We start from the raw sequence: 50863 nt of genomic DNA, 5'->3' as shown, positions 1-50863 counted from the left end.
CGCCTACTCCGTCACGGCCAAATGGCCGGGGCGGGGGAATTTACGTGTCGATCAGTGGGGGAGTTTGCGTGTCGTTCGGGGATCACCACTTTGTTGCGCTCGTTGTTGCGCAGCGAAGCAATGGTCGAATCAATGCCCGCCCGGCCCAAGAAAAAGGCCCCCGACTCTTTGGTAGTCGGAGGCCAAAGGACGCTCTTCCGGCCGTGAGCCGGTTCGCGCCGAGGGAGAGACTTGCAGGGATTGCGAGGGGCTACTTCTTGCCCCGCTCGCGGAAGTCGATGTCGGCCAGCTGCTGGTCGAATGTGAAGCGCTGCCGGTAGTAGCGCGGCCTGGCGGCGATGACGCCCGAGCGCATCTTGCTGCGCAGGCGCCGCAGCGCCCAGAGGATCGTCCGGTTCTTGTACGAGGCGTACCCGAACACCGCACACACGGCGAAGGCGATCGCGAGGGTCCACCACGAGAAGTAGAAGAGCGCCAGCACCATCGGTGCGCCGGCCTGCGGGGGCAGCGGCGTGCCGGGGATGCGATAGGACTTGCCGGTGCGCGGCCAGTAGCTGCTGCTCATGCGGGCTCCGATTCAGCGACGGCTTCGGTCGAGGTCGCCTGGGCCTGGGTTGCCGCCGGCAGCGAAGTCACCACGGGGCCCGCGTTCGGATTGAAGCCGCGGTGCGTGCAGTACTCGGTCGCTTCCGCCCGCGTCATGGACGACACCTCGACGAAGCTCTCGTAGCTGATCAGACCGTCGGCGAGCGCCGCGAATGCCTTGGACTCGAAGTCGTTGCCGCGTTCGGCCACGAGTTTGCGGACGGCCAGACCCCATTGGTGGGACGGCAGGTCTTCCACTTTCCGCTTCACCTCGCGGTCGAAGACGCACCAGGAGCGGAAGGCGATGACCTTCCCGTCGAGCCGGCGCGCGAGCTTCTGCGCGATGACCAAGCGCACCTGCTCGATGAACTCGTTGGCGACGCGCGCGTGCTCCACCGGGGGGAAGAGCTGCAGCGTCCGCGACAGCGCGCGATCAGGCGTCTCCGTGTGCATGGTGGCGTAAGCAGCATGGCCCGTGGCGCCTAGCTCGAAGCCAGCGCGGGCACTGTCCATGTCGCGGATCTCGCCCATCTGAATGACCTGCCCCTTCCGGCGCATCGCGTTCGGGCCGACCATGTCCATCGAGCGCAACTGCGCGCCCACGCCCACCTCGGTCTGAGTCGGCTCAGGCATGAAGCCCTGCGCGTAGCCCTTCAGGAGGTACTCCACCGGCTGCTCGTAGGTGAGGATGTGCACCGGGTCGTGCCGGCGCTCCTCGAGGCGGTACCGGTGCGCGGCTGCCAGCAGCGTCGACTTGCCCGATCCGGTGGTCCCGACGATCAGCACCATGCCGTAGCGCGGGAACAGGTTGTCCATCAGCTCCGGCTCCAGGCCGAGCTGCGCGCAGGTCGGGATCTCCTGCGGCATCGCGCGCAGCGTGATGTTGACGCCCGAGGGAGTGTTGCCCACCGAGCAGCCCGTCGCATTCAGGCGGAACGACAGCACCTTGTCCCGAGAGATCACTGCATCCACCCGTGAGTCGATCGCGTTGGCCGCGCCGATTTCGGTCTGGCCGCTCTCATTGAAGAGATGCGCCAGGATCGTGTTCACCTCGGAGTCGTCCAGGCGGCGATCCGTCACCGGATGCCACATCCGGTTCACCTCGGCCCAGACGAAGTCGGTCGAGGAGAACTTGATGTCGGAGACGCCCAGATCGTAGACATTGGACAGGAAATCGTTCAGGTCCAGGCGCCTGATGTTGCCGATTGGCAAATGGAAGCGCGGGACCGCCCTTTCTGCTGCGTCGAGCACGGGCTATTCCAGTGGCTTCCAGCGGCTCGAATCCTCGAATCCCGCCTGCCGCGTGATGCGGAACATCGTGTTTCCGACCGAGATCGTGTTCGGGCTCTCGTGGTCGACCATGGTCTGCGCGCTGGCGACGACTGGGATGGTGACCATGCCCCGCTTCCACAGATCGTAGAAGAGGCGCATGCCGAAGTAGGTCTTCTCCAGGTTGGCCACGTTCAGGTCGAAGATCTGCTGCGCCTGCGCGCGGCCGGTGGCCACGGCCTGGGCCACTTCCTTCTTCCAGAACGCCTGCTCGGCGCTGTCGCGCGGTAGAAGGCTCTTGACGGTGGACATGTCCGCGGCGTCTTCGGTCGGCAGGCCGAGCAGCAGCCAGTCGCGCCAGGTCGGGGCGATGGCCACGAAGCGCGCGGGCTCTTCGATCCTGTAGATGGCGCCCGACACACGCATGGTGGTCGCTTCCAGCGAGATCGCGTCGCGGCTTTCCATGATGACGGGAGGCAGCACGCCCGGCCCCATCATCAGGCCACCGAAATCGAAGCGCTTGTCCAGCTCGCGGTCGCGCTTGCCAACCTCCGCTGCGATCTCGCGCGAGCGCTGCAGCAAGCCCAGTCGCGTGCCCAGGCCGAATGCCGTCTCGCGCAGCGCGGTCTCGCGCACCATGCTCAGGCGGCTTTCCGACTCGGTTGCGCCTTGCGCATTCATGAGCGAGTCGATTGACAACGATTGCGTCTGCGCCGATGCCGCTTGCCCGGCGGCAAGCGCCATCACGACGAAGGCGATTCGCGAGGCCTTGATGAAGGAGGTCCTGTTCATGGGGCTCAGGGGAATCAGAAGGCGCGGTAGCGGATCTCGACGCCCGATGGCAGCAGAACCAGGTCGGCCCGCTGTCCGAGTTGGTAGCCAATGTCGCGCATCACCTCGTCGACGGGCACGCCGAGGGCATGCACCTGAACGTAGAGCGGCAGGCGCGGGGTCGGGCCGGTCACGGACAGCTTCTGGCCGGTCACGGGCTCGAGGTTCCTGAGGAGGTCGTTCGCGTCTCCGCGCCAGGTCACCCAGAGCTTGCCATCGGCCATGCGTGGAGCCGGCGCCTTAGCGTCAGCGCTGCCCGTGAAGGCCGCCTGTTCTGCGGATTTCTGGAAGAGCCGGTCGAGCTGAACTGCCACCGGGTCACTCGAAGGAGTCGGCGCCGGCGGCGTGGCACAGCCGACCAGAGCAAGGAGCGCGGCGACTGCACCAGCGCCGAGGGTCCGCGAAAAGTGTGTCATATCGGTACGAATTTGGTTGGCGAGCGCCTTTAGTTCGTGCCGATACTATCTCACGGCGTAATACACGGCAAGGCAACGCACACATTTCGCATGCATTCCGATGCGTCGCTGTTGATCTTTCGACACGAGCGTCCCGATGGCGCTCGCCCGCGGAGAGACGCTACGCCGCCATTCGGGGCGCTCGGTGGTCGACGTCGACTTCTTGCGGACCGCGCACGCGAGACTCCCGCATCCTGGCCAGCTCGCCGGTGCGCAGCGCCTCGAAGATGGACTCGGTTGTCACGGCCTTTTCGCCCGTGACGCGCTCGGCCAGCCAGCGGCCGCAGTCCTTGAGGACGGACCACACCTCCTGGAAGAGGCCACTCGGAGCCGGCTCGGTGATCTCCATCTCGCCGCTGCTCCAGAGCGCGAACGCGTGCGCCGCGCATTCCTCCGGATGCGAGCACTGGCGCGCTGCCTCGATCTCGCCCAGTTGGATCAGGGCCTGCTGCGTGCGTCTGGCGAGCGGCTTGTGCGCTGCGAACTCCCGCTGCATGGCCACCCGCTCCTCGACGGTGAGCATGTTCTCAGTCGCGAAGTGCCAGGCCTCGTGCCGCGCGGCGCGGTCCAGATTCTGGGCATGCAGGTTCAGCAGGATCCCGTTGTTGATGTACTTGCCGGCGACCTGGCGGTGCGTGGCGAAGTCGTACAGGGCGTCCATCAGCTTCACGTGCCGGGCAGTGCCCATCATGAGCTCGCACTCGGCGAGGACACGGTTCACTTCGGCCTGCCCGTTGCGAGCGCCCTTCCAGACGGGGGACATACTGTAGAGCGGCATAGGTCCTCGCAGGGCTTCCTTGATCTCGAGGGTCATTTGGAACTGCGGCACGTCGTATGTCGTGCCGTTGAGGTTCACCTGCCCCATGGTCACCTTCGCGCCCAGCGGCTTCAGGAGCTTGTCGGCCAATTTGGGCAGGATGTTTTTGTAGAAGTCGTCGAGGCTTTCACTGCCGCCAGCGCGGCCGCCGTTGCGCATCGCCTGGGTGATCCAGGCGAACTGGCTCACCGCGGGGATCGCCGCGGCACGTTGCATGAGTCGGCGCAGGATCAGGCCCGACCATTCCTCCGTGTTGGTCACGAAGGGCGCCGCAGGCGTGTTGCCGGACCAGCCGGCCTTCCTGCCCTCCTCCGCTGCGGCGACCATTTCCGGGTCCTTCGGGTCGTACTTCACACCGCGCAGCTCGAGGGACGCCTTCGAGCGGATGGCGCTCTCCAGCAGAGACCGGTCGGAGTAGTTCGCGCCTTCGCCCAGCCGCCCCATGAGCAGGCGGATGACGGCTTCCCGCGCTGCGGCTCGGCTGGCCTTGCCGCCGGCCTGCGCCCAGTCGCTTTGGATCTCCTCGACGAAGAAGAGGTTGCCCCGCTCGGTGATCCGCGCGTGCGCCATGATGTTCTTGTCGACAGTGCCGTCGAGAGCGTCCCGGAAGTGCGGGGTCGCATAGTCCCAGGCCTTCGGGAGCAGATCGCGCAGCGCCTTCATCTGGGCTTGCATCCTGCTCGGCAGTTCCGGATCGTCCATGAGCGACTCCAGGCTGAAGGCCAGGTCCGCGGCGTCGTACTGCATCGCCTCAAGGCGGTATTCCAGCTCGCTCAGTTCGTCCTGGACGTTGTCGCGTTGGGAGTTGAGCACGTAGAGCAGCTCCTTGTAGTTGCCGCCAGGGTGCCGCCATGAGGCGTATCGCGGGCTCGCGAGTTCCAGCTCTTTGACCGTGGGCAGCCCGGACAGCACCAGGCCCGCGACCTGCTCTTTGGTGAGGGACTTCTCGTTGGAGGTCGCCAGGCTCTCCAAGATCTTGCTGTCCTCCAGCTCGGACCGTTTCACGCCCTTGGTCTGTAGCGCCCGGATCATGGACGCCCATTGCTTGGGCGGCGCCTTGCCCTGATTGCCGTCAATCAGGAGGTGATGCAGTTTCGAGAAGAACCCCGCACCACCCGTCGCTGCAGCCGTTTCGAGCGTATGGCGCGCATTCAGGTAGCAGTAGCGGTCGCCTTTGGAATTGATCATTCGTGAAAGCCTATTGCTGCGGAAACATGGTCGCAGCAAGTATAGGTTGCTGGTTCGCAACATCGATGGAAGTTTTTTCGCGTCGGCACTCGCGGCGCGCCGATCGCCCGCCCCGGAGTTGGTCGAGCGCTAGCCCAGGTCGCTCGGCTTTCGCTGGTTGAGGGCTGTCGCAGCGCTCTACCAGCGCCTGAGGAACCAGTGCGCTCGCTGGTCGAAGTCTGGTGCAGCGCTCGACCAGACGCCCCTCAGCAATCTCGGCCCGCGGTAAAGGCACTTGGTAGAAGTCTGGCCTAGCGCTATGCCAACTGCCATCGGCGTCGGGGGTGCGCCGCAGTCATCGCCACACCCTGGTCTAGCGCTAGCCCAGTCCTGGTCGAAGTCTGTTCGGCCGCCCTCGGCCGCCCATGGACGCTCCCGCCCCCCCTCCTGGCGGTCTGTTGTCCTGGTCGAGCATTCGACCAGTTCTGTGTTCTCGCTAAACCAGCCTTGCGCTGGTCTAACACTGGTTCAGCGCTCGCCCAGGGCTGCTGCAGCGTTCTGCCGGCCGGTATGTCCTGCCTTGACGGATCATCGGTGCATGTGAGATTCTTGTCTGTGACGGAGTATTTCCGCGAACCAACAGGATCTTTCATGAGCAATGCATCTGGCTCGCCCATCGTGGCGGCCATCGACCTCGGCTACGGCCTGACGAAGTTCACGCGGCGCAATGCCGACACCGGAGCCGTCGAGTACGACCTCTTCCCCTCTGTCGCCTTCGGCGTCGATCGCCGTCGCTACGAGCTCGAGGAGCGTCGCAGCGAGAACGTGACGGTGGTGTCGTACAACGGCGAATCGTTCGTCGTCGGCCCGGACGTCATGAGCCGTGCTGCTTCCAGCTCGGACTTCGGGCGCCACCTGGACGACAAGTACTACGAGAGCGCGCCCTATCACGCCCTCATGCGCGGCGCCCTGGCCTATATGGACGAGGACCACATCGACGTCCTGGTCCTGGGCCTCCCCGTCAGCCACTTCCGAGATCCAGGCAAGCCCGCCGCCCTCAAGAAGGCCTACACCGGCAAGATCAGCCTGGACGGCGAGCGCAGCGTGGTGATCGACAAGGTCGTCGTGCGTCCGCAGCCGATGGGCGGCTTCTACAGCCTGGATCGGCAGATCGACGGCATCAACGCCACCATCGCGCGCTTCCCGCAATCGGGCCTGAAGCCGCTGGCGGACTGGAACCAGCTGGTCGACACGATGACCGTCGTGACGGTCGATCCGGGCGAATACACCCTGGATTGGCTGCTTGTGAACCGCGGCAAGCCGAACACCGACGTCTCGGGCGCCGCCGGCGATGCTGGACGCCATCGCGTGATGACTTCGGTGAAGGAACACCTGGAGGCCAAGCTCGGCCGGGCCATCGCCCCGTCGAACCTGAATCGCCTGAACAACTCGCTGCGCACCGGCGCCGTCTTCAAGCTGGACGGCCGCGCCATCGACATGAAGGACCCGGAGATCCTGGCAGCCGCGCGCCGCGCCGTGCGCGATCCGGTGAGCATCATGATGAACGGGATCAAGGGCGCCTGGGACATCATCGACATGGTGGTGATGGTCGGTGGCCACCCCGCGCACTACGCCGAAGAGATCGCCGAGCGCATGCCCGACATGCCGATCTACGTGCCCAAGCACTCCGTCTTCAGCAACGTCGAAGGCCTGCAGCTGATCGGCGAAGGCGTCGCCCAGGCCGAGGCTCGCGCCGCCGTTGAAGCTGCCTGAGGGTGACCATGACTCGCCACATTGAGATCCGTGTGGGGGTCTCCCACGCGGAGAGCCCGGCCAAGGTCGGCCGGGAAGGTGCACGCAAATGAGCCAGAGCGACGACGTCCTGGACTTCCGCGTCCGGTTCCACCGCGACGAGAGTCCCATGCTTTTTCGCGCGATCGCCGGCCTCGAAGCAGCGCCTGGCATGCGCAAGCGAAACCTGTTCGTGCGCCAGCTCATGGAGATGGGCTTGATGGTGATGGAGGAGCGGATGCGCCGCCAGGACGGTCTCTCGACCCGAGTTTCCAGCGGACTCGCCGACGAGGTGAGCGCCTCCGCCGGGACGATGGCGCGCGCTTCCGGGCGGCCTGCGGCGATCCAATCGGCCTCTCAAACGCCAGTGTCACCTGGAACCGATCGGGCTGCGTCGGCCGATCCGGGCCCCGATGCCTTTGCCAAGACGCCTGTCGCTACGAGCCCGGCTACGACTCCGAGCGAGGCCGGGCCGCCGGCGCTTACTCCTGCTCCGGCTCCCGCTGCGCGGATCGTGGCGATCGCAGCTCCGGTGGATGGGAACGTCCCGCCTGGCGACGACGATCGCCCCCCTCCTCGACTTGGCGGCGCGAGAGCCGTCCGGATGCTGGACGGTGAGTCGTTCGAATGAACCGTCACCGAAATGCGTCGCAGGTAACTGCGGCTAATCGTGATTAGTCACAGTGGCATGTCGTCTCCTGTCCAGATCGTCTGTTTTTCAGGCAAACGAAATGTGACGAATCGCGATTGCTCACAGTTGCGCGTCGGATTCTGGCGGTTCAGCGGCTCGCATGTAACTGCTGCTAATCGTGATTAGCAGCAGTTATGTGGCGGTCCACCCGAAGCGACCGGAAGGCAGTCTTGCAGGCAACTGTGGCTAACCGTGATTAGCCGCAGTTCGGCGACTAGTGAGCTCAGGCCTGGCGGGAGCTGCCGTCCACCCTATCGGGAGGCAGGTCTCGACTTGCAACTGTCCCTTATCACGATTAGCCGCAGTTGCTCGCACGTGCTCGAAGAGTTGCTCACACGTCGAATCTGCCATGCGACTGTGACGAATCGCGATTAGCCACCGTTACACGCACCCCTTGTTTTCGCCTGTTTTTTGGACTTGTTACCAGAACACTTCACAGATATCAGCCACTTGAGCAAGTACCGGGCGAATCCGGCCCCTCCGCATAGTTACAGATTCGAGCAAGGGCCCTTGGGAGCAAGACCCAGTCGGACCGAATCCCTCCTGAACTCGCCCAGCCCTGAACCAGCCCCAGACCAGCCCTGCCCCCACCCCTCCAACGCGGGGATCGAGCCACACATGAACAGCCATCCACACACGAATCAAAGCTCCTCGGAGTACGGCCCGCATAGCTCTCCGATCCCAGGGAGCGATTCCCTTCCGAGCCTGGCCCCTTTGCTGACCAGCGCCCCGGCGGACTCTCCCGCCCAGAACTTGTCGGCCACCGAGCGCCTCAGCGCCTGGTACGCGTCCGCCACGGAGCAGGTCTCTCCCAAGACGGCCGCCGTCTATCGCCGGACCTACTTCCGCCTGGTCGATCGCGCCGCTGCGGACCGCGATGTCGATCCGGACTTCGTTGCCACCGCAGACCTGATCGAGCTCCTTCAGACCGACACGACGATCAAGCTAGGCACGAAGTGCACCTACAAGGCGGCGATCATCTGGGCTCTCAATCAGCCTGACCTCGGGTTCTCACCGGAGATGCGGGACCACGGCCTGAAGCTCGCCCGGGCATTCGACCCGCGTGAAAGCGCGGAGCAAGAAATCTTGCGTAACACACGTCCTTCGGCTCGGTCCATTCCCGAGAAGGATCTGGGCATCCTGCTGAACGGCCTTCTGAGTGCCCGCTCCTCCCGTCAATCGTGGGCAGCCAAGACCACTTCCTGGCTGAACGCCGGCGTCGCGACCGGTGCCCGGCCGGGCGAGTGGGAGTTCGCGTACTGGTTCGATCGTGATCGACGGATCCTTCGGCTACCCAACTCGAAGCTGAAGAAGCAGGCTCCGTTCAACTGGCTGCACATTCCCGAGCGTCTTCTGAACAGTGCGGACGCGGACCTTGCCTCGATGGCCGAAGAGGATCTCGAGAATGTCTCGGCTGTGGTCGCCGCGGCGAAACGGCACTCCGATGCCCTGGCCCGAAACCTCGCCTTCTTCGACCAGGCCGAGGCCAGCACCGATGAGAGCAACGCCGAGGCGATCGAAACACTTCGGCGGCTGCGAGCCTGGGAGCTGCACAACGCGGGGCTCGCCTGGCGCGACATCGAAGTGCCGGTTCGCTGGGTCGGGGCAGTGGATGCCCATCTGACCAACCTCCAGCAATACCTCTCGGGCGCGCCGGACCGGACTGGAGAACCTACGTTCGAGCGCTACTACGGCGGGTGCCGGGTCGCATTGCACAAAGCGTGTCGCCGCGCTTTTCCTGACGGTCGGCTCTATTCGCTCTATGACACCCGGTCGACCGCGGCGGCCAACATGCAGGCGACGATCGGGCCTGAGGCGGCAGCTGCAGTCATGGGCCACTACATGAAGCGCAAGCGCACGATCAAGGCGAACTACGCCGGGGCCGACCGAGCGTACCGAGGCGCTGGTCGTTTCTCGCCGGGCCTGGCTGATGCCCAGAACCAGCGCGACCAGGCAACAGATCGCGCTGCGCCGCAGGGTCCTGCGGAGGGCGGGACCGGTGACGCGCCGGAAGCACCGACTGGTGGCGACGGGCCACTGTTCGGCGAGTGACGGTCGTTTCGGTCATTGTTGCTCTGCGCAACAAACCCCGCACCAACGCTGCACACGGACGGCCCGCTCCGCCTTTTGGCCTAAGGCACCAGGGCCGTACCCGAGGAGAGCCCGCCGGCCCCCAATGCGTGTTGGTTGCGTGTCGCGCGCGCGGCGGTCCGAAGAGGCAGTAAGTAGGTGGACAGTGGGAGATGGCGCGCCCCCGCGGCGGGCGCGCGCAGACCAGAGAGGATAGGCACGGCGCTCGCGGCATGGCGGTGGCATCGGCTCGCCGACAGCTGCCACGGTCGGCCGAGCTCAGTCGGCGACCCGCGCTTTCTGAAACCTCCACCCGAGATTCATGCCGGCAGCTGCGATCAGGATGGCTGCCGAGCCGACGAGCTGCAACGGCTGGCACAGACGACCGCCAGGGTCGCCGCCCCGAACAGGCAGCGCCAGAACAGGAGCTCGATGACCGGCTGCCCCGAGCGCACGACGAACCAGCCGATGGTTCCCGAGATCAACATGGCCGCAATCATCTGTAGCGTGCCGATCGTTCTTTTGTTCATTACCTCTGAGAGTGCCATGCAAGGGGGCCGCCCGTTGCCATACCCGAGATAGTTATCCGGTTGAACTGTTTACTTGTGCTCGCCTCGACGGTTGAGTCCGCCATATCGGCCCTCGCGACTGGGAATCCGGGGGCGTTTCGGTCCAGTTGAGGCGCCCGGCATTAGGAAGCAGTCCGGAGAGAGGGCAGCGCAAGGTACCGAAATCGACAGTGTTTCACGGAAATCTCTGGACACAGTTTTTCTTGTTTCCCGACAACGGGTTACCTGGCTTTTCATTTCGCGCTGAGCAGAATGTTTCACGGAAATCGCCGCCACGCGAGTCGGAGCCGGCTCGAACAGTTCATAATTCAGTTACTAGTAACTAAACATAGCCGGAGCCGTCCGTGAGCGCTACGCCATCGCCGCAAACGTCCCCTTGGTCCCCGTCGCCTGGGCGAACTCCCCTCACCATGTTCGCGCTGGAGTCCGGAAAAGGATGGCCGCCCTATTGCTCGCTGGCCGAACTCGCTCGCATGCTGACGATGATGCACGGGCACGAGGCCCCGACCGAGTCGTCCCTCAAGAAGTGGAGCGCGACTGGGGAGTTCGCCGCGTGCGTCGCGGCTGAACCAGCCCCGGCCGCGGCCCACCCGCCGGAACCGCGCGCGTCCACCCGCGAGGACCTGTTACCGCGAGGAAAGCGCGCCGGACGACCAGGCCTGCGGCTGAACACGCGAGCGGCGATCGCTCGGGTTTACGAGCTATGGCCACACTTGGCGGACAGCGGCTCCCAGGCCGTTCTCGACCTAGCGGTCGCACGGGTGGCTGAAGGCCTCCAGTCGCGACTCGCCCAGATCGCGCCCGCCGGGCAACCGCCCTCCCCTTCATCTCCAGCTCCGCCGGCCGCCCCAGCTGCTCCATCCGTCGGTTCGGCCGCCGGCGTCCCAACCCTGCAGGATCTGGAACGGAAGATGACCGCGATGCACAAGGAACTGGTCGAGGTGAGGCGCGAGCTCGTGCAGTTCACGGCCCTGAGGAACAACCTCATCACGAGGCTCGACGACGCGGTGGCCAGAACCCAAGAAGCAATGAGCGCCACGGGCGCGCGGGCCGGCAGCGGACCAGATCCGCTCGTAGAGGCCAGGCGCGATCGAGACATGGGCGTCGTAAAGTCGATGCTCGCAGAGATCCTCGAGTCACTGGGCAAGAGGTAGCGAACCGGAATCGATCCCGTCGATGAGGTAAGGGCCCCGACCTATGGCGCCCCAAACGGGCCTGGAAAAGGTAGCTCACAAGGCGAGCACCGGGCGCCGGAAGTAGCCGATGGACGGTCCATCACCTTTGGGGCGACAGTTCGTGCATGGTCCGTCTGCGCCACGCGATCGAGATGCCTGGGGCGATGGACGGTCCATCAGGCGCTCAAAAAAAAGGGTGATGGACCGTCCATCACCCCTCTCGATAGAGCCGGGAAGCAGCCTACTCGAGCAACAGTTTTCCCACGAGATCAGCAAGTGCCTGGCGCTTCTCCGGCGGCAATTGGACCTGAAATTTCAGCAAAGCGCGGCCCTTCGAGTCAGAGGTGAGTACAGCCGTTGCCTTCTTTCCTACCTTGGCACCAATCTCTATGTCCGCGGTCCGACTGCTGTCTCCCCGACCTGCTTGACCAATCAGCTGGGCAAGCACCGCACCGGGAGACTTTAAAACGCCCTGTGCAGCGATCGCACGTGCGCGCGCGAGCAGCCCCTCTGAGTCGGCCTGGTGGGCGTCAGTGAGGTCTTTGGCCCAGCGAAACTGAATGTCGAGCGGACTCGGAAAGGCTTTGACGACGGCCTCAGGCAGACGAGCGAGCGCAATCGCCCTGCTCACGTCGCTCTGTTCCCGGCGAATGGCTTCGGCGAGCTTTCGACCCGATGGATACAGCCCCTTGTCGAGCGCCTTCGCGTAGAACATGCCCTGCTCCCATGGCGACAGGTCCTTGCGCGAGCGGTTCTCCAGCTCCATCGCTACGAACAGCATGTGCTCGGTGGCATCCTCGATCTGTGCCCGAATCGGCAGGCCCAGATCCAGGCAGGCTTGGTGGCGGCGATGGCCGTAGATGATCTCGAAGTCGCAACCGTCGACCGGCTCTGAAAGTGGCCTCACCCGGATGGGCACCTCGTTCCCGCCGTTCTTCAGAATGTCGTCCTTGAATGCCTCCCACGCCGCGCCCTCGAAGGACGCGGTGTCCCGGTTGGCCCAGTCGGATCGCCGGATTCGCTTGGGGTCCAGGACCTTGACCGGGGAGGCGCCCTTGAATTCCTCGGCCATCCGCTCAGCTTCCTCCGCCCGCTCGCGCAGAGCCTTGTTCTCCTGGTGGACGGTCGACTGCCCCTCCATGAAACCCATCAGCGTCCCCGGCGCAGTCTTGGGTTTGGAAGGAGGCGGCGGCGGAGTGGATGCCGACCTGGGCTCAGGAACCTGAATCCTCTGAGACTTCTCCATGAGGTTCTTGGCCATTACGCGACTCCTTCAATCACAGCGGAAACAGGCTTGACTGGGGCAGCGTTGGCCCGCTCTTCAACCTGGGTATCCCAGACCTCGCGAATCGATCCCTCGACATACTCGACGAAGGTGTCGTAGGCATCGCGAGCGCGCTTGAACGTCCGCGCATTTCCATCGTACTTGGCGACGTCGTAGACCGTCCCGAACTCGGCGCTTGATGACGACGCGACCGCCGTCTTCGGAATCTCGACCGGCAGAACCTTTTCTGCGTAGGTCTGGCCGATCCACTGGCGCACGACGTTGCTCGCCGAATCGGAAGAGTCAACCCTCGCGAGCAGGACGTGCATGAAGGAGAAGTGCTTGTCATAGCCACGTTGGGCTTTCAAGTTCGCCGCAACGTCTGAGAAGAGCGTCCAGAACTGGGCGGCGGACGCGAAGTCCAGCGGGTTCGGCGGTAGCGGCATGATGATGCCGTCCGCTGCCATGAACGCCGCGATCGTCATATAAGAGAGGGCAGGGGGCGTGTCGATGATGATCACGTCGTACTCGCTTCTCACGTCATCGATAGCCAAGTCGAGCACGCTCCAGAACTGGAACTCCGCGTCTCTGGATTGACGCGAGGGGAGGGCGAACTCGGCGCCGAACAGCAGTGGAGCTGCCGCTACGATGTCGATTCCATCCCAGTAGGTCGGCCTGATTGCGTACCGAATGCTTGACTCCGTGCCCATGGCCAGAGGAAGCACTGTCTGATCTTCTTCGACTTCGGTGTCGGGCAAAATGCCGAAGAGTGTGGTCGCCGAACCCTGGGGGTCGACGTCGATCATGAGGACGCGGTGCCCCCTGAGCGAGAGGCCCTGGGCCAAGGTCACCGCGGTGGTGGTCTTCGTCACGCCACCTTTGAAGTTGCCGACGCTGATGGTTACCGCTTCGGCGCCTTGCGGGCGTCGCTGCTCTTTCCGATACTCTCGAATCCATTCGCGACTCTCGGCGAGCGTGAACTCACGACGGCTGCCAGACGGGTTCAAGTTTCCCGGAGGCAGCCCGCCTTTGGTGAGACGATGGAGGATCGAGCCCCGTTCAGCGCCGCAGAGCGCAGACAGCTGGCTCAGGTTGAACGCCGGCGCGCTCTTCCTCGCCGTGGGAGCCAGCATGGCCGAGCGGATCTGGCCCATCATGGCGGTCGCCTTCTCGGCCTGGTCAGTGATGTCCTCGATCGACACCGACTTCAGCCTGTTTAGTTTTAGCTTAGTCATCACAACTCTCCTTGCGAACGGATTTTCCGTTCCTTGACACAAATTTGAATCTGGCGCGTATTGTGTCAACGCACGGTGCTTTTGCAAAGGAAATCGGGGTGTCGTCCCCGAAAACATTCACATGGCTTCCCGCCGATCTGTCTCCGTTTCGATTCCATATTGATGCGCCGGGTTTTGATAGTTCAATCCCTTAATCCACTTAAGAATCTTTACTGCGAATTTTCTCCTTAAAAATCAACAACTTAGGAGAGATTTCGGAGTGGGTTCGGGAAGTTTCGGAGTTGTTTCGGGGAGAAGCAGAGGGGAGCCGGGGCGACATGTGAGAGTTTTCGGGGTGGAGCAGAGTGAGTTCGGGGAACGCCGCGGTTGAGACCCAGAGCGGCCTTCCGGTGGTGTTTCGGGCCCCGTTTGGACCCGAATCTGGGACAAATGACCCCTCCTGCAACCCCTTCACGTGAAGGTTTTCGGGGAACGCTCGCCCCCAACATCTGCATATGTGAAGCTTTTCGGGGAACCTGGAACCTAAAGATTCCACTTTTCAAAACTCAAGCCCCTCAATCCGGCGATCAGAACGACGTTTGCGGGCCACTTCGCGTGAACTCCAGATTTCACATATCTGGTGCGCTGGCATATAGTCGGGCCGCCATGGACCTCGAGCCCGCTCTGCCACCGTCGCCACCAAAGCCAAAAAGGCGATCCGCCGAAGTCGTGCTCCACGCGGCAGAGGTGGAGGACACCCGCCTGCGCAAGCCGGTCAACACGCTGGCAATGCAACCGAAGTCCCACAGGATCACGGTGCTCGGCCGAAAGGTCTGGAACAAACTCCTGAAGGAAGCGCAGCGGCAGGGCATGGATGAGGAGACTCACAGCTCGCCGCTACGCGAGATCGTCCGTGGCATCGATTTCAATTCCAAGGATGTCGAGCAGGTGAAAAAGCACCTGCGGGCCATGATCACCACCCTTGTCGAATGGCAGTCGCCAACAAAAGGGGAGGGGGCTGCGTGGGAGGCGTGCGCCATGCTCGCGCATGCAAAGCTGGAGAAGCGCCGCGGCGGCGAGGTGTGGGTCGAGTGGTCGTACGCAGTGAACATGCGCCAGGAGCTGCTGCAGCCGTTCGTGTGGGCCGATCTCGACATGGAGATCCTGTTCCAGTTCAGTCACCATCCGGCGTTGGCGCTCTATGAGATCTGCGCCCGGTACAAGGGCGTGGGGCGCACCCCGAGGCAGGACTGGAACTGGTGGCGGCCGGTGCTCACCGGCAAGCCCGACGGCGAGAAGACGGCCAACTTCGAGTACCGCATGTTCAAGAGGGACGTGCTGAATAAAGCGGTCGCCCAGATCAATCAGATCAGCGACCTCGAAGTCGAACTGAAGGACTACAAGGAAGGCCGGTTCGTCAAAGACATTCAGTTCCTCATCCGGCCGAAGAAGCAGCGCTCTCTGCTGGCCTCGATCGACGGGCCAGTCGACCTAGCGCTGCTGAATCGGGCGGAGGCCCTCGACATAGACCCCGAGAAGGCGGAGACGTTGATCTCGGAGTTCGGCCCAGAAGCCTTCCAGCGCGGGCTCGACGGCCTGGAGCGTCGGGTCAAGAGTGACTTCGCGGAGCCCGTTCGCGACAGCTATCGCTATTTGAAGAGCATGCTGCCCAGCGAGGCGAAGATCGTCGTTGCCAAGATTGAAGAGGAAGCAGCTCGCGCTGACCCGACCAGTCCCGAGAGCAGGCGGGAACAGGAGGCGCGGATGAAGGAGTGGAACGATAAGTTCAAGACGCGAATTCGCGAGGAGCTGATCGCCGAGCTGCAGGCGCTCCCGGTCGAGCAGCAGGCCGTTATCGCCGGCGAGCTGCTCGAGGACCTGACACGACGCAACGCTCACGCGAGCATCCTCAAGCGGCTGCAGACCAGCGGCTGGAATCACAACCTGGTGCGCGGCGAGATGATCCGGTTCTACGGGCTGCGGTCGAGAGGCGAGGGTTGGGACGAGCCCACGGCGGAGCAGTTGCTCCAGGTCGCCGCGGAGAGCCGACCCGCATAGGGCGGTTCGGAGGCGACCAGGCCGGCCACTTTGTTGCGCCTATTGTTGTTGCTCGGTGCAACAAAGGGCGAAACAATCTCGTGACCTCTTCTCGGAACCAATGAACGCTGCCACCCCATCTCCTTCGGCACCAGCCTTCCAGCCACGTCCGGGCCCGTGCACCATCAAGCACACCTTCTCCTCGCTTATGGACATGGAGCTCGAGGCGGTCGAGTACGACGACGCCGCGCGGGTCGTGACGCTGAAGGCCAACGCCTTTGACAGCAGCCTGGTCGCTTCGTTCGCACTCCGCGACCTGCGCGAGGCGGGAATCATCGTCTACTACGACGAGACCGGCGAGCCGCGAGCGCCTGGCGCGCGGTGGCAGATGATGCTCTGCCTGGCCGGCGTTCTCTATGAGTGTGAGATCGCGCTGCAGTCCGACCTCTCTGGCGTGCACCGGCCCGCGGCAAGGCTGACTCCTCGAGGATGACGTTCGATCGGGAAACGTACGGAATTTCTTTTTCTGAGAGAAGGACCCCGTATTGAACCTGTTCGGGAGGAATCCGGTTCCGTTTGAGTTCGTTCAAAGTTAGGCCGGAATTCCATCAAATTTAGGGTCTAACTTTGACGGCGGCCTCCGTAAGTGATTGATCTGGTTGAAGAATCGGTCGGCGGGTGTCGTCGAAGTTTCAACGGCGCAGGAAGAGCAGGGCAGGGCCACTCCGAATCTCGAAGCGTGTGCGCGCTGCCAACGAGTCGAGCAACAATCGCCAACATGCCGGTCCCGGCCATCAGCGGACCTTCGACTCAACTTCTCAATCATGAAATTTGAGGGCCAGAACTTTGCTGCGGTGAATGAGCCATCCGACCACGTCCTCGAAAGCAGGCTACTCGCGCTAAAGAGCTATGGTCGGCATTCGTACGCATCCCTGACCTTCAGGTGGCCGGCGGCGGCGTCACCTGTATGGTTGAACGACGCTCAAGGAAACTATCTAAGCTTCGACGTCTCTACCTCAACGAGATTGCGAGCCTTTCACGACAAGCCGAGCCCGGTGTTCCCTGACGGCACCGTCCTTGCCTTCGGGGCCGGCGAACTGCGCCTCAAATCGGACGCCAATGCACGGTATCTGGATAGCTGCGTCCATGCCTGAAGCACAGGAAGATTTCCACGACGGCGTTCGCGTGAAACCATTCGTCCATGAGCAACCAGCTGCTGCTTTGTCTTAATGTTCCGCGGCATGAAACTGCGCCTGCCACAAGAAAGCTCAACGGCCATGCGGCTTACGAGCTCGCGAGTGGGGCTGAGTTAGGGCGCAGCGCTGTCTCCCTATAACTAAGTTGGGTCGCATCGTGGGCTCCCCGCACACCTTCTAACACCATCAGCCTTCCTCAGGTCACCGGTCGCGCGCCCACCAGCCCTGACGTCGTACTACCGGAGTCGCCGAAGCGCATGCGTGAGCATGTGGAGCGTTTCGCGCGCTACTTCCTTCGGGAAATGCACACAGATGGAATTCAGTTCGAGGCTGCAGAGTCTGCGTCTTCACCTGACCACGTGCCGTACAGGGCATACCTGTTCAACGACCGGTTCCACCTATTCGGCGCTTGCTGTTTTCGGTGGCGCGAATGGCAAGATGCGCCAGCTTCTTGGTCGCTGGACTGGCTCTGGCTCCATCCATACTTTCGTTCTCAAGGCCATCTAACCCGGGCTTGGCCTGTACTCGAGGAATCACATGGCCACAACTTTCATCTCGCGCCCCCCTTGTCTCCAGGTATGCAGGCGTTCCTGAGAAAGATTGGCCGAAATGAGACCTGACCCGTCGGGCAACCGCTTTCACCCTTGCCCCCGAGTATTTGGACGACAAGTTTGGGCGCCCAAAGCCGCTGTCCGATGGCACACACTCGAAACGCTATTGGCGCCGCCTGAAAACTGAGAAGGTTCAGTGACGCGCCACGCGAAGCCGAATGGCGCCGAGCTCACGCGCGGTGGGTTGCCGCAGAGTTTTAGCCGCTAAGAATCCTGACGTTCCGCATGTGGGGACCGACGCGGATGGCCGTCCGGCCTAACAGGCTCATGCCACGGTAGTCGACGGGGCGCGGGGCCTGCGTATCTACAGCGGGCAGGGCAGAATGCCAGAGCCAATAGCGGCCAGCAGCTTCGGCGCCGTTGCGAAAACCGAATTTCATTCTCGCCGCGGCTTACCTGGAGACTAGGCAAGCTCATCACATTGGTTCTCATTGAAGGGAACAGGTCATGGCAAAAAAGCCGTCCGAGGCCGACAACACCTCCCTCGAAAAGGCGCGAGACGCCTACAACAGCTACTACCGGGAACATGTCGAGCACCTCGTCTCCACGCGGGACAGGGAACGGATGTCAGAAGTCGAGGTAGCGGCTCAAATCCCAGACGCGAAGGTCAGGCTGGAGTTTGTGCGCCGAAGCATTAACCTAACCGAGGCGAATATCCTCCACGACACGTTTTACGCGACACCAATGACGTTCAACGTGGCTTTTGGCAGTTACGCCATAGGGACGGCAGTCGTCTTGGCCGCCATAGCCTATTTCACATCCGGCTACGCGGTCGCGGCGGCCGTCGCCTTCAGCTACATCTTTGGATATGTTCATGCGCGGGACGAGGCCATGAGCCACTTTCGAGAGTTCGAGAGCCACAACCGGGACGTCCCTTTTAACAAGGAATGCAATGAGGAATGGGAACTTGAACTCAAGGAACTGCGCGCACTGAGCCGCGACTTGCAACGCGCCGAGTGAGGCCCTACATGCCGACCGGGGTGGACGAACGTCAGCTTAGGAATTGAGCGAACGACTGCAACGGCCAGCGCCCTATGCGGGCGCTGCCGTCGGGCACAAGAGATGAGACAGCAGGTGGTCGATGTCGCGTGCGTTGCGTGACGGGCGAGGAAGCAGGGCTGGAATGACAAAGTCGGTCGAAGAGGCTTGCGCTGGCCAAGCAGTTCGCGCAGGCTTCCGCCGGAGTGACCGCTTTGCGCCGTTGAACTTCGACGGCTGAAGGTCGGTTCAGGGCTGCGGATTCAACCGGTCGATGCAACACATTCGCTGAACATCTCAGCGGGTGTATGGAAGCCGAGCGTCTTGCGCGGCCTCTCGTTCAATTGTCTAGCGATCGCATTGAGTTGAAGCTGTGAGAACCCTGAGATGTCCATGCCCTTCGGCATGTACTGCCTGAGCAATCCATTCGTGTTCTCGTTGCTTCCGCGCTGCCATGGGTTCTGCGGATCGCAAAAGTACACCTGAATGTCGGTGGCCAACGTGAACTTCTTGTGAGCGTGCATCTCCGTGCCTCTGTCCCAGGTCAGTGACTTGTAGAGCTCCTGCGGCAGCTTGCGGGCGTTCTTGATGAGTGCGTTGACGACGGTCTGAGAGACCTTGCCATCCAGCTTGACCAACATCACATATCGCGTTTGTCGCTCAACCAGCGTGGCGATCTGGCTGTTGGCGCTTCCGAAGAGCAAGTCGCCTTCCCAGTGGCCGGGAACTGCTCGGTCTTCAACCGTGGCTGGCCGCTCGCTGATGGAAACGGCGTCGACGATTCTTCCGTGGACGTCTGTCTTCTGCGTGTGATGGCGCGAGCGGCGCATGCCCCGGGTGCGCCTGAGATGCTGCAACAGCTCCTTCTTCAACGCCCCGCGGGCTTGAATGAACAGGCTGCGGTAGATGGTCTCGTGGGACACGTGGGAGGTCTCGTCGCTCGGGTAAGTATGCTTGAGCCAACCGGCAATCTGCTCCGGAGACCATTGCAGCCGAAGCTTCTCCGTGACGATGCGCGCCAGGTCCCGGTTCTCAGCCAGCCTGCAGCGCTTTGGTCGACGGGCCCGATCCCAGGCGGCCTGGTCGGCCTGGCTCGCCCGATAGCATCCCCGACCACCATTGCGCTTGATCTCGCGGCTGATGGTGGATGGCGCTCGCCCGAGGATCAACGCGATCGAGCGAATCGAGAAGCCAGCTGCCATGGCACGCGAGATCTCCTCGCGCTCGGCCAGCGTCAGCGCCATCGATGAACGGCTTCGCTCCGGTGGTCGAATGCCACCCGTACGGGACAAAATCTTTTGTACGGACGTGTGTGCCCGATTGAACAGTTGAGCGATCTGATGGAGGGTCCACCCCTCCCTCCAGCGCTGCCACATCAGCGCCTTCTGGCTGTCTGTGTAGTAGGTTCGTGTCCGGTACGCCATGCAACACTCCTTCTGCCTGCGGCAGTCATCAGTGTGTTGCATCGACCGGTTGAATCCGCAGCCCCAACCGGGCCTACAGCGGACGGCAAAGGGGCCCGGAAGCGGCCGTTGGATCCTCGCTGCACCTGTGCCCGCGCGGAACTGTGAAAAAGCGAAGGGTGCAACTTTGAAAACGGCGCTCGTAAGCTGTTGATTTTCCTGGGTTAGCAAGTGCGACAACCTTGGAGGAACTCATTCGCTTCGCCGACCGCTCGTTCACGGTTAGAACAACATTCCATCAAGATTAGGGTCTAACTTTGATGGCGGCGCGCGTAAGTCGTTGATTTGATGAGAAATCGGCCCTTCGCCTTATCTAATCGCTGCCGTCCTGGATAGCGAGCAGGGCAGGGTGGAGCGCACCCCAAGCGCATTGAAGCGCGTGCGCCGGACGCCGCGACGCCGCAGTGGTCAAGGATGGGCAGCCGGCTCGATCCCTGGCGTATTCGCCGCCGTCGGGGTCGTGTTGCGCTCTCCGATGGGCTTGAGCGCAGGGGACTGAGCCTGCTTGTTGCCGCAATAGGTCAACAAGGCCTCCTGCGGGCACCTGACGCCGATTATCCGAACCCGCGTTCCGAATTCCTCTACGATGATCACCATGGTCGGTCTGTATAGATCACTGAAGGAAATCCGCAAGGAGCGCAGCGACGCGCTCCGGGAAGTCCTTCGGCCTCAGGTCGCGGCAGCTCTTGCGGCGTTGCGATCACACGGCGTGAAGGTTGAGGCGATCGGGTCATTCGCGAAGCCCGGGGCCTACTTCGATCCAAACTCTGACATCGATCTGCTCGTGGAGGACGCCGCGGGTCAAAGCGACCTTGAGATCTGGCGGATGGCCCGAGAGTGGATCAAGGACGTCGAGGTGGACGTCGTCATGGCGGAGGCTTTGGACGCGGAGATGTTGGAGTTCATGAGATTCGGAGTTCATGATGAGTGAGCAAGCCATTGCGGCGATAGTCAAGCGCGCCTTGGGTCGTCTCGAAGCGGAGCTCGAGGCGATGGACGAGGACCATCGTGGGTTCGAAAGGACGCGCACCGAGGGCCCGACCTTCTATTCGGAGCGTAGCCATGCGTTGGCAATGGCCTCGCATATCCAAGGCCTGTACTCGCAGGCCGAAAACTTGTTGAAGCAAGTAATGGAGCAGCTCGGCGATGAGCTTCGCAAGACTGAAGCATGGCACAAGCAACTGCTGGAGATTGCTGCTGTCGAAGTCCCAGGCGTTCGCAGCGCCATATTGAGCGAACAGGCTTTTGCAGGTCTCGAATCGATGCTGCGGATGCGCCACGTCATCAGATCGAACTATGCGGGAGACCTCAAGCCCGCCCGAATTCTGGAGTTCATACCGGATGCAAGGGCTGCGATCGAGCACACCATCAGCGACCTTCATGCCTTTGCAAACGGACTGATCCACGGACCTGATGACGCGCCCGCTCTGACTCATCCTGCGCCGAAATAGGCTGGCGCGCGATTGAATCTATTGTTTCGATCATTGTTGCGCTGCGAACTAAAGAGCGCGACAAAGCGGACGGCGGACGCTTGCCTGCAGAGTTGAAGAGGAGGAGGTCCCGCGCGATCTCTCGCGCAGGTCGCGGCGACACTGACCAGCTGGCGTGCCGAGACCTGGAGGGAGCCGTGACCGGCCCAGGCCGTCTTGTTTCGTTTATTGCTTCGCTGCGCAACAAAGAGCGCAACAATCCCCCGCCGCGAGGATCAAGCGGCGGCGTCGGCGGTGAGCTGACTGAGGGCGAGCTCCGCGGCGGCACCCTTCGACGCCTGCTTCGATGAGGCCGCGGCCCGGGCCTCGAACGTGCCGCCGGCCAGATCGAGGCGAACCACACACTCGAACGCGCTCGGCGTCTTGGAGATCTCGACGTACTCGTAAGCTGGGAGCGGCCGCCCGGCCTTCTGCGCATATTCTTGGAGCAGCTGGATCGAGCGGCCCCGATCGCTCGCCGACGGTGCCGGCGCCGGGGTCGCCGAGCTCGTGCCGGCCTGAGCAGTTACCGCCGCGGGAGCGGGCGGGGCCATACGAGGCTCGACCTGAATGGCGCGCGCCTGACGCAGCACGAGCTGCACGAGTAGCGCCTCGGCAGCGAGGGCTTCAGCGCGGCGCTTCGCCGGCGTCGGTTCGGAGCGTGCCGAGAGGGATTCCTCGCCGAGGCCCAGTTCGGCTGTGCAGACGAAGGCAGGTGCGTTCGACGGACCAGTCGACGTGCTCGCGAAAGACGGCGTGCCCAGCCCATGCTTCTGGCAGAACTCCAGGAGCGCGCCCTTGGGGTTCCCGTTCAGGGGAGCCTGAACAGCAGCAGCGTGCTGTTGCGCGGGACCCGCCGTGGGGACTGCGGGGGAAGAGGAGGGCGCGTCGCCTTGCGTACGGTTCGGCCCCGGCCGGGCTACACCCATCAGATCGCAAAGCGCCAGTAGCGCGGCCGCCTGCTCGGCTGCCTTCTTCTTCCCGTTCGTGGCCACTGCGCTGTAGGTCAGGCCGCGTTCGGCGTCGCGCATCGTGGTCGTCGCCTTGAAGGATGGACCGGTCCGGCTCGGGAACTCCTCGAAGTGCACCTCGAAATCACTCAACAGGTCGATGGCGCGCGCATGGTGCAGGAACGACACGGCCGCGGCCGGCTTGGCCCGGATCATCGAGATGAAGCCTTCGGCAACTGCTGGTGGCAGGGCGGCGCGGCCCTCGATGAAGCGTACCGAGATCTTGTCGGCCAGCGTGCCGGCGGACATGCGGCGAAGCAGCTCGTCGACCAACGCCGGCGCGAAGTTGCCCGCAAGGCCCGCCTTCACGGCCTGGCCTAGCTCGTTGTCGGCCAGCCCGCGCAGCGCATTCAGGGCGTTCGCTTCCAGGGCAGCCTGTGTCTTTGCGAGCACCGGCGCCTTGTAGAAGTTGGCCGTCTCGGCCGCAACAGCTTCCGAGGCCTCGAGCAGCTCGTTGCTTATCGCGGTCAGCTTGTCCTGTGAGTAGGGCAGGGCGGTGCCTTGGATCAGCGCAACGAGCTGGCGCTGGTCCACCAGGTCGGCGTAGCGGCGCAGTGGCGAGGTGATATGGGCGTACGCGGGCACGTTCAATCCGTAGTGGCCGGTGAGAGTGCTCGTGTAACGCGCCTTCTGCGCAATGAGGTTGAGCCGCTCGGTTGCGGCCGCGGTGGTGGCATGACCGCCCGCGATCCACACCTCGAAGGATTCCGCCGCGGCGAGGCCTCGTGGCGCAGAGATCCGCGGCTCGTGGGATCTATATAGGAAGGGGACGTCGCTCCTGGCGGCGAGCTCGGCGACGGCGGAGTTGGCCGCGATCATCATCTCCTGCACCAGCAGGTGCCCGACCATCTCGCCGGCGGAGAAGTGCTGCACACGCCCCTCCTCGTCGGTGAGAAGCAGCTGTTGCTGGTCGAGGAAGGCGAGCGCGCCGCGCGCGCGCCGCTGCTTCAGGAATCCCCGTGCAATCGCGATCGCATCCACCATCGCCTGGTGAAGCGGGTGGGACTGGTCGGACGCGACGGATGGCACATCCTTGTATGAGAGGCGCTGCACCACGGTGATCTCGCGCAGGGAAGGGCGGGTGCCAACGTGCCGGCCGGCCTGGTCGAGCTCGAGGTCGATGAGGACGGCAGATCTGGGAACACCAGCTGTCAGCGTCGCCCGGTCCTCAGAGATCGAGCGAGGGAGCATGGGGCTGGTGGCCCGACGCCCGCGATAGATCGTCGCGCCTTGCTTTCGGGCCGCGAGGTCCTCGTCGCTTCCGATCACAACGTGGGCCGAAGGGTTGGCGATGGCCACGCGCACCGTCCAGCCGGAGTCGTTCCTGGCGATCCCGATCGCGTCGTCCAGATCGCGGGAGTGTTCTGCGTCGATGGTGAAGAGGGCGATGTCGGTGTGCATGGAATCATTGTGCGCAGAGGGGAAGGTGCGCCGTCAAGGATGAAGCTCGCGTCGGCCCGCGGGCAGGCAAATCAAAAAAAGACGTCGTCGCGAATGTTTCGAGTATTGTTGCGCAAGCAGATAAATTCCGCAGCAATAGTGCAGCGCAAATGAGAATTTTGCGCCGTGCCAGTCAGAGCGAACTAAAGGCAACATGGCGATCCTTCCCCCACCACCCGGCTCGGCAAAGCCTGCCGCGCCAGCTCGCCCGCAACCCGCGGAGCAATCGGGCGGCGGCGGGACCGCTGCGCTCATCGAGCGTGCGCGCACGCTGCGCTTCCAGTTCGACCAGAAGGCTCGCGCGCAGTCCGTCGTGGCCCAGGCGGCCCGCGCCGCAGCCGACGCCGCCGCCGTCACGACGCCGACCGGCACAAGTCCCACGAAGCGCGCGGTCAAGTATGACGTGAACCAGCAGGAGCTCATCGACGCCAAGGACCACATCGTCATTGGCGAGGCCGTGGCTGGATCGGGCAAGACGACCACCGCGGTGGGCTATGCGGCGGCGCGCCCGCGCGAGAAGATGATCTACCTGTGCTTCGGCCGTGCGAACGCTGACGAAGCCCGCCAGAGATTCCCGTCGAACGTCGACGTGTACAACGTCCACAGCCTGGCCTTCAACGCGGTGGGACGGAAGTTCAAGGACCGCTTGGTCCAATCCTGGCGCCCGCGCGACATCGCCGAGCAGCTCGGGGTGGAGAACCGAATCGCCGGCTGCATCGGGAAGACGCTCGCCTCGTTCTATGCCAGCGTGGACTCCGAGATCAACGCATCGCACCTGGCGGCCGTGGCCGATTGGGGCCTGACGCCGCTGGAACAGGAGCTCGTCCTCGGCCACGCCCGCGGCGCCTGGCAGAGGATCATTGCCCCCGGCTCCAAGATGCCGGTCACGCACGACACGTACCTGAAGCTCTGGACGATGTCGGGCCCGCGCCTGAACTACGACTGCATGATCCTGGACGAGGCGCAGGACACGAATCCGCTCACCGAGCAGTTGGTCATCGCGCAGCTCGATCGCTGCCGGCTCCTGGCCATCGGCGACCGCCACCAGTCGATCTTCGGCTTCCGTGGCGCCACCAATGCCATGCAGAACCTTCGCGCGCTCGAGGGAAGCCGCGTTGTGACGATGCCCCGCACCTGGCGCTTCGGCCCGAGGACGGCGGACGTGGCCAACAAGATTCTGCAGAACCTGAAGGGCGAATCGATCGAGATCCAGGGTATGGGCAAGGACACCGGTTGGGGCCGGCAGTCGACGCTGCTCACCCGCACGAACTCGGGCCTCTTCGAGGAAGCTGTCTCCCGTCAGGGTCGCGGCGTGCACTGGCTCGGCGGCGTCGAGAACTACAACCTCGACGTCATCGTCGATGCCTACAACATCTGGGCACGCTCGCTGCATGCGGTGCGTGCGCCGTTCATGAAGCGGTTCCGCTCGTGGAATGAGTTCGTCGACTATTCCGAGTCGTCGCGCGACACCGAGACCCGCATGCTCATCAAGGTGGTCGAGCGCCACGAGCACAAGATTCCGCAGCTTGTTGCCCAGGTGAAGAAGCACGAGGTGAGAGATCCGGCTGCGGCCAATCTCACCATGACCACGCTCCACAAGTCCAAGGGCATGGAGTGGGACTGCGTTCGCATCGGCAATGACTTCGAGTTCCTCTTTGAGGCCGAGAAGGAAATCTGCGAAACGGGCGAGCTTTCCAAGGTCACCGAACAGGAGGTGAACCTTCTGTACGTCGGCATCACGCGGGCCCGCGGCATGTGCAAGCTGAACGACGAGACCGAGCAATGGCTCAAGGAACTGCCCCAGCTGCAGGCCGAGCGCACGCGCGCTATCGAACTCATGAACAGCGTCGGCGCGGCGCGTCCTACGCACTGAACCTATGAGCGACACCATCGACACGATCACCCTCGACGGTGGCAAGTACACCGTCGAGCTGGGCCACAAGAACGGCCGCTTCTCCTTCACGGCGCTTCGCCACGGCGAGCCCTGGCGCGACATGTCCTCTGACGGCGACAACCTGATGCTGGCCATGTTCCAGCAGCTGCGCAGCCAGCAGGAACAGATCGCAAGGCTCGAACAGGCCGCCAGGCAACCTGTCCAGCGCACCATGCAACGCTGGGACGTCCGAGACGGAAGCACCCCCGCGCTGGAGGCTGAGCCCACCTACACGATGACCATGGATGCCGACAAGGGCCTGATCGAGATCCGGCCAGCCGGCATTGCCGATGATGACCTCGACGGCCTGCCCCAGTTGATGGTGGCGGTCGAGATCAGCGGCGGCGTCCCGCGCGCCTACGTCTACAACGACGTTCTCGACGGCGAGGTGCTCGCCGAGCACATTGCGCTTCCAGATGGCAACCTGGTTGGCCACCTGCACGCCGAACTGGACGTCAAGGCCATCGGCGAGCTGCTGCGCTCGCGCGCGGCCGCTGCATCCCAGTCCCCCGACTCTTCCGAGTCCGACCAGGCGCCGCGCGCCTGATCGCAGTTTTCCCATCAGCAACACGGCATCACTAAAGCCGATCACCCAGGAGCGACAGCATCATGACGACCACCACGTCCACCCTCAGATTCGGCTTCGCGCCGCGCGCCGCAGCGCCCACCGCGGCGCCCGCTGCTGCACCGGTGGCGAGTGCGCCCGTCGGCCAGCCGACCACCACCAGCACCGCGCCCGTACAGGAAGCCGCAGTCGTCGCCCAGGCCGCCGCCGCCGCAACTGGTGAAGCGAGCCAGGCGCCCGTGGTCGCCACGGAAGACATCACGATCATGCTGCCGATCGGCGGCCGCCAGGGCCAGGTGTTTGGCGGCGTCTTCGGGCGCATGGAAGGCGACAAGTTCCGCACCGACCCGCTGCTCAAGTCCATCTACCTGCTCGAGCTGATCGACGGCGCCGTGCCGGGTGGCGTTCGTGACGACGAGCGCGGCGAGATGCTGGAGCAGATGGGCGGCATCCCCGAGACGGTCACGATCTCGGTGCCGAGCGACCTGGCCGCATCGTTCAAGGCGACGCTCGCCAATCTGAGCGGTGCCCGCTGGCAGCAGCTCTACGAACAAGCCGGCGCCAGCGTCAACTCGATGATCAGGTTCGCGCTCAACAACGAAGCCCGTGTCGCTCGCGAGACCGTCGCCCAGATCGCGCGCACCGGCGGCGAAGTCTTCACCGTGCAGGTGGCCGAGCCAAAGGAACTGCGGTTCATGATGATCGCCGGCGACGAGTACGACGACTACGATCGCGAGCTCTCGGGCGTTCCCCAGGCCGTCGCAGGATCGCCTGTGGTGACCGCCGTGGCAGGCGAAGTGGCCGATGCAGCGTTGGGGCAGGAGACCCTCGCGAGCGCCTGTGGCGGCCGCCAGGAAGGCGACACGCTCAGCTATACCCACATCGAGCTTTTCACGGTCGTGGCGGAGAGCGCCGAGAACGCGGTGAAGGTGCAAGCGCTGGTGCCGGCTCAGCTGATGATCCGCACTGCGATGAGCGCCAGCGATGTGATGGTGAACGGTCAGCCGTATGTCCTGGCCGCCCCGTTGCTCGAAGACGAAAGCTCGACGGCCGACGCCCCGCGTTAACCTGAAAGCGGGACCCTGCTCGTCATCGTCCTGACTGAACTATTTCCAGTTAGTACACCGTGACAAGTAGCGTTCGCGAATCGAAAAACCGCTCAAAACCTTGCGGAAATCGAGAGGTTCAACGGACAATGACGCGCAAGGGGAGCCCTTCGGGGCCACCCAAAGGTAAAAATTCGAAGGTTATCGGCGACTCGCGAGAGCGGGTGAGCCAGCCCCGCAGCACCAAGACCAGGGAGATGATTCGGCCCTGGTAGCGGTGCGTTACGGAGTAGTTGTGCGCCTGCTGTCAGGCGAGCCAGAAACACAAGGGCAAAAAAAAAGCGAGCACCGGAAAAATCCAGAATGCTCGCCGCAGGTGACCAAGTCACCGATCAGGACAGAAGGGGAAATCGAGAGCGGGGAGCCGCACCTGACACACACACCAACTGATCACCAACCGTTGCCTCGGTACCGAGGAAGATGCCTTAAGGCGGTCTCTCAGTACCAGATAGCGGTGCGGGTTAGGGGTGAAGGACGAAGTCTCATACCAAACCAGCGCCACCAAAGAGTGTGAAAAACACCAAAGGGCTTAACTTGGCGCAATTATGGTAGAGACTTCGACCAAGTGTCAACGCGACTCTCTCCTCGCGGCGACTTTTTCCGTCCAGATCGGCTCTCAACGAGTCATCTGCGGCGCCATCCTCTGCGACTTAGGTCAGACTTAGGCCAGACTTCTACCAAGTAGTAGGAAAGTGGAACTGGGCTGATTTCGCCGATGACCCCCTCCGCGAGGGGCGCTGAGCAAGTCGATTGAAGGTGCGGGCCTCGGGCCCGGCATTCTCGTGGATGGCCTTCTGGGCCACCGGCGCTCGCTCGTTTGCGTGCGAGCAGTGCAAGAGAGCGGTGTTCTATTTGAAGATGATCTGGACGAAGCGTTCGGGTCAGCGCTGACGTCGGTGCAAGTGGGCGGGGTTCATGAGACGGCACTCGCCTATGGCGTGCACGGCCTGACCCCGCAGGAGCAGTCTCGGTTCGGATACATGGCAGTGCTGAACCTGGGAGCGGATGCGAAACGCCGCCAGTCCATGTACCACGTGTCCATGCTTCAAGAGGTCATATCCGCGGCCGAGCGCATGCGCTTGCCCGACTTCTATGCGAGCAATGCCCTGTTCGCGAGTGAGAGATCTCGGCGCTCCTGGAACGTCAAGAGCATGCAGCTGTGCTGGGTCGACCTCGATTGCTACTCGCAAGGAATCGTTCCGACGGATGAGTTCGTGGAAACGCTTCTGGCTCGCGCGCACTTCGCAGGGATACCCCACCCTAGCCATATCGTCTCCTCGGGCCGCGGTCTCTACCTGAAATGGCTTCTCGACAAGCCAGTTCCCGATACCAAGAAGGAGGACTGGAAGCTGGTTCAAAAGATGTTGACCCAGCTCTTCGTCGATCTCGGCGCCGACGTCAAGGCGATCGATGCCGCGCGCGTTCTGCGAGTGGTGAACACAGTCAACGGAAAGGTATCTGGGAGGGACGATAGGGGCGACGGTGGGCTGGTACGTGTCGTGTGGGACAGCCACAGGCGTCACTCATTCGAAACGCTGTTCGAGGCCGTCAACTTGTTCGACGAGCAGACGACTATTGCGATTTTGAAAGCCGGGGCGAAGGTCGGCCATCGGGTCGGCGCCAACGCTTTCGTGCCGAACTTCACCCTGCCTCCCGGATACTATGGCAATGTCGATCGCCTGACGGCCTTCACGGACGCGCATCACGACAGGATGGCTCGCTTGGGAAGGAATGGGAAAAGCGGGCGCTTTGATCTGCCACTGTCGCTGGCCAGAGCCCTTGACCTCCGAGATCTGGCGATCATGCGTTGCCGGGCTAGTGGCTCAAGGGGCATTCCAGAAGGCAGCCGCGACCTTTTCCTGTTCTGGCTCGTGACCATGTTTGCGCAAGGCGGGGTGATCAATTCGGGTAACGTGTACGAAGAAGTCAGCGACCTGATCCAAGCCTTCGATGGGGTCGGGCTGCAGGGGCCTCGAGGATTTCTTCACCCGCAGCAGTCAGGTGCGCTGAATACGCTGATCAACCGCATTAGGGCGAGCGAAGCAGGTCACCGCGTGCGGTTCGCGGGCGGCGAGTGGGACCCACGCTACACGCCTTCGAACGACTACCTGATCAACGTTTTCGGGATCACCAGCGACGAGATGACTGGCCTGCGGACAATCATCGACCAGAACGAGAAGCGCGCCCGCGCTGATCGCAAGGTTGAGGGTCGGGCAGAGCGCCGTGAAGTCCGCAGCTCCTGGCAGGCGGATGCCCTGCGCATTCGTGACGAACTGTCCGCCGCGCGCGAGGCCGGGGACACCTCCGTCCCCGAGCGGAAGGTGGCGTCATCGATCGCCGCCAAGCTCAGCCTGGAAGCTCAGACCGTGCGAGCGTTTCTTCGCCGACACGACGACGCGGCGGCGCTCAAGGAAGCGCGAAAGGCGGGCAAGGCACCGCCACGGGTCTACCGCAAGGAAGCTGACCTCAGCCCAGAGCAGCTCGAGGAGCGGAATCGGCGCAACGCGAAGCGCAAGCACGCGCGCCTGGTCTCGGGGATCCGCAAAAACGGGTACCTCGGCGATGGAAGCCCAGAAGACGTTCAGGCCTGGTTCGATGCGAAGAAGGCGGCCTTTGAAGTGGAGATGGCGCGCAACGCAGCCGCCGTCATCGAGGAAGCCCAGGCGAAGCAGGAGGAGGGCGTTCGCAGAATGAACGCGCAGCTGGAGCGGCTGATGCGCAGGGTGACTGAGAACGCCGGCGTCCCCAATGCCAACGACGCCTTCGCGAATGGGGAAGCCCCGGCCAGCCAACCCGCGCCGGGCGAATCGGAGAGCATCGTCCCGGACGAGCATGACCAAGATTTGTTCGTGTCGCCGGAAGCAGAGGCTGTATCCAAAACAATATTCCGCGAAATAGATCGGCTGCGGGACAATTTGAGGAACAAGGACTCTCCGTCGATCATGAACACGCTACCCATCTCGCCAGCGAGCCCAGTCGAACCGACCGCCGTCGCCAGTGGGGCGGGGAAGTCGTCCAAGCGCGCTCTGCTGGACAAGGCCCGCAAGGCCCAGGCGAAGGAGGCGTTGCCGGCGAGCGCAATCTATCCCTCGGTCGGCACATCTGCCGCCCTACCTGCTGGGGCCGCGCCGGCCGCCGCTACGCCCATCGCCACGAGCGTGATCCCCCCGGATCTGCTCGAACCGTGGGGTGAAAGTGCTGCGGACGAGCCTGAACAGGCCGGGATGCCGGATCTCGATGATGGCTACCTGGATTCCTTCGCGGACGGGGATGCGCCAGCGGTGGGACAGCCGCCGGCGGCTGATTCCGCGCCGGCCGCTGGCCCGGCCGCCGGGGCCTCGCGACCGCTTCAGGTGCTGGCGTTCGCTCGCGGCACGAAGCCGGGGTCTGCAGCCGCGGCGCCAGGCCGAGGGTTTGGCTTCACCCGCCCTGCATCGCCGCCTCCGGTATCAGGCGCGCCGGCCCGACCGGCTGCGGCGGCGCCTGCAGGGTTCTCCCTGCGCAAGCCAGCCGCGCTGCCGTCAAAGCCTTTGGGGTTTGGCGCGCCAGCCCGCCTCTCAACCGGCCAGGCGAGCGTCAATGGCCAGTCGCAAGACTTCGCCAAGCTTTTCGACGAGCCGCACTACGGCGACGACGGCGTGCCCGCCACCTACCCGGCCTTGGACGTCTGGCCCAGCAACGATCTTCCCGCTGGCAGTCGCTACACGCCGGGGGAATGGGCCGGCGCGCGCAAGCCCGACGAAGAGCTTCCGAATGGACACGTTGTGGTCGAACTGCAGGTTGGCAATCCTCTCCGCTCCGCGCTGATCAAGGTGCCGCGCAAGGCTGCTCCACAGTCGAGCGAGAAGGCGGTTGCGAGCACAGTGGTGATCAACGGGAAGGTGGTCAAGCAGGAGCCGTATCGAGGCATTGACGACCCGATGGCCGATGCAATCGCCGACACGATCGTCGTCTCCAGGAAGTCCCCCATCGCCCCGGAAGTGCGGGGCGCGGTCGAGGGAGGCATCGAGATCGCGACGGGTGGGGTGAGCTCGTACTTCCGGATCATTCGCCCGCGAAGCCACTACACGGACCCGGACAAGTTCATCTACATCAACTCGAAGCTGCACATGAGCCGCTCACTGAGCGAGGCAGGCGCGCGAATGGCTCCGAAGGCGCCAGAGGCCCTCGCGGACGAGACCGTGGAGCGGGGCGAGCACGAGCAGATCGAGCAGGAAGAACTCGAGGCGGCGGAGGCGCCCCGGGGCTGACCGAGACATCGCGTAACCGATCGACCGTCGGCCCCCGCAAGGGCCAGATGGGTGTGTGGCCGAGAGCGCAGCCCGGGCGGGACTTTCTCGAAGCGCAAGCCGACTGTCAGATGGGGGTCACGCGGGTGCTGCCGCGCGATGCGGCGGCATGCCTTCGTGGGCCTTCGGCCGCCTGCCGCGCTTGTTGCTCGTCCCCTGGTTCTGCACGTAGTTGCAGACCGTCTCCAGGCTCACCGCTCCGACGCTGGACACAAAGTAGGCCCGGTGCCAGAACGCAGGCTTTTTGTAGAACGTTGCCAGGTGCTGCGCGAATCGGTTGCCGCACCGACGTGAGCTGGCCGTCTTCAAGTTGTTGATCAGCGTGGAGATGTTCAGGGCCGGATGGATAGAGGCCAGGATGCGTACGTGATCAGCCTCTCCGCCGAACTCGACCAGTTCGCAGCGCCAGGAAGCCAGGATCTCGGCGAAGGCTTCGCGCAGGTACGCCAGGATCTCCGGCGTCAAGGTTTGGCGCCGGTACTTGGTTACCAAGACAATGTGTAGCTTTAAAGCAAAAACGGCGTGTGATGCCGATGACTGCGCTTCATTCAATTTGCGACCTAACGTAAACTGGCGAGAATGCTAAAGGGTTTCGAGTTCCGCGCCTACCCCAGCAAGGTCGTTCAATCAATCTTGCTTCGCTGGATTGGTTGCCAGCGATTCATCTACAACGCACGCGTGCGTGAGGATCACTACTTCCGCACCATGCAACGCAAGCGCCTGGCGCTGGTGGGCCAGTACCCGGAGCAGGACCAGAGCTACGCGCGCTACATCGGCGACGGCAATGGCAACCCCGAAGAGGACACCCGCTGGCTGCGCGAAGTGCCGCCGCAGCTGCTGCGCAATGGCGTGGTCCTGTTTAGCCAGGCGTACACGAAGTTCTTCAAGAAGCTCGCCGGCAGGCCCACCGTCAAGAAGCGCCATGGACGCCAGAGCGTCTGGGTCACGAGCGAGCTGTTCCGCTTCGAGCCCGTGCCGGTCTCACAGGCCAAATCCGTGCAAGCCAGTCGCCAGCAATGGCGCCTGATCCTTGGCAACGCCAAGTTCCCGTGCGGCGAACTGCCATTCGCCATCACGTCGGTGCCGGAAGACCAGAAGTGGCAGCCGCCCAAGACCATCCACATCAGCGTGGACGCGGGTCGCTGGCATGTGTCGTTCTGCAATGAGGATGACGCGCTCGGTCCGGACGCGGCAGACACGCTCGTATACCTGCGCCAGTACAGCAAGGAAGAGCTGCTCGATCAAACGATCGGGGTCGACCTGGGCGTGAAGGTGCCCCTGATGGCCGCCGAGGCCCAAGGGATTAGCAAAGGCTTCGCCCTCAAACCGATCGAGCACGAGCGCCTGCAGCGCAAAGAAGTGCAGCGGCGGCGCTGGCAGCGCATCGCCGCGCGGCGCCAGGCCGGCTCCAAGAACAAAGCCAAAGCTCGGCATCGCGTGGCTGCCGCGGCGCGCTACGCAGCAGACTTGCGCAAGGACTTCGCTCACCAGGTCAGCCGGGCGCTTGTCGATCACGATGTGCGTCTGATCGTCTTCGAGGCGCTGCAGATCAAGAACATGACCCGCAGCGCCAAGGGCACCGCGGAAGCGCCGGGCAAGAATGTGCGCCAGAAGACAGGCCTCAACAGATCGATCCTGGGCTCTGCCTGGGGTCAGGTAAGGCTCTATACCGAGTACAAAGCCTTGGCCGCTGGCAAGCTGGCGATCCGGGTCGATCCCAAACATAGCTCGCAAGAGTGCTCGGCCTGCGGCCACACTCACCCCGACAACCGCCCCAGCCAGGAGCAGTTCGTCTGTCAGCGATGCGGGCACACCGAGAATGCGGACACCAACGCCGCGCGCAACATAGCGCGCCGCGGGGTCGAGGCAATCGTCTCGGGAAGCTACACCCTCAAGCGGAAGAAGAAGGCGGGCTCAGTGCTGCGCAAATCGAAAGCTGAGGACGATCAACGGGAGGGCCGGACTGGTCCGGGCACCGAGCAAGTCTCGGAGAGCCATGTCTGTGGAGACACCGTAAGACGCAGGCGGCGAAACGCCGCTCGCGCAGTCGTCGAAGAAGCAGAAACTGAAACCCCCACTACAAGCGCCTTGGCGGTTTAGTGGTGGGTGAAGTCATCACCCAGACGGAGCCGTCGGCGGCCATGGCCATGTGGCTGTCCGAGCAGGAGCCGCCGCAGGGCTTCACGGTGGATCGCGAGGTCGAGCTGCGCGTGACCGGCGAGTCGAAGGTGCGCTACCCGAAGCACTCTCTGGAGATCGACGAGGTGCGCGGGCACATCGCGAACGGCAAGCGGCCCGCGCGCCTGGCGCTCACCTGGAACGACCGCGTGTCGTTCGAGCTCACGGAAGGCTTCGCTCTGCGCAAGATCACGCAGGCAGCCTGAACCAATGTCGAAGCCGCTCATTCTGATGGCCTGCTCGTCGACGAAGCTTGGTCACCCGGCGCCGGCGCAGGACTTCTACCAGGGCGTCATGTGGCAGTCGCTGCGGGCGAACCTGCCCGACGGCCAGCTTCCGCACGTCGTGGTCCTATCGGCGTTGCATGGATTCATTCCGGGCAGCAGGGGTGGTCGAACCCTACGATAAGTTCATGACCCCTGTGCGCGCGCGCGAGCTCGAGTTCGACCTCGAGCAGTTCATCGACTCGATGGAATGGCCGAAGGACGTCACCCGCGTCCTGCTTGCGGGGGGCGGGCTCTACCGCTACCTGATGCGGCGAATGGCTGGCGAACTGATCCGTGCAGGCAAGCTGGCGGACACCCTTGAGTTCTCCGAGGTCAGCGGCGGGATTGGCCTGCAGCGCTCGCAGATCGGCAAGTTCGCGCGCGACCCTTCGTCCCTGCCGGTCGTCTATGCCGGCTACCACCCCAACGGTACGCCGCTGCTGCGTGAAGCCTGGGGCCTTCGCGTCGGCGATCGGGTGCGCACGACGGGACTGATGGCTTCGGGGAAAGCGGGCTCGCGCTTCGGTCGGATCGAGGAGCTGTTCGTGGGGCCGTCTGGCCCTACCGCGAGCGTCGAGTTCGAGGACGACCGTCCGCCACTCGCAAACGGCAAAGTTCGCGAGCCGCGCAGCCGTGGTGCATGGGTTGGCGTCGGAATGCTCGCTCTTGCCCCCGAAAGGCAGGTGGTCGGGCCGCTGCATAGCGTCAATCCGGCCAAGATCTGGAAGCCCGCCCCGGGGTTGGCGCTGCTGGCCGACATCGAGGACGAGGCCGACGATGTGATGGGTGCGCTGATCTGTGACGAAGCCGCGGAGGTCGGGGCCGAGAGCCCTTCTGCGCATTGAACGACGCCCTCCGCCGGGACATGTGGGGCGCCATCGGTTGTGTTCGACTCAGGTTCCATTGGCCGCTCCTTGTCGGTATGGGGTTGCGAGCGCAGAATCTGCCCCCAGCAATGGCAATTGCTGGCCGAAAGGCCTGTCAGAAGGGCGCGAGCGCTGAGATGCAGAACGCACCGGCGACTCGCCCGCCCGCTGAATGGTCCGGCTCCGAACCGCACCATGGCACGGGCTGCCGCTCGATTCCGAGATCGTTCGGGCCTGGCTCCGACCATCGTCCGGTCGTTGCGCGATAAAACCACGGTAGGCGATTCGCAGATCACTGCCTTGCGGAAGTGCGGTCTGTGCCGATATCCTTCTACGGAAGAAGAAAGCACAGGCCGCCCTCCGCGGCCCGACCATGGCCTCCTCCCCTACTTTTCTGTCTCGCCTCAAGCTCTCCGACCCGGACCTGGCGCTCCTGTGCGTGCCGGCTGCCTATGTCGACTGCACGAGCTCGATCTCTGATCTGGACGAGGCGGACCAGACCGGAGAGACGTCTCACCTCCTGAGCCTTTTAGTGACCGATCGCGTCAAGGCGGTCAACAAGGACAAAACGCCGGCGTCCTGGGGCGGACGGGTCATCACGTCCATGGCGGAGCTGCAGGAGAAGCAGTACCCGTTCTGGAAGAACATCGGTCGCCTGCAGATCGAGGTCGCGGACGACACCGGCGGCATCGCCTACCTGAACTCGTTTGCGCCCTGGGGCTGGCGCTCCACTGAGGTTGGCTCGATGGTTCACTTCCTGGGCACCGTGAAGCGCTTCGGCGGGAATCTGTACGTCGAGCCCGGCGCCGAGCAGCCGCACAGCGGTGCGATCGGCGGCATCTGGGCGCGCTACCTGGGCATGCCGGGGCGCGTCACGGGCGAGGCTGTCACCAGCGCTGTCCATGCGGTGCTGGACAAGGAAGCCGCTTACCTGAAGTGCGAGCGCCACATCGTCGCGGCCATGCAGCTGGACGAGGCGGGCGTGCTTGCGTGCGTGCAGTACGACCTGGCCGATCTCGCCGAGGGCGTGCCCGTCTTCTCGACCCTTCGCGATCTGCTCGTCGCCTTGCACCGGCCCGTGTCGGTTACAGCAGGCGAGCGCGCGCTCCAGCTGGCGCAGCGCATCGATGCGGCGTCGATCCGGACCGCCGCACGCACCCAGAGCAAGCGCCAGCCCCACCGGGACGCGCCACTCATCGTGCCGGACCAGCAGGTGCTCGACCTGGCCGCCAAGCAAGCCGAGACGCTCACGGACGATCAGCGCGCCGCGATCCTCGGGATTGCCAGAGCGCTTCGCTCGCCCGTGCCCATGAACGGCCTCATTCCGGGCGACGTCGGTACCGGCAAGACGCTCACCTTCCTGCTGCCCGCCATCGTGGCCCACCAGAACGGCGCGAGCTTGGCCATCATGGCGCCCACCATCATCCTGGCCAACCAGATCGCCAAGCAGATCCTGCGGCGCTTCGCCGGCGAGATCCGCGGCGTCGAGCGGGTCGAGGCTGGCAGGAAGATCCAGAACCGGGACCACATCCTGGTCGGCACCAGCGGCCTGACCAGCGCGTGCGCCAAGGCTGGCATCGTCCCCAACGTGCTGGTGATGGACGAGCAGCACAAGCTCTCGGTGCAGACGCGCGGCGCGCTCGTCGGGCCAGCGACGCACGTCATCGAGGCGACGGCCACGCCCATCCCGCGTTCCCTCGCCACCGTGTTCTTCGACGGCATGCAGGTCTTCACGCTGCGCCAGGCGCCGGTGGAGCGCTCGATCACGAGCCACATCGTCGACGTGCGCAGCCGCGGCGCCGTGACGCGGGCGATCCGCGAGACGATCGCGGCCGGCCGGCGCGTGCTGGTCATCTACCCGCGCGTGGACAGCGCGGAGGTCACCAAGAAGGCCAAGGCCTCGAAGGTGGGCGCGCAGCTCGATCTGGGCGCGGCCACGGAAGACACTACCCGCACTGCGCAGGGCGTCGTGGACGCTGCGGCGACCTTCGAGCAGGCCTTTCCCGGCCAGGTCGTGGCCCTCCACGGCCTCCTCTCGGATAGCGAGAAGGACGTGGCAATCGAGCAGATCACGAGCCTAGAGAAGCCGCTGGCTGTGGCCTCGGTGGTCGTGGAAACGGGTATCGACATTCCCGACATCGGCCTGGTCGTCATCCGCGATGCGGACCGGCTCGGCCTGTCCCAGCTCCACCAGCTGCGCGGACGCTTGGTCCGCAACGGTGGCGCGGCCGAATTCTTCATGATGGTCGAGTCGATCGACGCGCTGGAGGATGCAGCCCTCGAGCGCCTCATGGCCTGCAAGCTGACCACCAACGGGTTCCGCCTGGCCGAGATCGACATGAAGCAGCGTGGGTTCGGCTCGTATGTGGACGACAGCCAGACGGGATCCTCACAAGGCGTGTTCCGCCTGACCAAAATCGCTCCGGCAGACTTCCTGGGCATCGCCACGGCGACCGCGGCGGCGGGTGAGCCTGGTGCTGCAGACGTCGAGGACGCCAACGAGGCGGATGCGCTGATGCGCCGGGTGCGCAAGGAAGCCGAGAAACTGCGCCAGGCGGTAGCGGCCGGAGAGAGCCAGGTAAGGCCGGCCGTGCGAGACGAACCGACTCAGCCGGGAAATCTACCTCCGCCTCCAGGGTCCTTCAAGCCCCGCCCGCCTGCTGCGGCGCCGCGGCCCACTCAGACGGCGCCCCGGGTACTTCCAACGCCAGCAGCACCCTCAGGCCAGCAGCTGGGATTCCGCCTGCTGCCGGCCCGCCCGGAGGTGCGCCCGCCGGCGAATGTCGCGCCGGTCGTGGGCCGGTTTCCTTCGCCTGTGAGCCGCGCGACCGTTGCGCCGCCTCCTTTGCCGCCAGGTGCGATCGAGCGCATCAGGGCGGGATTCGACTTCTCCTCGGCCGAGCCGCTGCCCACGCCGACCGCAAAGGCCGATCCGGCGGCAGTTCCTGGCTTTCCACCGCGGCGCGCGGTCCCTCCACGGGGGTGACCTCGGTGAATCGAAAACAACCAAGTTCCGTCGAGGAAAAGAAAAGGACTCAGAAGATCCTTCGCAAGGGGATGTTCCTGATGAGCCCGAACACGACCGAGCTTGGCGCAATGAATGGCTTCCTCGGGGCTCATTGCAAGATCACCAATACGCTGCTGGAAACCTCGCGCCTGCGATACAAGGCCGGAATGCCGGCGTACAACCTCACAACTGCATGCCAGGCAGTCAAGGCGATTCGCAACTCCATCAGCTGGATCGAGCGTCACACCACCGCGCAGTCTGTTCAGGTGACGGCAGTGCGCGTGGTGCGCGCGTTTGAGCGCTTCTTCGATCGCGTTGCCAGGGGCGAGACGCCGGGCTACCCGAGGTTCAAGAGCATCAAGCGATTCACCGGCTGGGGCTACAAGCAGTACGGCGACGGCTGGTCATTGCTGCAGAAGAACTCGAAGATCAAGACCAATGGCTCGCGCGCCGGGCATAGCTACGGCGCCGTTCGCTTGACCGGCATTGGCACCGTGAGCCTGCGCGGCCGCACGCGGTTTGAGGGCGAGCCAATCACTGCGGAGGTGCTCCACCGCGGCGGCAAGTGGTACTTGAGCGTCACTTTCGAGGTGACGCCGGAGGCTGTCGCGCGCGAGGGCGGTAGAGCGTCCATGGCCTTCGATTGGGGCGTCAGCACGCTCCTGACCAAAGTGGTCGGTGATCCGATGACCGGTCAGGTTGAGGCGATCGACAATCCGTGTTGGCTCAAGAAGCAGCTCGACAGGATCGCTGAGATCCAGCAAGCCATTGCAGCGCTTGAGAAGCGCGCCAAGGCAGCCTCAGGCAAGCAGCGCGGCTTCCCCGTTTGCCATCAGCTCAAAAATGCCTATCGGCGCCGACGCTGCCTTCACGCGAAGATCGCCAATCAGCGACACGACTTCTATCACCAACTCACCGCCAAGCTGGTGAAGCAATACGGCCTCATTGCGACCGAGGAGCTTGAGGTCAGCAACATGGCGCGCGCGCCCAGGCCGAAGGAGGATCCGGGTAACCCTGGGCAGTACCTGCCCAACGGAGCAGCCTCCAAGGCTGGCCTGAATCGCTCAATTCTTGATGCAGCCCCAGCCGGCTTCGTCGCAAAACTTCGTACCAAAGCGGAAGAGGCTGGGTCGAGGTTCCAGTTCGTGCCCACGCGAGAGCTCAAGCCCACGCAGCGCTGCCATTTGTGCGGCGAGACGACCAAGCTCGAACTCAAGGATCGCCAATGGAAGTGCACCTGTGGTGCGACCCATCAGCGAGACGAGAACGCGGCCAGGACGATCCTTCGGTACGTATTCGAGGGCGCCTGGTGGAAGGACACAACAAACAGTGGGTTGGAACGACCCCGCCGCCCTCGGGCGGCTAGAAACTCCATCCAAGTCGGCTCGCCGATTTGGATGGAGTAGTTCATGGCTCGATCCAAACGATGCGCGCGACCGCGAAGCCCCACTGGCGCGCGAAGGTGCGCCAGGTCCTCCAGCGCCATGCAAGCGCCTTCGAGCGCACGGCGCCGGGTCAATATCAACTACGAGAAGCCGTCGCTGCCTGAGCGACAGAAACCCCAATGAGCAGAGCAATTCAAACCCAGAAGCGGCTTCAAGCCGAGGTCGACGCCTTCAACGATCATGTGCCCCTTGGCGCTGAGGTCGACTATTTCGAGTACGAGGGCGCGCCGCTCGTTCGGTTCAAGACCCGCACCTTGGCGCAGATCCTCAGTGGGCACACGGCGGTCGTCTGGCTGGAGGGAAAGTCGGGCTGCGTCTGCACGAGCCACTGCATTCCTGTGACGACCGAGGCGACCGCTGGAGCTGCGCGATGAGGCTTCTCGGAGGCGTCCCCACCATCTCGCGGCCGGTGGTGAAAGCCCCGATACTGTCGGGCATGGATCACAAGCCATCGAACGATCAGACCTCGCCGCCTGGCTGGCGCGCGGACGCCCTCTCGGCCGTTGCGCACCTGAACGGCGGTGACGTTCCGCCGGCTGTCGCCGCCGCGCTCCGGGCGTTGGACGTAGCGTTGGCCGCGCCTGACGATCTGGCAGCACTGGCGTGGCCGGTCCTCACTGAACGGGCCCAGGTGCACGGGACGGTCTTCGAGCCGGGGACGTCGACGAAGGCTTTGGTGGAAGAGGCCATTTGCTACTATGAGTTCGAGCAGCAGCCGCCACGGGTGGCGAGCCGAGCGAGTGTTCTTGACCGGTTCGGCGCGCAGGTCGGAGCGCTGACGAATTCGAAGTCCGAAGGCGACGACTGATTTCCTGGCGCGCGCCCTAGCGGAAATCTGTGCCGGCCCTGTATCGTGGAGAGAAAATGATCTCCGCAATGCAGCCTTCCTACAAACGTAAGCCTTTACTATTCGCCGCGAAGCTCGCAGGTGCCGCGCTGCTGGCGTTCGCCTCCCAGCTCGCTGGCGCATGGAACATCGGCGCCGCAGCCGAGCAGGCCTTCTCAGGTGCTGTCGCCAAGCATGCCCGCGCCGCGCTCCAGGAAAGAGCCGCCGCACCGGTGGCGCTGCCCAGCGGCCGCGGCTTCAGCTCGTGCGCGAGCCTGTTCCCCCAGAAGACACCCCTGAACGTCGCTTCGGTGAGCGCCGACTGGAAGCCGGTCGCGCTCTGCTCGAATCACTTCGCCGTCCTCTACTCGGGCCTGAGCAAGACGCCCCTGGTGACCTTCGAGCGGCTGACGCGTGCTCAGCTGGGCGACGCTCGGAACGAGCAACGCACTGAGCAGTTCTTCCCCGATCCACGTCTGCCGCGCGGCGCGCGCGCCGAGCTCGAGGACTACCGCGGCAGCGGTCGAGACCGTGGCCACCTTGCCGCGGCGGGCAACCAGCCGGATGCGGAATCGATGGCGCAGTCGTTCGCGCTGTCGAACATGATCCCCCAGGACCCGACCAACAACCGGAAGATCTGGTCGAAGATCGAGAGCGACGTGCGCAAGTATGTGCGCCGCGCCCGCGGCGACGTTTTCGTCTTCTCGGGCCCACTCTTCAACGGGCCGCGCCAGACGATCGGCGCCGGCCGCGTATGGGTGCCCTCGCACATGTTCAAGCTGGTCTACGACGAGGCCTCGGGCCGCTCCTGGGCCTACATCCTCGCGAACAGGGCAGACGCGCGGATCGAGGCGCCGATGGACTACCTGGCGTTTGTGAAGGCTACGGGCTGGAACCTGCTGGGGGCGGGCGGCGGCCAGCATCGCCAGGGGGCGGAGTTTTGACTGGACAGAGAAGGCGCAGTTTGTCCTTTGACGCAATGAAGAGGCGAGAGCAATGAAGGCATGCACGGTCTGCGGGGTAGCAAAGCCGTCCACGGAGTACGAGCGGCACAAGACCACGAAGGATGGCTTTCACACTCACTGCAGGGCTTGTCGCGCCCAGCAAAAGAGGGCGTACTATCAACTCAACAAGGCAACGCTTACCGCAAAAAACAAAGCTCGATTCGACCCGGTACGGCACCGTGGATACCAAAAGGTGAATCGCGATCGGACGAAGCACGCAGCGCTGCAAGCTTATGGTGGCAAATGCGCTTGCTGTGCGGAGACGACCCCTGGCTTTCTTACGTTCGACCACCCGAACAACGACGGTGCGTCGCATCGTCGGGCCATTGGGGGCAATGGGGTCATGTATCGTTGGCTCAAAAGGAACGGCTATCCGCCTGGGTTCCGCGTGCTTTGCTTCAATTGCAACTGCGCTATTGGCGCGTTTGGTCGTTGCCCACACCAAGATCCGATCGCAGGGCAACCTCCCGGAGAGGGGCAATCGGTGGGAGGCCCAGTGCCGGCCATGCCACTCAGCCAGACGAACGAAGTTCGAGCCGAGGAGAGCGGGAACCATGACCACTGAGATTCCGCCCGGCAGATGGTGCCTGTACGTCCTGGAATGCCGAGGCGGCGTCATGTACGCCGGGATAACCAACAAGCTGGCGAAGCGCTTCGCTGCGCACCAGGCCGGCAAGGGTGCGAAGTTCACCCGGGCGAATCCGCCGGTGCGAATTCTCGGCGCGAGGCCGTACGCCGATCGATCGGAGGCCTCCAAGGCCGAATACGCGATCAAGAAGCTGCCGCGCGGGCGCAAGCTCGCCTTCCTGAGTGCCGCCTGAAGACATGACCAACCCCAGGTCGAAGCGTTCCTCAGCCCGCCCTGCCGTGGCGACACCGCAGCCAGCAACCAAAGGTAAGTCGGGGTGGCTGGCATTGGGCGCGGCCGCGGCGGTGGTCCTGGTCGTCACGGCCGGCGCTGTCGTCTACCTGGCGAACCAACGAGGCGACGAGATCGCCAGAGAGCGGGCCGAGCGCACCGCGCAGCTGGCGGCCTTCCGGCTCGTCCAGGCGTTCGTGGATTCGAAGAGCGTCCTTGTCATGAAGGACGGCTCCCGCCGCGAACTGGTGGGCGCGACGGCCACTCTGCTGTCGACGAAGCCGATAGCTGGAAAGAAGCCGACCTGGCTGGTGCTGGGCCGGGCTGCCAGCGGCGTTTACTTCGGGCAGCGCTTCCTTGCGAACGAGAAGGGCGATGTGGTCCCGGTGACCGATGCACAGGAGATTTCGGAAGAGGTTGCCCTGGGCGAGCTGCGCGCACAGATATCGGCCGGCGGCGCGGGCGCAGAGGCGACCCGGGCCTTTGTTCAGGCAGCGACGACGGGCAAAGCCGTGCCCGTGAGTCGTTAGGCGTCGGTCATTGAACGGCCAGAGCGCCCTGGGCATTCACCCGCACCGGGATCCACTTGGTGCAGGTGCCGAGCACGTCGTACGTGCTGCAGGCGTGTAGATACGCCCCGACGGGGCCCTCGACTTTCATCGCTGGCGCCGCGTGAGCAGACGGGAGGAGGTCGGGAACAACGGTCTTGCCGACGATCGCCAGCAAGCAAGCCGCGATGATGGCCAGGAACAGGTTGGTCGTACGCATCGAGCTCATGGGTCTCTCCTGAGCTCCGTTCTCGGAGCCAGCAGGGGCGATGGGCCGCGAGCAAGTCGCGCGCATCCCGCCTTTGGGGGATGCAACTGACGCGCTGGATCAGTACGCGAGGATCTTGGGTGACACGATCGCGCCGCCCTCTGCGGCGAGGCCTCGCCCGACCATCGTTTGGGAGGAAGCCGTCTCGCTTTGAACCACGGTGCGGACCAGCAGCATCAGGTCTGACGGGTCCAGGAAGCGCCCTGCGCGTCCGATGCCGGGGTGCACGCTGCTCACCCAGATCGGGCGAGTGATGATCCCTTGGCCGTTGCGCGTACGGTAGGCGAGATAGACCCAATGTCCGGCCATGTCGCTCTCGCCACGCTGGCGGTTCGCTGGCACGGCCCGCGCGTACGTTTGCGTGGCCTGCAGCGCGGCAGTCGTCATGCCGACGGCAGCGGCTACCTCGGGATCAGCGGCGCCGGCGCCGCGTGCACCACAAAGAGCAATGGCCTTCCCAGCGACGTCGGCGGTGTTGATGGAGCCGACGGTGAGGATGCTGCTTTCCGCGGCGAGTTGATCGCTCGCCCAGGTGGCGATCTTTGGTGCGTCGGAAGACAGCAGGGCGCCAGCACCGAACCAACCGTTCGCGACATCGACGACGTAGATGAAGACATCGTTCCCCGCCAGGGTGGCGCCAGCAGTATTGGTCGAAAGAGGGTCGACTCGCACGGACCATCCGGGGTTGATGGTGCGCGCGAGGTCTTGCCAGAATTGATACTCGTTTTTCATCCAACCAAGATACCGGTCATGGCGAGAAATGTGCAAGGCAGCGCTGAAGCTTTCATGCGGTCGCAATGCAAGCGCGCGCTGCGATCGCCCTCAATGACGGAACGGAACTGGCCCACCGGCGAGCACGTAGCCCGCCGCAACCAGACCAATCACAAAGGCGACGATCGTCCAGAGGTACGCATCGGTGATCCGATCGCCCAGGTTGTCGAGGTCTGCTCGAAAGAAACCCATGACAGCGCGCCGAAAGCCCAGCGACAGCGCCAGGCCAATGGCGGCGGCTACGGCCATGTGCCAGGCCTGCGCGGGGCGGTTGAAGCCCGCGAGGGAAAAGGTCCAGAGCCAGCCTGCTGCGATGAGCAGGAGTTCCGTGCGTGATTTGATGCTTCCGACAATCATGACTACTTACTTCAACCTGTGCACTGAGGACGTGATTGCCTGGGGGCGCTTGCGGGCGCCCAGGCCGGGTTCGGTGGCAACGGGCGTCCCGTCCTTCGCCTTGCGCGGCTTGATGGGATGGAAAGTGATCTTCTCGCCTCCGGGAATGAGATCGATCTGGCCCGTGCGAGGGTTGTGGCGCCGCCGCGCGGCGTACTCGGTGCGCTTGAAGGTCCCGATGCCCTGGATCCAGCACTCACCGTTGACCATGGCGCTGCTGACGACGCGGTTCATCAGGTTGAAGAATAAGGCCACGCCGAACTCGGGCGAGATGTTCATCAGCTCGGCCTCCTTGCGAACGACGGCGTTGGCGCTGTAGCGGGTGCGCCGCTTGCTCGGCTTGCGCTGCTGTGGTGCGGGGGTGGGCATGATCTATTGAAGGTGATCTTCGTAGAGGGACGAGGCCAGCTGGTGGGCCAGCTTGACCGTTCCGGTGGCGCCTTCGCGCTGCTTGGCGACGATCACTTCGGTGATCCCGGGTTCGGTGGTCTCGGGGTTGTAGGCTTCGTCGCGGTACAGGAACATGATCACGTCCGCGTCCTGCTCGATCTGGCCCGATTCCTTCAGGTCGGACATCATGGGGCGCTTGTTCGCGCGCTGCTCCACCGTCCGGCTGAGCTGTGCCAGAGCAACGACGGGGCATTTCAGTTCGCGAGCGAGCTGTTTGAGGCCCTTGGAGGCATCGCCCACGACCACGCGAGCATCGGCGCCCGGCTTGGCTGCGGCGCCGGCGGCGATCAGCTGCAGGTAATCGACCCCGATGATCAGCCTCTTGCCGGCGTTCTGCGCCGCGAAGATGCGCGAGCGCGTCCGGATCTCGGCAAGCGACAGGCCGGGCGACTCGTCGATGTAGATGTGCTGGTTCCCGAGCTTCTGCGCCGCCTCGTAGATCGATTCCAGCCGATCGGGTAGCTGCTCGGAGCTGTTGAAGATCGAACCTGGCACCCGGCCTGCGCGCGAGATCATCCGCTTGGCCATGGACGTGCCGCGCATCTCCATCGAATACAGGAGGGCAGCGCGACCCGCTTCGGCCGCGGCGAGCATGAAGTTCACCTCCATGGCGGTCTTGCCCATGGAAGGCCGCGCGGCAAGCACGATCAGATCCTCGTCGACCATGCCATAGCCCCCAAGCAGCCTGTCCAGGCTCGGGAATCCCGTCGTGACGCCCGAGTCGACCTCTTTGCCTTCCAGGCGCTGCTCGATCTGCTCGAGCACGACGGAGATGAAGCCGACCACGTGTTCAGGGCCGGTGCGTGACGACTTTGCCGAGGTCCGGGCGTTGCCAGCGGCGTCTTCGAGCATGGTGGTCAGAGCTTCCACCGAGGTCTGCCCGAGGGCGGCCTTCTCCACGACGAGCTTGGCTGAGGCGAGCACCGTGCGGGTCACGCTCAGGTCCTTGATCCGGGTCGCCGCCGCCTGGATGGCTTCCACGCTGGCCGTCAGGTAGGTGGGGTTCGTCGCGAGGTTGATCAGGTAGTCCTCGCCGCCCGTGAACACATTGTGCGTCCGCGAGGCGTCCACCAGCGCCGCCAGGTCGCGGGCCTGGCCCGACTGGCCCAGCTGCTGCCAGAGGCGAAACAGGTTGACGTGGATCTCCTCGCCGAAGTCCTGCGCGTTCAGGGTCGCTGCGATCTGGCCTGACAGGTCCTCACGGCCGTCCTGCATGAGGGAACACAGCACCGTGCGCTCACTGATCTGCGAGACAAGGGGGTCGATCGAGGGCGGTGCCGCTACTGCTTCGTTCGCGACCTCGGCCGGCAACTGTGGCTGTTGCGGACGTGGGAAGCCAAAAGGTGCGGTTGTTGCGGTCATGGAGAGATTTCGTACTAAACATTCTGAAACCGGTACCTTTAGGTTTCAGTTTTCAGAAAACTGCACTTACGGATTGCAGTTCGTGTTGATATTCTGGAGACAACAAGCAGCAACCGTCAATGCAAGTGCAAAAAGATTTCTGCGACTTTCCTTATCGGACTACCATCGCGGACGAAAAATATGATCAATACACTCACTCACTCAGCGCTCGACATTCGATGGTTTACCGAGTCAGCCTGGTTCCACTCCTCCGATGCGGCGGTGGTGCGCGCCGGGGTGCTTTTGCTCGAGGCGGCGTTCCGCTCGACACAGCCGGCGACGATCTCGGGCGACCCGTTGATCCTCTCGCGTTTGAGCGGTTTGAGCGCAAATGTTTGGTCCGAGAACGGCGCAAGCCTCCTGCAGGGGTTCGAGCAGGTAGAGGGTGGCGCATGGCGCCATACCAAAATGGGGGAGCTGTTCGATGCCGTGAACGAGCGTTTCGGGGCACAGATCAAGGAACTCGTCGCGTCGTCCGCGCTTGCGAGCCTGGCTGTGGAAGAGTTCCCCCTCGTCGGTGAGGTGAAACCAGCAGGCCGCAGCAAGGGAAAGCGTGCGCTGCCGAAGGACTACCAGTTCAACGAAGGGCTGGTGGCGAAGGCGGAGGAGGCCGGCTTCAGCACGGACGAGCACAAGGCGTGGCTCCTGCAGAAGTTCAAGGACTTCGCGACGTCGAGCACGCGCCTCTATTCGAACTGGGACGCCACCGCGCGCAATTTCTTCACCAGCTCCATCACCCAGCGAGACTTCTTGTCCAACTTCGGCTACTGGCCCCGAGACAGCAAGGCCCGGCTCATGCCGACCCCTGGTGCGACGGCGGCACCGCTGCGCTCCGGCCCGCAGTCGTTTGAGTCAGCGGCCCTGAGCGGTAGCAAGTCCTCGGTCGACCGGGTGCTTGCGAAGCGGTTCGGAGCCCAAAGCGACGTCCAGGATGCAGATGTCAAGCCCGCGGCGGCAGGTCCCGCCACTGGTGGCTTTGGATTCGGCTTCGCCCGCCACCGCGCCGCAGCGCCGGGAGCGGCAGCATGAGCACCCAGGAGGAGATCGCAAACGTCCTCGAGACGGCCGTTCAAGCCTGCGCCGCGTGCCGCCACGAACTCAATGACCTGGAGGTCACCGCCTGGCTGGCGGCGATCGAATCGTTCGGCCCGGAGGCGACCACCAAGTTCCTGCTGAACTGGGTGTCCACGAACAGCCGCAAGGCGCCAACCGTCGCAGATCTGCGCAAGGCGCTCGACCCGACGTTCGTAGAGGAGGAGACCGCGCTGGAGCGCCTGTACCTCCTGGTTTGCCGCGTCGGCCCCTATGACGCGCCCAAGCTGGAGGCGACTGGCCCGATGCTGAGCCGTGCCATCGTGAACATGGGCGGGTGGGCTCGGATCAACGAAATCATGCCGGACCGTGGTGATCGGTTCGCCTGGAACGCCTTCGCAGAGCGGTTCGCGACCGCCTTCGGAACGGCTCGCACGCAGGAATTCCAGGATTCGCTTCTGCCGCCCGACCGGCGCCCGGCGCTGCCGACGCCCAAGGGGCTCCACGAGATCAGTATGAGGGCGCCACGGGCCGAGGCAGACCTGCTCCTGATCGACGATACCAGTGCGCCCCGAGGCTGACCGATGGACGCCAGGACGCTGAATCCACTGGGCTCCGATGCCCTCGCCCTTGCCGACGTGATCGCGCCGGGGATGACGGGCGCGCTGACGACCATCTCCGAATGGATGGGCATGGCCGTAGCGGTCCTGTCGCTGTGCCTGCTGGGAGCGGTGATCTGGGCGGTGCAGCTGGACTACGAGGTCGTCGCGGTCACCCCCGGAGGGGCCCTGGTGCCATTGGAACAACTCGACAAGAAGAACGAGCAAGCCATCCGGGCCCGGCTCGCGGCGAACGCGCCGAGCGGGCAGTCCATCCCTGAGACGGCCGTGCCCACCGCGCCCGCACTCAACAACCCCGCCGCGAAGACAACGCAGACCCACCCAACGACCCGCAAGCGGGAGAGCAGCAAAGAATGAGCGCAGTGTTGAACAAGGCCAATGCGGCCAAGAAGGCGGCGGTAGCTGCGGGAACGAGCCCCAAGGCGGGTGGCGCTGCCGCACAGGTGAACAAGCTCACGCGCCTGGTCGTCTGGCTCTCCGTCGCGGTGGTCGCCCTGCTGGTGGCGCTGATCATTGCGTTCGTGTTCCTGACCCGCACGCACCGCGAGGTGATTGCTGCAACACCGGACGGTCGCCTGATTCCGATCGTCCCGCTGGACAAGCCCTACGTGAGCGACGCGCGCGTCCTCGGCTATGTGGACGAATGCGCCCGAATGGTGTTCAGCCACGACTTCCTGCACTGGCGCACCACGCTTCAGGGCTCGAAGACCTGCTTTACCGAAAAGGGCGGCGACGCTGTCGAAGAGGCACTCGCTCCCTGGGTAAAGGACATCGTCGACCGCGAGTTGACGATGTCCGTGAGCCTGTCGGACACCCCCGTGATTGCGAAGCGTGGGGAGTTCGATGGGAAGTTCGCCTGGCGCGTCCAGGCTCCGATCTCACTGTTTCGTCGGGGGACGAAGGTGAGCGATATGCCGCGGCCGTTCATCCTGCATGTGGTCGTGCGTCGCGTGGGACTCGACCAGAACCCGCGCGGCATTGCGATCGACAGCCTCCAGCTGGTCCCGGATTCGTCCAGGAACTAGTCCGACAGGTGCCATCCCCCTTTCACATCCTTTTGTAGACAACGAGGCGAGAAATCTAATGAGCGCGAACCAACCCCAGCAGAACGTCGACCACGAATCGATTGGAATGTCCTTTGCAACCGCTGAGATGGATGCACTGGAGAAGAGCCACCCCGAGTGGTATGCGATGTACAACGACGTGCTGCCCGACTCGCTGGCCAGCCGCGCCGAGCTCGCCGAGCTGTGGGCTACCGCGCCAACGCCGTTCGCCAACGCACTGATCTACGGCAAGTACACCATGCGCCTGGAGATCGCAGCGCACACCGGCATTCCGTTCGTTTGAATCGCGCCACGCGTTTCGGGCACGTAACGCGTTCAGACGAAGAGTTTGCAGGACAATATTGCTATGAACGAAAAGACCGACGCAAACGCGCGATCGATGAAGTGGGCAGCGCTCAGGGTAAACATGCGCCCGGCGATTGTGGTCGTCCTGATGGCCATGCTTGGATGCGTGTCCCTGGGCGCTTCCGCGCAAGGCGTGTCCCGCGTCGCCAATCCGGCCGCCTCGGGCGGGCCGGTGCCGAACCAGCAGCCTCCGGGACCCTCGGCAGCGAGCCCTTTGGCCCAGATCGGTCCCGCGCCGGGACAGTCGCCAGGAGCACTGCCATCCCCGGCTACGCCGCCTGCGCCGTCCGCCTCAGCGGCCATGCCAACGCCCTACGTGGCGACGACACAGGCTGTGCTGGACAAGATCGCGCCGCTCACGCCGAAGGAGATCGTGAACCTGCGCAAGCAGATCGACGAGCGCAAGGATGCGTTCAGCGAGAACATTTCCGGCCGCCCGCCGGCGCGGCCGACGAGCACCCAAACGACGGTTGACCTTTCGCCGGGTGGAACGCCCCCCGTGCTGCGGCTGGCTCCTCGCCAGGGCGCGACGATCATGTTCGTGGATGCGGCTGGGCGCCCGTGGCCTGTCGAAGCTGCGGACAACTTCAACGATGGCGGCTATGCCGTGTCGCAGATGGCCGAGCACGTCTTCTCGGTGGGCATGAAGCAAGCCCAGATCGGGAACATCGCCTTCAAGCTCAAGGACATCGCGCGTCCGGTCACCGTGACCGTGATGCCCGCCCAGGACGCCACGGACTACAACCTGGATCTGGTCGTTCCCAAGTTCGTGGGTGGCATCCCGCCGACGGCCATGGCGAGCGCCGCCCCCGCGCCGACCCACATGGCCGACGAGCTGATGGCCTACCTGTATCGCACGCCACCGCGTGAGGCCCGTCGCCTGACGGTGGCCGGCAGCGGCACTGACGAAATCATGGCCTGGCAGATCTCTCCCACCAGCATGGCGGTGCGCACTTCGGCGCAGATTCTTTCGCCTGCGTGGATGCGCCGCCAAGGCTCGTCCGATGGCGTCTTCGTCTACCAGCTCCCGATCACCCCTGTGGTCGTGATCGCGCAGGGCGGTGAACTGAGGAACGTGGCCCTTGGCGGCATCAGTGTCGAGCCCGTCGGATCAAACGCGACCTCAGTTTCGGGCGCCATCTTGTCGAGCGCGCGGAACCAGGGTTTCACCAAATGACGGCAGAAGCGCAAGTCAGCAACCCCGCCCTGAAGGACGGGGCTTGCGAGGAGAGATCCGAGCAAGCCCGATGTTGACCAGACCGAGCGGTAACCAGTCCGCTACGTTGAGTAGAAGTTAAGGACCCACCCCGGAATACTTCCTCAGTTCCGGGCTCTGGAAGTTGCAGATGCAGACAAGCTTCGGGTGAGCACGAAACGGTCTGCGACCGGCGGCCTTCAAAAGCCTCCAGGCTGCTACTCAACATGGTCGAGGGGAGCGGTGTCAGAAGGTCGTGAGACCTGCCGGCACCCGTCACCAGGCCCGTAAGGGCTGACTGCTGGATAGACAGTCTGAGCTGCACAG

45 protein-coding genes and 1 pseudogene are annotated in these 50863 nt (G+C 64.0%); 30 read left to right on the top strand and 16 right to left on the bottom strand.

Annotated elements, in window-relative coordinates; all coding sequences use genetic code 11:
- Window positions 1-250: 250 nt before the first annotated feature.
- The 5 genes from icmT to A8M77_RS20235 form a co-directional block, all read right to left on the bottom strand.
- Entirely contained in the window at window positions 251-565 is a 315-nt protein-coding gene (icmT, locus tag A8M77_RS20255; protein ID WP_086923309.1) for an IcmT/TraK family protein, read from the bottom strand.
- Window positions 562-1836: an ATPase, T2SS/T4P/T4SS family gene (locus A8M77_RS20250; RefSeq protein ID WP_086923308.1), complete on the bottom strand. Its 1275-nt coding sequence runs from the start codon at window positions 1834-1836 to the stop codon at window positions 562-564. The genes icmT and A8M77_RS20250 overlap by 4 nt, the downstream gene beginning before the upstream one ends.
- A 3-nt stretch (window positions 1837-1839) precedes the next feature.
- Window positions 1840-2646, bottom strand: a complete 807-nt coding sequence (locus A8M77_RS20245) for a type IV secretory system conjugative DNA transfer family protein (protein ID WP_086923307.1) — start codon at window positions 2644-2646, stop codon at window positions 1840-1842.
- Between the two features lie 14 nt (window positions 2647-2660).
- Window positions 2661-3101: a DotD/TraH family lipoprotein gene (locus tag A8M77_RS20240; protein ID WP_086923306.1), complete on the bottom strand. Its 441-nt coding sequence runs from the start codon at window positions 3099-3101 to the stop codon at window positions 2661-2663.
- 160 nt (window positions 3102-3261) lie between these two features.
- Entirely contained in the window at window positions 3262-5208 is a 1947-nt protein-coding gene (locus A8M77_RS20235; RefSeq protein WP_143694678.1) for a hypothetical protein, read from the bottom strand.
- Between the two features lie 567 nt (window positions 5209-5775).
- Between A8M77_RS20235 and A8M77_RS20230 the strand changes: the two genes are divergently transcribed.
- From A8M77_RS20230 to A8M77_RS20220, 3 genes are all read left to right on the top strand, one after another.
- On the top strand, window positions 5776-6897 hold the full coding sequence (locus A8M77_RS20230) for a hypothetical protein (protein ID WP_086923304.1): 1122 nt from the start codon (window positions 5776-5778) through the stop codon (window positions 6895-6897).
- A gap of 88 nt (window positions 6898-6985) precedes the next feature.
- Window positions 6986-7546: a hypothetical protein gene (locus tag A8M77_RS20225; protein WP_086923303.1), complete on the top strand. Its 561-nt coding sequence runs from the start codon at window positions 6986-6988 to the stop codon at window positions 7544-7546.
- A gap of 813 nt (window positions 7547-8359) precedes the next feature.
- Window positions 8360-9658, top strand: coding sequence for a hypothetical protein (locus tag A8M77_RS20220; protein WP_143694677.1), 1299 nt, complete (start codon window positions 8360-8362; stop codon window positions 9656-9658).
- 389 nt (window positions 9659-10047) lie between these two features.
- Here A8M77_RS20220 and A8M77_RS20215 read toward each other — a convergent pair.
- Window positions 10048-10206 (bottom strand): annotated as a pseudogene (locus A8M77_RS20215) (EamA/RhaT family transporter); the annotation flags it as partial.
- Window positions 10207-11156: 950 nt separating this feature from the next.
- Here A8M77_RS20215 and A8M77_RS20210 point away from each other — a divergent pair.
- Window positions 11157-11399: a hypothetical protein gene (locus A8M77_RS20210; RefSeq protein ID WP_086923300.1), complete on the top strand. Its 243-nt coding sequence runs from the start codon at window positions 11157-11159 to the stop codon at window positions 11397-11399.
- A 262-nt stretch (window positions 11400-11661) separates the two neighbouring features.
- On the opposite strand, the gene A8M77_RS20205 is transcribed toward A8M77_RS20210, so the two are convergent.
- Window positions 11662-12681: a ParB/RepB/Spo0J family partition protein gene (locus tag A8M77_RS20205; protein WP_086923299.1), complete on the bottom strand. Its 1020-nt coding sequence runs from the start codon at window positions 12679-12681 to the stop codon at window positions 11662-11664.
- A complete protein-coding gene (locus A8M77_RS20200) occupies window positions 12681-13919 on the bottom strand; it encodes a ParA family protein (protein ID WP_192871643.1) in 1239 nt (412 codons plus the stop codon). The genes A8M77_RS20205 and A8M77_RS20200 overlap by 1 nt, the downstream gene beginning before the upstream one ends.
- A gap of 645 nt (window positions 13920-14564) precedes the next feature.
- On the opposite strand from A8M77_RS20200, the gene A8M77_RS20195 reads away from it, so the two are divergent.
- The 3 genes from A8M77_RS20195 (at window position 14565) to A8M77_RS20180 (ending at window position 18702) form a co-directional block, all read left to right on the top strand.
- Entirely contained in the window at window positions 14565-15956 is a 1392-nt protein-coding gene (locus tag A8M77_RS20195) for a replication initiation protein (protein WP_158100959.1), read from the top strand.
- A 100-nt stretch (window positions 15957-16056) separates the two neighbouring features.
- Window positions 16057-16428 carry a hypothetical protein gene (locus A8M77_RS20190; RefSeq protein WP_143694676.1) on the top strand — a complete coding sequence of 124 codons (372 nt, stop codon included), beginning with the start codon at window positions 16057-16059 and terminating at the stop codon, window positions 16426-16428.
- Between the two features lie 1761 nt (window positions 16429-18189).
- Complete coding sequence (locus A8M77_RS20180) at window positions 18190-18702, top strand: hypothetical protein (RefSeq protein ID WP_086923296.1); 513 nt, start codon at window positions 18190-18192, stop codon at window positions 18700-18702.
- A gap of 281 nt (window positions 18703-18983) precedes the next feature.
- Here the strand turns inward: A8M77_RS20180 and A8M77_RS20175 are convergent, their stop codons facing one another.
- Window positions 18984-20144, bottom strand: a complete 1161-nt coding sequence (locus A8M77_RS20175) for an IS30 family transposase (protein ID WP_086923295.1) — start codon at window positions 20142-20144, stop codon at window positions 18984-18986.
- Window positions 20145-20769: 625 nt separating this feature from the next.
- On the opposite strand from A8M77_RS20175, the gene A8M77_RS20170 reads away from it, so the two are divergent.
- Both A8M77_RS20170 and A8M77_RS20165 read left to right on the top strand, forming a co-directional pair.
- The gene (locus A8M77_RS20170) at window positions 20770-21114 is read left to right on the top strand and encodes a nucleotidyltransferase domain-containing protein (RefSeq protein WP_086923294.1); all 345 of its coding nucleotides are present in this window, start codon (window positions 20770-20772) and stop codon (window positions 21112-21114) included.
- Window positions 21107-21634: a hypothetical protein gene (locus A8M77_RS20165; RefSeq protein ID WP_143694675.1), complete on the top strand. Its 528-nt coding sequence runs from the start codon at window positions 21107-21109 to the stop codon at window positions 21632-21634. Before A8M77_RS20170 ends, A8M77_RS20165 begins: the two co-directional genes overlap by 8 nt.
- A 254-nt stretch (window positions 21635-21888) precedes the next feature.
- On the opposite strand, the gene A8M77_RS20160 is transcribed toward A8M77_RS20165, so the two are convergent.
- Entirely contained in the window at window positions 21889-24063 is a 2175-nt protein-coding gene (locus A8M77_RS20160) for an RNB domain-containing ribonuclease (RefSeq protein ID WP_086923292.1), read from the bottom strand.
- A gap of 193 nt (window positions 24064-24256) precedes the next feature.
- On the opposite strand from A8M77_RS20160, the gene A8M77_RS20155 reads away from it, so the two are divergent.
- The 4 genes from A8M77_RS20155 to A8M77_RS20140 all read left to right on the top strand — a co-directional run bounded on the left by A8M77_RS20155 (window position 24257) and on the right by A8M77_RS20140 (window position 31956).
- Window positions 24257-25975 (top strand): UvrD-helicase domain-containing protein, encoded by a 1719-nt coding sequence (locus A8M77_RS20155; protein WP_086923291.1) that lies wholly within the window; start codon window positions 24257-24259, stop codon window positions 25973-25975.
- Between the two features lie 4 nt (window positions 25976-25979).
- Entirely contained in the window at window positions 25980-26582 is a 603-nt protein-coding gene (locus A8M77_RS20150) for a hypothetical protein (protein WP_086923290.1), read from the top strand.
- A 62-nt stretch (window positions 26583-26644) separates the two neighbouring features.
- Complete coding sequence (locus A8M77_RS20145) at window positions 26645-27667, top strand: hypothetical protein (RefSeq protein WP_086923289.1); 1023 nt, start codon at window positions 26645-26647, stop codon at window positions 27665-27667.
- A gap of 821 nt (window positions 27668-28488) precedes the next feature.
- Entirely contained in the window at window positions 28489-31956 is a 3468-nt protein-coding gene (locus A8M77_RS20140; RefSeq protein WP_143694674.1) for a hypothetical protein, read from the top strand.
- 117 nt (window positions 31957-32073) lie between these two features.
- Here A8M77_RS20140 and tnpA read toward each other — a convergent pair whose 3' ends face one another.
- A complete protein-coding gene (gene tnpA, locus A8M77_RS20135; RefSeq protein ID WP_202820637.1) occupies window positions 32074-32547 on the bottom strand; it encodes an IS200/IS605 family transposase in 474 nt (157 codons plus the stop codon).
- A gap of 27 nt (window positions 32548-32574) precedes the next feature.
- Here tnpA and A8M77_RS20130 point away from each other — a divergent pair, with 27 nt between their 5' ends.
- From A8M77_RS20130 to A8M77_RS20080, 11 genes are all read left to right on the top strand, one after another.
- Window positions 32575-34095: an RNA-guided endonuclease InsQ/TnpB family protein gene (locus tag A8M77_RS20130; RefSeq protein ID WP_086923287.1), complete on the top strand. Its 1521-nt coding sequence runs from the start codon at window positions 32575-32577 to the stop codon at window positions 34093-34095.
- A gap of 2 nt (window positions 34096-34097) precedes the next feature.
- Window positions 34098-34379 (top strand): recombination-associated protein RdgC, encoded by a 282-nt coding sequence (rdgC, locus tag A8M77_RS20125; protein WP_337590024.1) that lies wholly within the window; start codon window positions 34098-34100, stop codon window positions 34377-34379.
- A gap of 4 nt (window positions 34380-34383) precedes the next feature.
- The gene (locus A8M77_RS37445) at window positions 34384-34581 is read left to right on the top strand and encodes a DUF6884 domain-containing protein (RefSeq protein WP_086923285.1); all 198 of its coding nucleotides are present in this window, start codon (window positions 34384-34386) and stop codon (window positions 34579-34581) included.
- A 4-nt stretch (window positions 34582-34585) separates the two neighbouring features.
- Window positions 34586-35284: a hypothetical protein gene (locus tag A8M77_RS20115; RefSeq protein WP_086923284.1), complete on the top strand. Its 699-nt coding sequence runs from the start codon at window positions 34586-34588 to the stop codon at window positions 35282-35284.
- Between the two features lie 394 nt (window positions 35285-35678).
- Window positions 35679-38291, top strand: a complete 2613-nt coding sequence (locus A8M77_RS20110) for a DEAD/DEAH box helicase (protein ID WP_086923283.1) — start codon at window positions 35679-35681, stop codon at window positions 38289-38291.
- Window positions 38292-38362: 71 nt separating this feature from the next.
- Entirely contained in the window at window positions 38363-39718 is a 1356-nt protein-coding gene (locus A8M77_RS20105; RefSeq protein ID WP_086923282.1) for an RNA-guided endonuclease InsQ/TnpB family protein, read from the top strand.
- A 158-nt stretch (window positions 39719-39876) separates the two neighbouring features.
- The gene (locus A8M77_RS20100; RefSeq protein WP_202820636.1) at window positions 39877-40131 is read left to right on the top strand and encodes a hypothetical protein; all 255 of its coding nucleotides are present in this window, start codon (window positions 39877-39879) and stop codon (window positions 40129-40131) included.
- Complete coding sequence (locus A8M77_RS20095) at window positions 40128-40565, top strand: hypothetical protein (RefSeq protein WP_086923281.1); 438 nt, start codon at window positions 40128-40130, stop codon at window positions 40563-40565. Before A8M77_RS20100 ends, A8M77_RS20095 begins: the two co-directional genes overlap by 4 nt.
- A 29-nt stretch (window positions 40566-40594) precedes the next feature.
- Window positions 40595-41527, top strand: a complete 933-nt coding sequence (locus tag A8M77_RS20090; protein ID WP_238136896.1) for a DNA/RNA non-specific endonuclease — start codon at window positions 40595-40597, stop codon at window positions 41525-41527.
- A gap of 614 nt (window positions 41528-42141) precedes the next feature.
- A complete protein-coding gene (locus A8M77_RS20085) occupies window positions 42142-42408 on the top strand; it encodes a GIY-YIG nuclease family protein (RefSeq protein ID WP_086923280.1) in 267 nt (88 codons plus the stop codon).
- 4 nt (window positions 42409-42412) lie between these two features.
- Window positions 42413-42976 (top strand): hypothetical protein, encoded by a 564-nt coding sequence (locus tag A8M77_RS20080; protein ID WP_143694673.1) that lies wholly within the window; start codon window positions 42413-42415, stop codon window positions 42974-42976.
- Between the two features lie 7 nt (window positions 42977-42983).
- Here the strand turns inward: A8M77_RS20080 and A8M77_RS20075 are convergent, their stop codons facing one another.
- The 5 genes from A8M77_RS20075 to A8M77_RS20055 all read right to left on the bottom strand — a co-directional run bounded on the left by A8M77_RS20075 (window position 42984) and on the right by A8M77_RS20055 (window position 46241).
- A complete protein-coding gene (locus A8M77_RS20075; protein ID WP_086923278.1) occupies window positions 42984-43223 on the bottom strand; it encodes a hypothetical protein in 240 nt (79 codons plus the stop codon).
- A 99-nt stretch (window positions 43224-43322) separates the two neighbouring features.
- A complete protein-coding gene (locus A8M77_RS20070; protein WP_086923277.1) occupies window positions 43323-43994 on the bottom strand; it encodes a hypothetical protein in 672 nt (223 codons plus the stop codon).
- Between the two features lie 90 nt (window positions 43995-44084).
- A complete protein-coding gene (locus A8M77_RS20065; protein WP_086923276.1) occupies window positions 44085-44390 on the bottom strand; it encodes a hypothetical protein in 306 nt (101 codons plus the stop codon).
- A gap of 6 nt (window positions 44391-44396) precedes the next feature.
- Window positions 44397-44798 carry an HU family DNA-binding protein gene (locus A8M77_RS20060; protein WP_086923275.1) on the bottom strand — a complete coding sequence of 134 codons (402 nt, stop codon included), beginning with the start codon at window positions 44796-44798 and terminating at the stop codon, window positions 44397-44399.
- A 3-nt stretch (window positions 44799-44801) separates the two neighbouring features.
- Entirely contained in the window at window positions 44802-46241 is a 1440-nt protein-coding gene (locus A8M77_RS20055; RefSeq protein ID WP_086923274.1) for a DnaB-like helicase C-terminal domain-containing protein, read from the bottom strand.
- Window positions 46242-46421: 180 nt separating this feature from the next.
- On the opposite strand from A8M77_RS20055, the gene A8M77_RS20050 reads away from it, so the two are divergent.
- The 6 genes from A8M77_RS20050 (at window position 46422) to A8M77_RS20025 (ending at window position 50518) form a co-directional block, all read left to right on the top strand.
- Window positions 46422-47309, top strand: a complete 888-nt coding sequence (locus A8M77_RS20050) for a hypothetical protein (protein WP_086923273.1) — start codon at window positions 46422-46424, stop codon at window positions 47307-47309.
- The gene (locus A8M77_RS20045; RefSeq protein WP_086923272.1) at window positions 47306-47893 is read left to right on the top strand and encodes a hypothetical protein; all 588 of its coding nucleotides are present in this window, start codon (window positions 47306-47308) and stop codon (window positions 47891-47893) included. The genes A8M77_RS20050 and A8M77_RS20045 overlap by 4 nt, the downstream gene beginning before the upstream one ends.
- Window positions 47894-47896: 3 nt before the next feature.
- Window positions 47897-48289, top strand: coding sequence for a hypothetical protein (locus A8M77_RS20040; RefSeq protein WP_086923271.1), 393 nt, complete (start codon window positions 47897-47899; stop codon window positions 48287-48289).
- Window positions 48286-48957 (top strand): DotI/IcmL family type IV secretion protein, encoded by a 672-nt coding sequence (locus A8M77_RS20035; RefSeq protein WP_086923270.1) that lies wholly within the window; start codon window positions 48286-48288, stop codon window positions 48955-48957. Before A8M77_RS20040 ends, A8M77_RS20035 begins: the two co-directional genes overlap by 4 nt.
- A 58-nt stretch (window positions 48958-49015) precedes the next feature.
- Window positions 49016-49279, top strand: a complete 264-nt coding sequence (locus A8M77_RS20030; RefSeq protein WP_086923269.1) for a hypothetical protein — start codon at window positions 49016-49018, stop codon at window positions 49277-49279.
- A gap of 63 nt (window positions 49280-49342) precedes the next feature.
- Entirely contained in the window at window positions 49343-50518 is a 1176-nt protein-coding gene (locus tag A8M77_RS20025) for a DotH/IcmK family type IV secretion protein (protein WP_086923268.1), read from the top strand.
- Window positions 50519-50863: the final 345 nt, after the last annotated feature.

Source organism: Variovorax sp. JS1663 (genome assembly GCF_002157355.1).
Lineage (GTDB): Bacteria > Pseudomonadota > Gammaproteobacteria > Burkholderiales > Burkholderiaceae_C > Variovorax.
The sequence above is the reverse complement of the archived record's forward strand: the minus strand, read 5'-3'. Positions and strand labels throughout refer to the sequence as shown.

What these genes read in the sequence shown, in the direction of transcription:
- A8M77_RS20175 (WP_086923295.1), bottom strand. Translation starts at nt 20,144, where the DNA reads ATGGCGTACCGGACACGAACCTACTACACAGACAGCCAGAAGGCGCTG.
- A8M77_RS37445 (WP_086923285.1), top strand. Translation starts at nt 34,384, where the DNA reads ATGTCGAAGCCGCTCATTCTGATGGCCTGCTCGTCGACGAAGCTTGGT.
- A8M77_RS20170 (WP_086923294.1), top strand. Translation starts at nt 20,770, where the DNA reads ATGATCACCATGGTCGGTCTGTATAGATCACTGAAGGAAATCCGCAAG.
- A8M77_RS20110 (WP_086923283.1), top strand. Translation starts at nt 35,679, where the DNA reads ATGGCCTCCTCCCCTACTTTTCTGTCTCGCCTCAAGCTCTCCGACCCG.
- A8M77_RS20230 (WP_086923304.1), top strand. Translation starts at nt 5,776, where the DNA reads ATGAGCAATGCATCTGGCTCGCCCATCGTGGCGGCCATCGACCTCGGC.
- A8M77_RS20045 (WP_086923272.1), top strand. Translation starts at nt 47,306, where the DNA reads ATGAGCACCCAGGAGGAGATCGCAAACGTCCTCGAGACGGCCGTTCAA.
- A8M77_RS20060 (WP_086923275.1), bottom strand. Translation starts at nt 44,798, where the DNA reads ATGCCCACCCCCGCACCACAGCAGCGCAAGCCGAGCAAGCGGCGCACC.
- A8M77_RS20150 (WP_086923290.1), top strand. Translation starts at nt 25,980, where the DNA reads ATGAGCGACACCATCGACACGATCACCCTCGACGGTGGCAAGTACACC.
- A8M77_RS20160 (WP_086923292.1), bottom strand. Translation starts at nt 24,063, where the DNA reads ATGCACACCGACATCGCCCTCTTCACCATCGACGCAGAACACTCCCGC.
- A8M77_RS20030 (WP_086923269.1), top strand. Translation starts at nt 49,016, where the DNA reads ATGAGCGCGAACCAACCCCAGCAGAACGTCGACCACGAATCGATTGGA.
- A8M77_RS20105 (WP_086923282.1), top strand. Translation starts at nt 38,363, where the DNA reads ATGTTCCTGATGAGCCCGAACACGACCGAGCTTGGCGCAATGAATGGC.
- A8M77_RS20180 (WP_086923296.1), top strand. Translation starts at nt 18,190, where the DNA reads ATGGCAAAAAAGCCGTCCGAGGCCGACAACACCTCCCTCGAAAAGGCG.
- A8M77_RS20210 (WP_086923300.1), top strand. Translation starts at nt 11,157, where the DNA reads ATGACCGCGATGCACAAGGAACTGGTCGAGGTGAGGCGCGAGCTCGTG.
- A8M77_RS20155 (WP_086923291.1), top strand. Translation starts at nt 24,257, where the DNA reads ATGGCGATCCTTCCCCCACCACCCGGCTCGGCAAAGCCTGCCGCGCCA.
- A8M77_RS20080 (WP_143694673.1), top strand. Translation starts at nt 42,413, where the DNA reads ATGACCAACCCCAGGTCGAAGCGTTCCTCAGCCCGCCCTGCCGTGGCG.
- A8M77_RS20070 (WP_086923277.1), bottom strand. Translation starts at nt 43,994, where the DNA reads ATGAAAAACGAGTATCAATTCTGGCAAGACCTCGCGCGCACCATCAAC.
- A8M77_RS20205 (WP_086923299.1), bottom strand. Translation starts at nt 12,681, where the DNA reads ATGGCCAAGAACCTCATGGAGAAGTCTCAGAGGATTCAGGTTCCTGAG.
- A8M77_RS20050 (WP_086923273.1), top strand. Translation starts at nt 46,422, where the DNA reads ATGATCAATACACTCACTCACTCAGCGCTCGACATTCGATGGTTTACC.
- A8M77_RS20195 (WP_158100959.1), top strand. Translation starts at nt 14,565, where the DNA reads ATGGACCTCGAGCCCGCTCTGCCACCGTCGCCACCAAAGCCAAAAAGG.
- A8M77_RS20235 (WP_143694678.1), bottom strand. Translation starts at nt 5,208, where the DNA reads ATGTTGCGAACCAGCAACCTATACTTGCTGCGACCATGTTTCCGCAGC.
- A8M77_RS20100 (WP_202820636.1), top strand. Translation starts at nt 39,877, where the DNA reads ATGAGCAGAGCAATTCAAACCCAGAAGCGGCTTCAAGCCGAGGTCGAC.
- A8M77_RS20200 (WP_192871643.1), bottom strand. Translation starts at nt 13,919, where the DNA reads ATGACTAAGCTAAAACTAAACAGGCTGAAGTCGGTGTCGATCGAGGAC.
- A8M77_RS20055 (WP_086923274.1), bottom strand. Translation starts at nt 46,241, where the DNA reads ATGACCGCAACAACCGCACCTTTTGGCTTCCCACGTCCGCAACAGCCA.
- A8M77_RS20085 (WP_086923280.1), top strand. Translation starts at nt 42,142, where the DNA reads ATGACCACTGAGATTCCGCCCGGCAGATGGTGCCTGTACGTCCTGGAA.
- A8M77_RS20075 (WP_086923278.1), bottom strand. Translation starts at nt 43,223, where the DNA reads ATGAGCTCGATGCGTACGACCAACCTGTTCCTGGCCATCATCGCGGCT.
- A8M77_RS20240 (WP_086923306.1), bottom strand. Translation starts at nt 3,101, where the DNA reads ATGACACACTTTTCGCGGACCCTCGGCGCTGGTGCAGTCGCCGCGCTC.
- A8M77_RS20065 (WP_086923276.1), bottom strand. Translation starts at nt 44,390, where the DNA reads ATGATTGTCGGAAGCATCAAATCACGCACGGAACTCCTGCTCATCGCA.
- A8M77_RS20095 (WP_086923281.1), top strand. Translation starts at nt 40,128, where the DNA reads ATGAGGCTTCTCGGAGGCGTCCCCACCATCTCGCGGCCGGTGGTGAAA.
- A8M77_RS20145 (WP_086923289.1), top strand. Translation starts at nt 26,645, where the DNA reads ATGACGACCACCACGTCCACCCTCAGATTCGGCTTCGCGCCGCGCGCC.
- A8M77_RS20225 (WP_086923303.1), top strand. Translation starts at nt 6,986, where the DNA reads ATGAGCCAGAGCGACGACGTCCTGGACTTCCGCGTCCGGTTCCACCGC.
- A8M77_RS20190 (WP_143694676.1), top strand. Translation starts at nt 16,057, where the DNA reads ATGAACGCTGCCACCCCATCTCCTTCGGCACCAGCCTTCCAGCCACGT.
- A8M77_RS20040 (WP_086923271.1), top strand. Translation starts at nt 47,897, where the DNA reads ATGGACGCCAGGACGCTGAATCCACTGGGCTCCGATGCCCTCGCCCTT.
- A8M77_RS20035 (WP_086923270.1), top strand. Translation starts at nt 48,286, where the DNA reads ATGAGCGCAGTGTTGAACAAGGCCAATGCGGCCAAGAAGGCGGCGGTA.
- A8M77_RS20130 (WP_086923287.1), top strand. Translation starts at nt 32,575, where the DNA reads ATGCTAAAGGGTTTCGAGTTCCGCGCCTACCCCAGCAAGGTCGTTCAA.
- icmT (WP_086923309.1), bottom strand. Translation starts at nt 565, where the DNA reads ATGAGCAGCAGCTACTGGCCGCGCACCGGCAAGTCCTATCGCATCCCC.
- A8M77_RS20115 (WP_086923284.1), top strand. Translation starts at nt 34,586, where the DNA reads ATGACCCCTGTGCGCGCGCGCGAGCTCGAGTTCGACCTCGAGCAGTTC.
- A8M77_RS20165 (WP_143694675.1), top strand. Translation starts at nt 21,107, where the DNA reads ATGAGTGAGCAAGCCATTGCGGCGATAGTCAAGCGCGCCTTGGGTCGT.
- A8M77_RS20245 (WP_086923307.1), bottom strand. Translation starts at nt 2,646, where the DNA reads ATGAACAGGACCTCCTTCATCAAGGCCTCGCGAATCGCCTTCGTCGTG.
- A8M77_RS20025 (WP_086923268.1), top strand. Translation starts at nt 49,343, where the DNA reads ATGAACGAAAAGACCGACGCAAACGCGCGATCGATGAAGTGGGCAGCG.